Source organism: Streptomyces sp. NPDC012888, from assembly GCF_042900645.1.
Classification (GTDB): Bacteria; Actinomycetota; Actinomycetes; order Streptomycetales; family Streptomycetaceae; genus Streptomyces.
Window position 1 is genome coordinate 1 of record NZ_JBIBBM010000015.1, and the last position, 56027, is coordinate 56027.

Below are 56027 nucleotides of genomic sequence, written 5' to 3' on the forward strand. Positions count from 1 at the left end.
TGTCGTTTTTCCGGGGACGGCCGCCCTGTCAAGGGTGGCCGAAGGCCATCGCGAAGCGACGCGACGAAGGAGCGCCCTTGACAGGGCGGACGGCCACGGAAGGACGATGGGACGGACGGGCAACCACCCCGACGCACCCAACGCCACCGGTCCAGTGGGTCCGGCCGCCTCCACCCCCGCCCCGCATTCGCGCTCCGGTCCAGTGGGCCCACCCACCCCACCCCCACCCACGCCCCACGCCCCACCCCTATCGTGGCCCCCATGACCGCCACCACGTACCGCGCCTTCGCCGATGCACTTCGCAGCCAGCGGGTCTGGGACCGGGCGTTGCCCGGGTTCGATGTGAGTGCGGTGCCGGAGCAGCCGGTTGCGTTGTTCCACGAGTGGTTCGTGTCGGCCGTGGAGGCCGGGCAGGAGGAGCCGCACACGATGACGTTGGCCACCGTGGACGCGGAGGGGCTGCCCGACGTGAGGACGTTGATGCTGCACGACGCCGACGACAACGGGTGGCACTTCGCTTCGCACGTGACGAGTGCCAAGGGACGGCAGCTGGCCGCCCGGCCCGGGGCGGCGCTGCACTTCTACTGGCCCGCCGTCGCCCGTCAGATCCGGGTCCGCGGGCGCGTCAGCGCCGGCGGACCGGGGGCCATCCGCTCCCGCGGCGCGCTCGCCGCCGCGCTCACCGGGCGGCAGAGCGAGGTGCTGGACAGCGTGGAGACGCTGGTCCGGGCGTCGGAGACGGCGTGGGAGCGGGCCGGGGCCGAGCCGGACGCCGTCGCCCCGACCTGGACGGCGTACGTGCTGGACCCGGAGGAGGTCGAGTTCTTCCAGGGCGACGCCATGCGGCGGCACGTCCGGCTGCGCTACCGGCGCGCCGCCTCCGGCGGCTGGACCCGCGAGCTGCTCTGGCCCTGAATCCGCGGCTCAGGCGGCCCGGGGCCGGAACACCGGCACGGACAGTCCGCCGGTCTCCGGCCGGAAGGCGACGGTGAGCGGCATCCCGATGCGCAGGTCGGCCTCGGCGCAGTCGATGACCTCCGTCATCATCCGCGGCCCCTCGGCGAGGTCGACCACGGCGGCCACGTACGGTACGCGCCCGCCGAAGGGGGGCAGGTCGTTGCGGTGGACGACGGACCAGGTGTAGAGGGTGGCCGGGCCTTCGGCCTCCTGCCAGCGGACGGTGTCGCCGTCGGCCCAGCAGTACGGGCAGAACTCGCGCGGGTAGTGGTGGGTGCGGTCGCAGGCGGCGCAGTGGCGCAGCAGCAGCCGGCCCTCGGCGGCGGCGTCCCAGTAGGGCCGGGTGAACTCGTCCACGTCGGGGAGGTCGAAGCGCGGGCCGCCGCCGGGCTGGGGTGCGGGGGTCACAGGAACAGTCCGATCGCCGCGTCGAGGGACCAGGTCTGCCAGCTCATGGCGAGGAGGGCGACGAGCGAGATGAGCGCCATCATCGCGTTCTGCCCCTGCTCGGCCCAGTCGTGGATCATCAGCACCAGGTACAGGAGGTTGAGTACGAGCCCGCCGGCCAGGGCGATCGGGGTGAGGAAGCCGAGGACCAGCCCGAGCCCGAGGGCGAGCTCGGCGTAGACGACGACGTACGCCATCAGCCTCGGGCGGGGCTCGACGACCTTCGCGAAGCCGGTCTTCACGAACGGCCACCGGTGCTTGCCGGCGACGTCGGCGGCCCAGGCTATGCCGGTGCCGCGTTCGAACCAGCCCTTCTTGTCCTTGTGCCGCCAGCTCTCCAGCCACCACAGGCCGAGGCCTATGCGGAGTACGGCCAGCCATTCCGCGCCGGTGAGCCAGATGGCCTGTGTCTGCACGCGGGCCCCTCCCTCCCTCTCGATCTGACGGTACGTCAGTTCAGCGGATCCGGAGCCGCAGCGCAAGGGCCCGCACGCACCGGCCACGAACCACCCCCACGCCTCCCCCACACCACCCCCACGCCTCCCTCACCCCCTCCCGCACCTCCCCACTCACCCCTCCCGCGCGCCGTCGTGACCGATCCGCAACCGATTCCCCGCTTGACCGAGACCCATCAACGCTGCGTGGCGATACGCTCACACTTCATGCCCGCAGTCCCGCCCCCCGCGCCCGACATGACCACCCAGCCCCGCCCCGTGTACGTGATCGGCGGCGGCCCCGGCGGTCTCGCGGCGGCCGCCGCGCTGCGTGCGCGCGGGGTCCGCGCGGTCGTCGTCGAGAAGTCGGACGAGGTGGGGGCCTCCTGGCGACGCCACTACGACCGCCTCCGGCTGCACACCACCCGCCGCCTCTCCGGGCTGCCCGGCCTGCCCGTCCCGCGCCGGTTCGGCCGCTGGGTCGCCCGCGCCGACGTGGTGCGCTACCTGGAGGCGTACGCCGAGCACCACCAGCTGGAGCTGGTCACCGGCGTCGAGGTGACCCGGATCGAGCGCGCCGCCGACGGTGCCGGCTGGACGCTGCACGCGACCGGCGGCCGTGAGCTGGCCGCCTCCGCCGTCGTGGTGGCCACCGGCTTCAACCACACCCCGTCGGTGCCCGACTGGCCGGGCCGGGACACGTACACCGGCGAGCTGCTGCACGCCTCCGAGTACCGGAACCCGTCCCCCTACGCCGACCGCGACGTCCTCGTCGTGGGCGCGGGGAACACCGGCGCGGAGATCGCCGCGGACCTGGCGGGGGACGGCGGACCCGGCCGCAGGCGGGCGCGCCGGCTGCGCCGCCCGAAGGTCGCCGGGGCCCGGGCCGGGGCCGCGGGCGGGCGGCCCGAGGTGCGGGCCCGGCGGGTGCGGCTGTCGGTGCGCACCGCCCCGCACATCGTGCGCCGGTCCACGGCCGGCTGGCCGGCGCAGCGCTCCGGGATCCTGGTGCGCCGGCTGCCGGTGCGGCTGGTCGACCGGATCAGCGCCCTCCAGGCCCGGGTGGCGATGCCCGACCTGTCGGCGTACGGGCTGCCCCGCCCCGAGACCGGCCTGTACACCCGGGTGAAGCAGGGCGCGATCCCCGTGCAGGACGTCGGCCTGGTGGCGGCGGTGCGCGCCGGGCGGGTGGAGCCGGTGGCGGCCGTGGCGGCCTTCGACGGCGACGAGGTGGTGCTGGCGGACGGTTCGCGGATCACCCCGGAGGTGGTGATCGCCGCCACCGGCTACCGGCGGGCCCTGGAGGGGCTGGTCGGGCACCTCGGCGTACTGGACGCGCGGGGGCGGCCGGTCGCGCACGGTCCGCGGTGCGCGCAGGGTGCGCCGGGGCTCTACTTCACCGGGTTCACCAACCCCATCAGCGGCATGTTCCGCGAGATGGCCATCGACGCCGAACGCATAGCGAAGGCGCTGGAGCGTGACCCGGCGCGGCGCGAGGCGCGGCGTGCGGCCCGGCGCGCCGCCCGGCGCGCGAAGCGCCATCCGGCCCGCCCGGTGACGCCCCGCTCCTGAGCCGCCCCCCGGCGGCGGTGACGCCCGGTCCGTGACGGCCACGCAGGCCCGCCGCCCGAATCTTCTGCAGCCCTGTTCCTGACGGCCCGTCAGTTCAGTAACCTGATTACGCGTCAGTTTACTGAACAGTTCTGACTTTCGACCGTCGTTGTGTGTACGTCACCGAGCAGGAGCGGGCGGAACGATGCTTGGATCTACTCACGGCACCCTCACCACCGACTTCCGCGCACGCGTCGAGGCCTGCGGGGAGCAACCCCGGGCCGCCGTCCACTCCTCGGCGGTCGCACCGGCCACCGAGGAGGCGGGCGCGCTGGACGTCAGCGGACGGCCCCTGCACGCCGACGTGCCCGACCTGGACCGGTTCTTCCGGCCCGAGTCGGTGGCCGTCATCGGCGCCTCCGACGCCGACGGCAGACCCAACGCCGGCATCACCCGCCAGCTGATCGCCTGGGCGGAACGCGTCGGCGCCCGCGTCCACCCCGTCCACCCCACCCGCACCAGCGTCTTCGGCCTGCCCTGCCACGCCTCGGTGGCCGCGCTGCCCGAGCAGGTGGACCTCGCCGTACTGCTGGTCGCCGACCCGTTGCCGGTCATCGAGGAACTCGCCGAAGCCAAGGTCAGGTTCGCCGTGGCCTTCGCCTCCGGCTTCGCCGAGACCGGCGAGGAGGGCAAGGCCGCCCAGGCCCGGCTGGCCGCCGCCGTACGGCGCTCCGGACTGCGCCTCCTCGGCCCCAACACCAACCTCAACGCCTTCGAGGAGTTCCGCGAGGACCTCGACGGCCCGGCCATCGCCCTGATCACCCAGTCCGGGCACCAGGGCCGGCCCGTCTACACCCTCCAGGAACTCGGGATCCGGCTCTCGCACTGGGCGCCGACCGGCAACGAGGCCGACCTGGAGACCGCGGACTTCATCTCCTACTTCGCCGAACGGCCCGAGGTCGGTGCGATCGCCTGCTACGTCGAGGGGCTCAAGGACGGCCGGTCCTTCCTGCTGGCCGCCGACCGGGCCGCCCGCAACGGCGTCCCCGTCGTCGCCGTCAAGGTCGGCCGGACGGAGACGGGCGCCCGGATGGCCGCGTCGCACACCGGCAAGCTCACCGGCGCCGACACGGTCGTCGACGCCGCCATGCGCCAGTTCGGCGTCATCCGGGTCGACGGCCTGGACGAGCTCCAGGACACCGCCGCGCTGCTGGCCCGCGCCCGCAGGCCCCGCGCCGAGGGCGTGGTCGTGTACTCGATCTCGGGCGGCACCGGCGCGCACTTCTCCGACCTGGCGACGGAGGCGGGACTGCCGATGCCCGCCCTGTCCGCCGCCAAGCAGGCCGAGCTGCACCAGTGGATCCCGGAGTACCTGAACGTCGCCAACCCCGTGGACAACGGCGGCCACCCGGTCGGCGACTGGCGCGGCCGCAAGATCATCGACGCGATCCTCGCGGACCCGTCCGTCGGGGTGCTGATCTGCCCCATCACCGGGCCGTTCCCACCCATGAGCGACAAGCTCGCCCAGGACCTCGTGGACGCGGCCGAGGAGACGGACAAGCTCGTCTGCGTGGTCTGGGGCTCCCCCGTCGGCACCGAGGACGCCTACCGCACCACCCTGCTGGGCTCCTCCCGGGTCGCCACGTTCCGTACGTTCGGCAACTGCATCACCGCCGTACGCGCCTACCTCGACCACCACCGCTTCACCACCGGCTACCGCTCCCCCTTCGCGGACGCGCCCCGCACGCCCTCGCCCTCGTACCGCAAGGCGCAGGCCCTGATGCGGCCGGGACAGCAGCTCAGCGAGCACGCGGCGAAGCAGCTGCTGCGCGCCTACGGCATCCGCGTGCCGCGCGAGCAGCTCGTGACCAGCGCGGCCGCGGCGGTCCGGGCGGCCGGACTGGTGGGCTACCCGGTGGTGATGAAGGCGTCCGGGCCACAGCTCGCGCACAAGACGGAGCTGGGGCTGGTCAAGGTCGGGCTGACCTCGGCCAGCCAGATACGCGACGCGTACCGGGAGCTGACGGACATCGCCCGGTACGAGAACGTGCCGCTGGACGGGATCCTGGTCTGCCAGATGGTGGAGCGGGGCGTGGAGATGGTCGTCGGGGTCACCCAGGACGACCTCTTCGGCCCGACGGTCACGGTGGGGCTGGGCGGGGTCCTGGTCGAGGTACTGCGGGACGCGGCGGTCCGGGTGCCTCCGTTCGGCGAGGACCAGGCCCGGGCGATGCTCCGCGAGCTGCGCGGCCACGCCCTGCTGGAGGGGGTGCGCGGCGCGCCGCCGGCCGACGTGGACGCGCTGGTGGAGGTGGTGCTGCGGGTCCAGCGGATGGCGCTGGAACTGGGCGACGAGCTGTCCGAGCTGGACATCAATCCGCTGATGGTGCTGCCGCGGGGGCAGGGGGCGGTGGCGCTGGACGCCCTGGCCGTCTGCCGCTGACGGAGCGGGGCCGTACGCGTCGGAGCCGGGCCGTACGCGTCGGAGCCGGGCCGCACATCAAGCCCGAGCGGCGCTCGAGCGGGCCCCGGCGGAGCCACAGCCGTACGGCCGTACCGCGAAGGACCCACGAGCCACCCGCCCCCGGACACAGGAGCACGCCGCATGAGCGAGACCGACCCCACCGTCCTGCACCGCACCGAACACGGCGTCTCGTGGATCACGCTCAACCGCCCCGAAGCCATGAACGCCATCACCCCGGCACAGCGCGAGCGCGTCATCGCGCTGCTCGGCGAAGCGTCCGCCGACCCCGCCGTCCGGGCCGTGGTGGTCACCGCCACCGGCAAGGGGTTCTGCGCGGGCGCGGACCTGCGGGGCGGTGCCGCCGCCGGTGAGCGGGTCGCCGGTGACGTCGCCCGGATGATCCGGCTGGGCGCGCAGCGGCTCGTCACCGCCGTGCTGGACTGCGAGAAGCCGGTGCTCGCCGCCGTCAACGGCACCGCGGCCGGGCTCGGCGCCCACCTCGCCCTCGCCTGCGACCTGGTCGTGGCGGCCGAACCGGCGCGGTTCATCGAGGTGTTCGTACGCCGCGGCCTGGTGCCCGACGGGGCGGGCGCCTATCTGCTGCCCCGCCTGGTGGGCCCGCAGAAGGCCAAGGAGCTGATGTTCTTCGGCGACGCCCTGCCCGCCGCGGACGCCATGCGCCTGGGCCTGGTCAACGCGGTCGTCCCGGCCGGCGAGCTGGAGTCCACCGCGCGGGCCTGGGCGGAGCGCCTCGCCCAGGGCCCGACGCGGGCCATCGCCCTGACCAAGCAGCTGGTCAACGCCTCGCTGGACGGTGACCGCGCGGCCGCGCTGGCCGCCGAGGCCACCGCTCAGGAGATCAACATGACCACGGCCGACGCCAACGAGGGCGTGGCCGCGTTCGTGGAGCGGCGCGCGCCCAAGTACCGGGGCTGCTGAAACAGGCGGCGGGGCGGGGCCGGAGCCGGACGCGGGCCGGCCCTCAGCCCATCCGCGGGTCGGGGCGCAGTACGGCGAACACCGCGCCGGCCCGGTCGCCCAGCCACGCGATCCGGCCGACGTCGGGCACGTCCACGCCGGGCATCAGGACCGAACCGCCGGCCCCGGTGACGGCCGTCGTGACGGCGTCGACGTCCGCGACGGCGAAGTACGGCACCCAGCGGGTCTCGTCGCTGTCCTGGAGGGGGGCGACCCCGCCGAAGGAGCCGTCCTGCTGGTCGCCCTCGCCGACGCTGAGGACCTCGTACGTCATGCCGGGCGCGTCCATCGGCTGGGAGCGCCAGCCGAACAGGGTGCGGTAGAAGGCGATGGCGGCGGCGGTGTCGCCGGTGTGGAGTTCCGCCCAGCAGAGGGTGTTGGTCTCCGAGGCGACGTCGAGCCCCTTGGTCCGGCCGGGCTGCCAGACGGCGAACTCGGCGCCCTGCGGGTCGGTGAACTGGGCGAGCCAGCCCTCCCCCATGACGTCCATGGGTTCGGCGCGGACCTGTCCGCCGCCCTGGGCGACGGCCTTGGCGGTGGCCTGGATGTCCGGGGACTGGAAGTAGATCATCCAGGCGGACTCGGCTCCCTGGTCCATGAGCGGCCCGAGGGCGGCGACGGTCCTGCCCTCCCGCTTGAAGAACCCGTACCCCTCCGCTTCGGGGCCGGCCGAGACGAACTCCCAGCCGAAGACGGCGCGGTAGAACTCGGCGGCGGCGGTGTCGGGGCTGCCGAGGTCCAGCCAGTTGGGTGAGCCGGTGCGGAAGTCGGTGCCGAGCATGGTGTCCTCCGGGGTCCGTTGGGGTGACCCCGCCACGATGCCCATCCGGCGGTGACGGGGCCGCACGTCTGCCCCTGCCGGCGGCCGGATTCACCCGGTGGGACCACGCCGGACGTGCCGGTGCCCGGCTCCTGGGGGGGGGAGGAGCCGGGCACCGGGGTCTGGGGCGGGCCTCGGGGTCAGCCGTCGGGGTCAGCCCTTGGGGGAGATGAAGCCGAGGACCGGGCCGGCGCCGACCGGGCTGGAGGCGGTGTCCCAGCTGAACCAGCCGCTGCGCTGGACCCGGCGGCTCTCGTTGCCGCCGACCGTCTGGATCTGCTTGCCGTCGGCGGAGACGGCGACGACCAGGTTGACGTGCTGGACGCGCCCGTCCGCGGCACTGCCGTCGTAGTCGTAGACCACGGCGTCGCCGACCTTGGGGGCGGTGGTGTGCCAGGTGCCGTGGCGCTTGCCGTACTCGTAGAGGCTGACGGCGCGGGCGTCGAGCTCGCGGACGTAGTCCACGTCGTTGCCACCCCAGACGTACTTCACGAACTCGGCGCACCAGGCGCTCGGGTGGTCGAAGGTGGGGTAGTCGGAGAAGTTGTTGCCGACCTCGGCGGCGGCGTCGCGGGCGATGTCCTGGCCGAGGGTGTTGACCGTCTTGCAAGTGACGGTGGAGGGGGCCGCGGAGATCAGCTTCTGGGTCCAGCCGGAGACGTCGACCGGGTCGTCGTTGTGGTAGGTGATGTCGGCGCCGCTGCCGTCGGAGACGTTGGCGTCCTTGTACCAGTACAGGGCGTCGGTGGCGGCCATCTTGCCGTAGATGAACCCGCCGCCCGGGGAGACGAGGGCGTCGAAGCCGGACCAGCCGGAGGCCTTCAGCTCGTCGCCCTTCCACACACCGGAGATGATCTTGTAGGAGAGCAGGCGGCCGTCGGCGGTGCTGGCGATCAGGCGGTCCTTCCCGACCGCGGTGAGGGTCTTGAGGACGAAGCCCTTGCCGATCTCGTCGCGCTGGCCGATGTGCTGGGAGCCCTGCGGCTTGTCCTGGGACACCAGGTACTGGATGAGGGTGCCGTCGGCGGTGGTGCCGTAGAGGTGGCCGAACCCGTCGTAGGTGAGCTTGTCGTGGGTCCAGCCGCTGTCGGCGATCCGCTCCTTGCCGGCCAGGACCAGCGACTCGTTGTTGGTCTGGATGTCCACGCGCCACAGCTCGCCGGCGGTCGAGGTGACCAGCACCGTGTTGAAGTTCAGCGTCGCCATCGCCTTGGGCTCGAACCCGAGGTCCGCCCCGATCAGGGTCTTGATGCGGTTGCCGTTGAGCGGGTTGATGGCCGTGTAGGTCAGGCGGCCGTCCGGGAGAACACCGTAGACGGACGTCGTGCCGGAGCAGATCTGCGATTCGGCGGCGGTGGCCGTGGCGGTACCGGCGCTCACCAGGCCGAGGGAGAGCGCTCCGGCGGCGAGGGCGGTGGCGGCGGTGCGGAGGGTCTTGGACGAGGCGAAGGACGCGAACACGGGTGTTTCTCCTGTTTTCGGGCAGCCCTGGGTGCGACGGGGCGCGCGGAAGTCTGAGGGGGAGGGAGAGGTGAAGGCGGCGGGGGGCCGAGGGGCGGCCTAGTACCAGCCGGTGTCCTGGGAGTGCTTCCAGGCGCCGCACGGGCTGCCGTAGCGGCCGTCGATGTAGTTCAGGCCCCACTTGATCTGGGTCAGCGGGTTGGTGCGCCAGTCGTCCCCGTAGGCGGCCATCTTGGATCCGGGGTTGGCCTGCGGGATGCCGTACGCCTCGGAGGAGGGGTTGTCGGCGTCCCAGCGCCAGGTGCTCTCCCTGGTCCACAGGCTGTTCAGGCAGTTCCACTGCGCGTCGTTGGCCCAGCCTGAGTCGTACCTGTTCATCAGGTCGCGGGCGGCGGCCTTGACCTCGGTGACGTTCTCCCGGTCGACGGTGTCGACCGAGGTGGTGCACTTGAAGGTGTCGGGCTGGGCGGAGAGCAGCTTCTGGGTCCAGCCGTTCGCCGTGACGGGGTCGTTGGCGTGGTAGGTGATGTCGGCGCCGCTGCCGTCGGCGAGGTTGCCGTCCTTGTACCAGTACAGGCCGTCGGCGGCGGTCTTGCCGTAGTACAGGCCGCCGCCCGGGGAGACGAGGGAGTCGAAGCCGGCCCAGCCGGAGGCCTTGAGGTCGTCGCGGTGCCAGCTGCCGTCGGACCTGATCAGGTACGAGAACAGCTTTCCGTCGGCGGTGGTGGCGACGAGGCGGTCGTCGGCAGCCGCGGCGAGGGTCTTGAGGACGAAGCCCCTGCCGATCTCCTTGCGCTGGGCGATGTGCTGGGAGCCCTGCGGCTTGTCCTGGGAGACCAGGTACTGGAGGAGCGTGCCGTCGGCGGTGGTGCCGTAGAGGTGGCCGAACCCGTCGTAGGTCAGCTTGTCGTGGGTCCAGCCGCTGTCGGCGATCCGCTCCTTGCCGGCCAGGACCAGCGACTCGTTGTTGGTCTGGACGTCGACGCGCCACAGCTCGCCGGCGGTCGAGGTGACCAGCACCGTGTTGAAGTTCAGCGTCGCCATCGCCTTGGGCTCGAAGCCGAGGTCCGGGCCCACCCTCACCCGAAGCAGGTTGCCGGTGGAGGGCTGGATGGCGCTGAACGTCAGCCGTCCGTCGGGCAGGACGCCGTAGACCGACACCGTGCCGGAGCAGGTGGTGGCCGCGGCTGCGGGCGGGGCGCTCACGACGGTGGTCGCGGCGGTGGCGGTCAGCAGACCGGCGAGAGTGGCGGCGGAGAGCGTCACCCCCGTGGCGCGACGGACGTTGCGGCGGTCTGCGCGGGGCGAGGCTGGGCGCCGGATGGCGGTGGTCATGTCGATTCCCCCTGGAGCGCCACCGCTTGGTGCGGTGACGAATGGCGAGCGTGGTGCGGTGGTGCGAGTGGTGCGGTGGCGGTCCGGTCGCTCGCCCCGCGGTGGCTCGCTTCCTTCCGACAGCCCCTAGCCAACCGGCTCGGAGGGGGCGCGGGAAGGGCTTCCGGGCGGCCCGAAGCGGCCGTGGCCCCTTGTGTCCGGGGGCGCGTCGGCAGGGCGGGCAGGCCCCCGCGGCTTCCTTTCTGACGCACCGTCAGCTTAAATCGACGGTGTGATGGGACACGCAGGGATGGCGGCCACCGTCGTCCGATACCTCAGGTCAGTCGGCTCCGCGACCTCCGCGGAACCGGTACCCGTGGACGCGCACCCGCGGCCCCACCTCCGGGCGGTCGGCGCGGACGAACGCGCTCCGGTGGGACCGGCGGAGTTCCGGGCGGTGCTCGGCAACTTCGCGAGCGGGGTCACGGTCATCACCGCGCCCGGCGGCGACGGGGACGCGGGACCGGCCGGCTTCGCCTGCCAGTCCTTCGCCTCGCTCTCGCTGGAACCGCCGCTGGTGACCTTCATGGTCGCCCGTACGTCGACGACCTGGCCGCGGATCGCGCGGGCCGGGGTGTTCTGCGTGAACGTCCTGGGCGCGGACCAGGGGGAGCTGTGCCGCGCCTTCGCGGTCAGCGGGGCGGACAAGTTCGCGGGGGTCGACCACGCGCCGGCGCCGGTCACGGGGTCGCCGCGGCTGGCGGGGGTGCCGGCGTGGATCGACTGCCGGGTGCACGCGGTGCACACCGGGGGGGACCACCTGATCGTGGTGGGGCGGGTCGAGGCGCTGGGCGCGGAGGGTGAGGGCGACCCGCTCCTCTTCCACCGCGGCCGCTTCAGCCGCCTCGCACCGTAGCCGGCTCCGGCCCCGCGACCACGCCCGGCCGGGCACCCCAACCCCGAGCTGGGGGCACCTCCCAGCGGTAGCTGGGGGACGCTTGAGCGGGCCCAGCGGAGGCGCCGCCCGGCCACATGGGGCTCCGCCCCAGCACCCCGCGCCTCAAACGCCGGCGAGGCTGAAATAGCCCGCCAGCACCTACCCGCCGGACCCAAGGCCGCGCAGCGGCACTTCAAGTCCGAGCTGGGGGCACCTCCCAGCGGTAGCTGGGGGACGATTGAGCGGGCCCAGCCGGAGCCCCGGCAGGCGGGGCCCGCACGCCCGCCGAGGCGCACCCCGACCCGGGGCCGCGACGGGGCCGGGGCCGGGCGCGGCCAGGGGCGGGGACGGGCCCGGCCGGAACGGGACAGGGCCGGGGCCGGGGCCGGGCCAGGGTCAGGGGAAGGTGAGGACGCCGCGGGCCACGCGGCCGTGGTGCGCGTCGGCCGACGCCTTCGCGAAGTCCTCGACCGGGTAGACCGCCGTCACCAGCTCGTCCAGCAGCAGCCTCCCCTCCAGGTACAGCCGCGCGTACAGCGCGATGTCCCGCTGCGGACGCGAAGAGCCGTAGCGGCAGCCCAGGATGGACTTGTCCAGGTACATGGACGAGACCTGGAACGACGCCTCCTCCGCGAACCCGGGCACGCCCAGCAGCACCGCCTGCCCGCGCCGGTCGAGGAGGTCCACGGCCTGCCGGATCAGCTTCACGTGGCCCACGCACTCGAAGGCGTGGTCCGCCCCGGTCGGCAGCAGCTCCTTCACCGCGGCGACCGTGTCCTCCACCGCCGACGCGTCCACGAAGTGCGTCGCGCCGAACTGCCGCGCCACCCCCTCCTTCGCGGGGTTCGCGTCCACCGCCACGATCACCGAGGCCCCGGCGATCCGCGCACCCTGGAGCACGTTCAGGCCGATCCCGCCCGCGCCGATGACCACCACCGTCTCGCCCCGGTCCACCCCGGCCCGGTTGAGGACGGCACCCACCCCCGTCAGTACCCCGCAGCCGATCAGCGCCGCCGAGGTCATCGGCACCGCCTCCGGGATCTTCACGGCCTGGACCGCCTTGACGACGGTCCGCTCCGCGAACGCCGAGTTGGAGGCGAACTGGAACAGCGCCTGCCCGCCCCGCGAGAACGGCCGGCCCGGCATGCCGATCGCCTTCCGGCACATCGTCGGCCGGCCCCGGTCGCAGTCCGCGCAGGCCCCGCAGTTCGCCAGGGTGGAGAGGGCGACGTGGTCACCGGGCTCCACATGGGTCACGCCCGGTCCCACCGACTCCACCACCCCCGCCCCCTCGTGCCCCAGCACGACCGGCGCCGGGAACGGGATCGTCCCGTCGATCACCGACAGGTCGCTGTGGCACAGTCCGGCCGCCGCGATCGCGACCCGCACCTCCCCCGGCCCGGGGTCCCGCACCTCCAGGTCGTCGACCACCCGCGCCTGCTTGCCGTCGAACACGACGCCTCTCAACTGGACCTCCTGGGCTCCTTGGGGAGGCCGAGCACCCGCTCGGCGATGATGTTCCGCTGGATCTCGTCCGAACCGCCGTAGATCGTGTCGGCGCGTGTGAACAGGAACAGCCGCTGCGCCTCGTCCAGCCCGTCCTCGTACGCCCCGCCCGGCGCCCGGTCCGGTACGCCGGCGGAGGCCGCCGCGCCCCGGACCGCGACCGCGAGCTCGCCGAGCCGCCGGTGCCAGCCGCCCCACAGCAGCTTGGCGACGCTCGGCGCCCCGGGATCCCCCGGACCGCCGCCGAGCGTGCGCAGCGCGTTCCAGCGCATGGTGCGCAGCTCGGCCCACTGCCGGACCAACCGGTCGCGCAGCACCGGGTCGGCGGCCTGCGGGGAGTCCAGGAACGACCGGACCACCCGGTCGAGCTCGGCGGCGAAGCCGATCTGCTGGACCAGGGTGGACACGCCCCGTTCCAGCGCGAGCAGCCCCATGGCCACGGCCCAGCCGTTGCCCTCGCCCCCGACGAGCTCCTCGGCGACGGCGCCGTCGAAGAAGACCTCGTTGAACTCGGCGGTGCCGGAGAGCTGGCGGATCGGCCGGACCTCGACGCGGCCCGGCTGGTCCATCGGCACCAGCAGGAAGGACAGGCCGTGGTGCCGCCGGGAGCCGGGCTCGGTGCGGGCCAGGACGAAGCACCAGTCGGCCTCACGGGCCAGCGAGGTCCAGATCTTCTGCCCGGTGACCCGGTGGCGCGTGCCGTCGCGGACGGCGGCCGTGCGCACGCCGGCCAGGTCCGAGCCGGCGTCCGGTTCGCTGTACCCCTGGCACCACAGCTCCTCGCCGCGGGCGACCGCCGGCAGGAACCGCTCCCGCTGCTCCCGGGTCCCGTACGCGATCAGGGTGGGCGCGAGGAGGTTCTCGCCGATGTGGCCGACGCGGCCGGGGGCGCGCACCCGCGCGTACTCCTCCGCCCACACCACCTGCTGGACGAGCGTGCCGCGCCGCTGCCCGTACGCGCCCTCGGGGGCCTCCCAGCCGAGGCCGATCCAGCCGCCGCGGCCGAGCTCCCGTTCCCATTCCCGGCGGGCGGCCACGCCCTCGTGTTCGCTGCCCGGTCCGCCGAGGCCGGTGGCCCCGGCGAAGGGCCCCACCAGGTGCCCGTCCAGCCAGTCGCGCGCGGCGGCCCGGAACTCCTCGTCCGCCGCCGCGAAGCCGAAGTCCACGCGGATTCCCCCTACGCGTTGGGCCGGTCCTTGGCGGCCGCGGCCTTGGCCATGGCCTCCAGCTGGGCCAGCATCGGCATGGGGTCGGTCCCCACGGTCCCGGGCAGGAAGTCGGCGATCCGTTCGGGGGTCCAGGCCCCGTCGGCGTAACCGGCGCGGAGCTCCCGCGGCTGCGCCCACACCGCGATCTTCGGGCCGGCGATCGTGTAGACCTGCCCGGTGATGCCCTCCGCCCGGGCCCGGTCGGACAGCAGGTAGGTGACGAGCGCGGCGACGTCCTCGGGCTCGCCGATCTCCTTCAGCTCCATGGGCACGTTGGCGGACATGCGGGTCCGGGCCACGGGGGCGACCGCGTTGGCGGTCACCCCGTACTTGTGGAGGCCGAGTGCGGCGGAGCGGACCAGCGAGATGATCCCGCCCTTGGCGGCCGAGTAGTTGGCCTGGGCCACGCTGCCCTGGTGGTTGCCGCTGGTGAACCCGATCAGGGTGCCGGAGCCCTGCCTGCGCATGACGGCGGAGGCAGCCCGGAAGACGGTGAAGGTGCCCTTGAGGTGGGTGGCGACCACGGGGTCCCACTCCTCCTCGCCCATGTTGAACAGCATGCGTTCGCGCAGGATGCCGGCCACGCACACGACTCCGTCGATCCGCCCGTACTCGGCGAGGGCGGTGTCCACGATCCGCTGCCCGCCCGCCATGGTGGAGATGTCGTCGGCCACCGCTACGGCCTGCCCGCCGCCCGCGGTGATCTCCTTCACCACCGACTCGGCGACCTCACTGGTCGGTTCCCCGCCCTCGATGGACACCCCGTAGTCGTTGACGACGACCTTCGCGCCCTCGGCGGCGGCGGCGAGCGCGACGGCCCTTCCGATGCCCCGGCCGGCGCCGGTGACCGCGACGACCTTGCCTGCCAAGAAGTTCCCCACGTCCGGCCCCTTCCCGTTTTCTGACGGACCGTTAGATTCTATGGCCTGTCAGATGTGGGCGCACAAGACCTCAGGAGGCACCGTGTCCATGCCGGCCGAGTTCCACGACATCGCCAAGCGCGTGAACAACTGGGGCCGCTGGGGCGCCGAGGACGAGATCGGCACGCTGAACCTGATCACCCCGGACGTGGTGCGCGCGGCCGCCGCCGGGGTACGGACCGGGCGCCGCGTCCCGCTCGCCCTCCCGCTCAAGGAGGACGGCGTACAGGCGGGCCTGATCCCGGGGCGGATCAACCCGCTGCACACCATGGTCCAGATCAACCAGGAGCTCTTCGGCCCGGGCACGGTGGCCTGCAGCGACGACACCGTGACCATGGGCCTCCAGGCGGCCACCCACTGGGACGCCCTGACCCACGTCTCCCACTCGGGCCGGATCTACAACGGCCGGCCCGCCGACTCGATCACCGCGCACACCCGCGCCCGGTACAGCGGCATCGACAAGGCCACCCCGATCGTCTCGCGCGGCGTACTGCTCGACGTGGCCCGCGCCAAGGGGCTGGACCGGCTGCCCGGCGACCACGCCGTCACCCCCGCCGACCTGGCCGAGGCGGAGGAGTTCGGCCGGGTGAAGGTGCGGGCCGGCGACGTCGTACTGGTCCGCACCGGGCAGATCCAGAGCTACCTGGCGGGCGACCGGCACGGTTACGGCTTCCCCTCGCCCGGCCTCTCCCTGCACACCCCGGAGTGGTTCCACGCGCGCGACGTGGCCGCCGTCGCCAACGACACGCTCACCTTCGAGATCTTCCCGCCCGAGATCGAGAACCTGTGGCTGCCGGTGCACGCCCTGGACCTGGTCGAGATGGGCATGCACCAGGGCCAGAACTGGAACCTGGAGACGTTGTCCACAGCCTGTGCAGAAGAGGGCCGGCACAGCTTCCTCCTCTCCGCCATGCCCGAGCCCTTCGTCGGCGGCACCGGCACCCCCGTCGCACCGGTGGCGGTCCTCTGATCCGGGAACCCCGGACGTGATCCTCTAGCCTGGGCACGGGCCCGGGCCCCGGGCCCGGGCGAGAGGGGACGTGCGACCGATGTGGGTGGACATCTCGGCTGACGGCGTACCGGAGGCGGACCGGTTCGAGTGGTTCAACGCGGTGGTCGCCAGCGAACTGATGCCCACCGCCCTGAGCACCGACCGGACGGACACCTTCGACGCCCAGGTGTCCGCACTCGACCTGGGCGCGCTCCAGGTGTCGAAGTTCCTGTACTCCCCGCTGCGTTCGCGCCGCACACCGGCCCTGATCCGGCGCAGCGACCCGGAGCAGTACCAGCTCGCCCTGGTGACCTCGGGAAGCGAGTGGATCACCCAGCGGGACAACGGCACGGCGCTGTCCGCCGGAGACATGGTGTTCTGGAACAGCTCCTACCCCTGGGAGGCCGGGGTCCCGGACGCCGACGGCCACGTCGAGGCGGTCGTCCTGCAACTCCCGCGCTCCGCCCTGCCCTTCCGTCCCGAGCGGGTGGACCGCATCCTCGCCCGGCGCATCCCGGCCCGTACGGGGATGGCGGCGATCCTGGGCCGGTTCCTGACCTCCCTGCACGCCGAGGGCCCCGACTGCGCACCGCAGGACCTGGCCCGGCTGGCGGGCATCACCACCGACCTGGTCGCGGCCTGCCTGGCCGAACACCTCGACCTGCCCGCGGAGCTCCCGGCCGAGGCACACGGCCGGGCACTGCGCGCCCGCATCGACCGGTTCGTCGAACACAACCTCTGCGACCCGGAACTGACGCCGCGTGCGATCGCCGCCCAGCACGCCATCTCGCTGCGCACCCTCTACAGCCTGTACGAGGACGAGGACGGGTACGGGTACGGGCAGGCGGGCCGCGGCGGCATCGCCACGGTCATCCGCCGGCTCCGCCTCGCCCGCGCCCACGAGGACCTGGCGGACCCGGAGCTGAGCCGGCACACCATCCAGTCCATCGCCGCGCGCCGGGGCTTCACCAGCGCCACGGCGTTCTCCCGCGCCTTCCGGGAGGAGTACGGCGTCACCCCGACCCAGCACCGCGGCGAGTCCCTGGCCGACCCGGCTGCACGGAATGTCGCACCGTCGCGCACGCCTCGCACACCACACCCGCCCGCACCTGCATAGGCTCCCCGCTGGGCGAGGGCAAGAGCGGGCCCGACCGCCCCGGGGACGCGCGTCCCCGCACGCCCGCGGCCCGGGAGGAACTGGGGACCTCCCGGCCCGCGGCCCGCAACCCGCTCCAGCCGACGTTGGTTTCGGCGGAGGCGGAGCCGGTGTAGCGGGGTGGCACGTTCGGGAACCGTGAGGTGTTCATGACGCGTCCCCATTCGCGCGTCACCCCCCGCACACCTCACCCCCAGAGGAGAAGCGCATGGCCAACCCGTACCAGGTCACGCCGCCCCCGCCGCCGCGGCGGTCCGGCGGGAAGCTCGCCGGGCTGCTGGTGCTCGCCCTGGTCGCCGGTGGCGTCTACGGGGCGTCCCAGCTGCTGGGCGAGGGCGAGGGCGAGCCGTCGGCTTCCGCGTCCGTCGCCGCCCGGCCGTCCGCCAAGACCCCGGAGCCGGGTGATCCCGAGTCCTCCTCCGACACCTCCAGCTCCTGGAAGGTGGGCGACTGCGGCGGCCCCGACCCGAAGCGGCAGCCGGACGGGTACCGGCCGCTGAAGTGCTCCGACTCCGGCGCCACGTTCAAGGCGATCGACATCAAGGACGCGAGCATCCTGCCCGGTTCGATCCAGTGCCCGGCCGGCACCGACCTGATGATCCAGGTGAGCATCTCCTACGGCTCGAGCGGCAAGGGCAGCGGGATCCCCACGAACACCGTCTGCGGGCGGAACCTCTCGGGTGACCACCCGGGCGACGCAGGCGCCGGCGGCGGACAGCTGGTCAAGGGCGACTGCATCGACTCGCAGGCCCAGGAGGTCGCCTGCGCTTCCGGCGGCTCGGGCACGTACAAGGTGCTCGGCCTGGTCAAGGACAAGGGCGAATGCCCGGCGGGCACGACCGAGCCGATGCAGCTGACCATCGCGGTCGGCCGCCCGTACGACGTGATCTGCGCGAAGGGCTGACGGGACCGGGTGCTGCGGGTGGCGGCGTACGGTCGTGCACGCCCCGAGCGCGGCACGGCAGCCGCCACCCCACGACCCGCACTCGCCAAGGAGAACCCTTGCGGAACCTTGACGTCCCCTCGCGACGAATCGCTCACTCCAGGGTGATCAACGTGTGACGAACCGTCAACACCTCGTTAGAGGTACACGCGCGGTTCCCGGGAGTGCGCAAAATCTTCACCAGGTCCTGCGGAGGCCCTGCCGTCCGGTTTCGCGGCCCGGTCCACCTCGCACCAGACGCGCTTGCCGGCGCCCTCCCGCTGCCATCCCCAGCGGTCCGCCAGCCCCACCACCAGCTCCAGGCCCCGGCCCCCGGTGTCCTCGCCGTCCGCGTGGCGCGGGGACGGCGGGCGGTCGCTGCTGTCGGCGACCTCCACCCGCACGCCGGGGCCGCCGAGCAGCATCCGCAGGACCGCGGGACAGCCGGTGTGCACGACGGCGTTGGTGACCAGCTCGGAGATCAGCAGGATGAGCGTCTCCGCCAGCGGTTCGTCGTCCCCTATGCCGGAACCGGCCAGCCGGGAACGCGCCCATCTGCGCGCCCGGCCGACCTCCGCGGGATCCGGGCCGACTTCCAGCTGAACCTGAAGCACCTGCACCGCTCACACCATCCGAACCGGCGGACACTTCGCCTCGCGAAAGGACGACGGGATCACCGACCGTGACCCCCTTGCGGAGCAGCATGGTTGACGTACAGTCACCACAACAAGCGCTTCGGTCATATTCCAGCGCGAAGGAGTAGGCGTAGTGCATACTGCGCGGCGCTCACGCCGCTCAACCGCTCGCATTGACGGGAGCGTACCGGAGCCGACCCCCGACTCCGGCGCGTAACGAGACGGACGAAGGACACGAACCGATATCAACTCTGTGTAATCGGACATGCGTCCTTCGGTGTCGGGCCCGTTACCCCGCTCCCCCCTCCGGTTCCGCCGCCAGTTCCGCCGCCAGGGCCTCCTCCGCCTCCGCCGCCGTCAGCCACTGCTCCGCCCGCAGCCACGCCCGTTTCAGGTACAGGTGGACGTCCGCCTCCCAGGTGAACCCCATGCCGCCGTGCACCTGCAGGCAGTCCCGGGCTCCCCGCACCGCCGCGTCGTCCGCCAGCAGCTTGGCGCCCCGGATCTCGCCGGGGTCCCCGGTGACCGCCGCCGCGTAGACCGCGGCACGGGCCAGCTCCGCCCGCACCAGCATCCGCGCGCACAGGTGCTTGACCGCCTGGAACGCCCCGATCGGCTGCCCGAACTGCTCCCGGGTCCGGGCGTGCTCCACCGCCAGCTCCACCGTCCGCAGCGCCCCGCCCAGCTGGAGCGCCGCGGTCAGCAGAGCACCCTCCTCCCGGTACGCGCCGGACCCGCGGCCCCCGCCGGCACCGTCACCCCCGCCGGCACCGTCACCCCCGCCGGCCCCGGCCACGCGGTGCAGCGGGGTCAGCGGGTCCACCGAGGCCGTCGGTGTGCCGTCGACCGGGGCGCCGGCCCCGAGCACCGCGTCCGCCTCCGCCAGGTACGCCACGAGGCCGCCCGGCAGGTCGTACGCCGTGACCACCGCCCGCCCCTCGGCCGCGCCCGGCACCACCCCGGCGGCCAGATGGGTGGCCACCAGGGGCCCCGGCAGCAGCGCCCGGCCGGCCTCCTCGAAGACCAGCACCGCCTCCGGCATGCCCAGCCCGACCCCGCCCCGTTCCCCGGACAGCCGCAGCGAGAAGAACCCGGCGTCGCCGAGCTCCCGCCACAGCCGCCGGTCGACGGCCGCCGGCGCGTCCAGGGAGGCGCGCAGCGCCTCGCGCCCGTACCGGCCCGCGAGCAGTTCCCGTACGCCGTTGCGCAGGGCCTGCTGGTCCTCGGTCAGACGGAACTCCACCGTGCCCTCACCGGCCCTTCGGAAGGCCGAGGATCCGCTCGGCGACGATGTCGTGCTGGATCTGCGAGGTGCCGGCGGCGATGGTGTAGGAGAGGGAGGACATCCGGTCCAGGACCCAGTCCCGGTCCGCCTCCAGCGACCCGCTCCCGAGCAGCTCGGCGGCCGTGTCGTACAGCTCCTGCCGGGCGTGCGAGTAGCGGAGCTTGAAGACCGAGCCGCCCGCTCCGGGCACCCCGCCGGTCCTCTCGGCCTCGCTGACGTTCCACTGGGTGAGCCGCCACAGCGCGCCGAACTCCGCGTGGAGCCGGCCCAGCCTGCGCCGCAGCACGGCGTCGTCCCAGCGGCCGGTGCGGCGGGCCTCGCGGGCCAGCTCGCCCAGGGTGCGCCGGCAGGCGACGACCTCGCCGACGAAGGCGGTGCCGCGTTCGAAGGAGAGGGTCACCATGGTGACCCGCCAGCCGTCGTTCTCCTCCCCGACCCGGTTGGCGACCGGCACCCGCACCTCGTCGAGGAAGACCTCCGCGAACTCGGTGGAGCCGGCCAGGGTGCGCAGCGGCCGTACGGTGACGCCCGGCGCGTCCATCGGCATGGCCAGCCAGCTGATCCCGCGGTGCTTGGGGGCGTCGGGGTCGGTGCGGACCAGGAGTTCGCACCAGTCGGCCACCTCGGCGTGCGAGGTCCAGATCTTGGAGCCGCTGACGACGTAGTGGTCCCCGTCGCGGACGGCCCGGGTGCGCAGCGCGGCCAGGTCGGACCCGGCGCCGGGTTCGGAGAAGCCCTGGCACCAGATCTCGTCGCCGCGCAGGATGGGCGGGAGCCAGCGTTCGCGCTGGGCCGGGGTGCCCTCCGCGGCGACGGTCGGCCCGGCGTGCAGCAGGCCGACGAAGTTGGCGCCGACATAGGGGGCTCCGGCGCGTTCCGTCTCCTCCAGGAAGATCAGCCTCTGGGTCGGGGAGGCGTCCCAGTGCACGTCGGCGTAGCCGGCGTCGTGGAGCATGCGCTGCCAGCCGGCGTCGTAGGCGCGGCGGCCCGGCCAGTCGGCGGGCGAGGGCTTGTCCGGCAGCTGGGGGAGCACCTCGGCCAGCCACTTGCGCAGCCGGTCCCGGAACCCCTCCTCCTCGGGGGTGCAGGTCAGGTCCATGTCCGCGGCCCCGTCAGACCAGGTCCAGGCCCAGCATGCGGATGGCGTTGCCGCGCATCAGCTTGTGGACGGTCTCCTGGTCGAGGTCCTTGACGTGGTCGAGGGCGACCTCCTTGGTGTGCGGGAAGGTCGAGTCGACGTGCGGGTAGTCGGTCTCGAAGGTGGCGTTGTCGCGGCCGACGATGTCGATGGCCTCGATGCCGTGCTTGTCGCGGAAGAAGCAGCAGAAGATCTGCCGGTAGTAGTAGGTGGACGGGGGCTCGGGGATCAGGTCGCGGACCCCGCCCCAGGCGCGGTGCTCCTGCCACACGTCGTCGGCCCGCTCCAGGGCGTACGGGATCCAGCCCATCTGGCCCTCGCTGTAGGCGAGCTTCAGCCGGGGGAACTTCACCAGCACGCCGCTGAAGAGGAAGTCCATCATCGAGGCCATGGCGTTGTTGAAGCTGAGGGAGGCCTGGACGGCGGGCGGGGCGTCGGGGGAGGCGGCGGGCATCTGGGAGGAGGAGCCGATGTGCATGTTCACGACCGTGCCGGTCTCCTGGCAGACGGCGAAGAAGGGGTCCCAGTAGCCGGAGTGGATGGACGGCAGGCCCAGGTGGGTGGGGATCTCGGAGAAGGTGACGGCCCTGACGCCGCGGGCGGCGTTGCGGCGGACCTCGGCGACGGCGAGGTCGATGTCCCAGAGCGGGATGATGCACAGGGGGATCAGCCGGCCGCCGCTGTCGCCGCACCACTCCTCGACCATCCAGTCGTTGTACGCGCGCACGCAGGCCAGTGCGACCTCCTTGTCGTGGGCCTCCGCGAAGGTCTGGCCGCAGAAGCGGGGGAAGGTCGGGAAGCAGAGCGAGGCCTCGACGTGGTTGAGGTCCATGTCGGCCAGCCGGGCCTTGGGGTCCCAGCAGCCGCGCCGCATCTCCTCGCGGGTGATGCCTTCCAGGGTCATGTCGTCGCGGTCGAAGCCGACGGCGGCGATGTTGCGCTTGTACGGGAACTTGAGGTCCTCGTAGATCCACCAGTCGGTGGGCGGGCCGTCGGGGTCCATGGAGATGACGTACTTCCCGCCGGTGTAGACGAGCTCGCCGATGCCCGCGGTGACCGCCTGGGGTCCGCGGTCGCGGTACTTGGCGGGGAGCCACCGGTCGAACAGGTGGGCGGGCTCGATCACGTGGTCGTCGACGCTGATGATCCGAGGCAGTTCCATGGAGTCCCCTCACCGTTTCTGATGACCCGTCAGAAAGAAGCTAGCCCCGGGGACCCTGGACCGTAAAGCGGTGTCGTCCTACTCTCTCCGTCTGATCTGACACAACGTCAGGTCCTTGCCGGCAGCAACCGCACGAAAGGCCCGGGCATGACGGACACCGCAACGGAACTGGACCGGTCCGCCACCTTGTGGGAACTCGTCGCCCGCCGCGCCGCGCTCACCCCGGACACCCCGGCCCTGATCCAGGCGGAGAGCGGCCGCACCCTCACCTTCGGCGCGCTGCGCGACCGCGCCGAACGCGTGGCCGCCGGCCTGCACGCCATGGGCGTCCGACCCGGCACGGTGGTCGCCTGGCAGCTGCCCACCCGCATCGAGACGGTCCTGCTGTCCGTCGCCCTGGCCCGGACCGGAGCCGTCCAGTCCCCGGTCATCCCCTTCTACCGGGACCGCGAGGTCGGCTTCGCCCTCGACGCCGCCCAGGCCGACTTCTTCGCCGTACCGGGCGCCTGGCGCGGCTTCGACCACACCGCGATGGCCGCCCGCCTCGGCGCCCGCGGTGTCTTCGAGGCCTACGAGGAGCTGCCCGACGGCGACCCGGCCGCCCTGCCCGCACCCCCGGCCTCCGGCAGGGACGTCCGGTGGATCTACTGGACCTCCGGCACCACCTCCGAACCCAAGGGAGTGCTGCACACCGACCGCTCCCTCATCGCCGGCGGCTCCTGCCTGGCGCACGCGCTCCGGCTGACCTCCGCGGACGTCGGCTCGATCGCCTTCCCGTACGCTCACATAGGCGGCCCCGACTACCTGGTGATGCTGCTGCTCTACGGCTTCCCCGCCGTCCTGTTCGAGAAGTTCGCGATGCCCGACGCCCTGGAGGGCTACCGGCGGCACGGAGTCACCGTCGCGGGCGGCTCCACCGCCTTCTACTCCATGTTCCTGGCCGAACAGCGCAGGCTGCCGCCCGGCGAGAAGCTCGTCCCCACCCTGCGGCTGCTGGCCGGCGGCGGGGCGCCCAAGCCGCCCGAGCTCTACCACGCGGTGGTCCGCGAGCTCGGCTGCCGGCTCACCCACGGCTACGGCATGACCGAGGTACCCATGATCACCATGGGTTCGCCGGACGACACCCCGGAGAACCTGGCCACGACCGAGGGGCGGCCCCCGGCCGGCATGTCGGTCCGGATCACCGACCCCGACGGCAAACCCCTGCCCGCCGGCACCGAGGGCGAGGTCCGGCTGCGCGGCGAGGCCGTCTGCCGCGGCTACCTCGACCCGCTCCAGTCGGCCGAGGCCTTCGACGCCGACGGCTACCTGGTCACCGGCGACCTCGGCCGGCTGACCGCGGACGGCCACCTGGTCCTCACCGGCCGCACCAAGGACGTGATCATCCGCAAGGGCGAGAACGTCTCCGCCAAGGAGATCGAGGACCTCCTGCACACCCTGCCCGGCGTCGGCGACGTCGCCGTGATCGGCCTGCCCGACCCCGAACGCGGGGAACGCGTCTGCGCGGTGGTCGAGCAGCCGGCGGACGCCGAGCCGCTGACCCTGGCCGCCGTCACCGCCCACCTGCGCGCCGAGGGCCTCGCCACCCACAAGCTGCCGGAGCAGCTGGAGCTGGTCGAGGCCCTCCCCCGCAACGACACCCTGCGCAAGGTCCTGAAGTACAAGCTCAGGGAGCGCTACGCCTGACCCGCCGGCAGCCGGTCCACGTCCCGCATGAAGTCCAGCATCCGGCGGTTGACCTCGTCGGCGTGGTCGAACTGCGGGCCGTGCCCGGTCGCGTCGACGATCTCGGCCCGGGCGCCGGGAACCAGCCGCGGCACCCGCTCCAGCTGCCGCTTCGGGTCCAGCAGCAGGCTGCGCCTGCCCAGCACCACGTACAGCGGGGTCCGGACGGAGGCCAGCTCCTGCTCGGTCAGCGGCAGCGGCGCGGGGCGGCGGATCCGGTACGCCCGCACCCCGGCCAGCACCATCGCGCGCAGCTCGGGCACGACCAGCACCGGCTGCTGGAGCCACTCGGCGAGCCGCCGGCGCAGCGGCCGGGGCGCGAAGGTGGCGAACAGGCTGACGAACACCCAGGCGAAGAAGCGCAGGCCCACCTTCTCCAGCCCGCCGGGGTCGAGCGCGGTGACCGACGCGAGCCGTCCGGGCCGGCGGTGCGCCGCGTTCAGCACCAGCCAGCCGCCGTAGGACGCGCCGACGAGGTGGACCCGGTCCAGGCCGAGGCCGTCGAGCGCCTCGTCGAGCCACTGGGCGGCGCGCTCCGGCTGCCACATCGGTTCGCGGTGCACGCTGCGGTTGGCGTCGCCGGGCGTGTCCAGGGCGTACACGGGACGGTCGGCGGCGAGGGCCGGCGTGTTGGGGTACCAGGTGGCGGCGCAGGAGCCCGCGCCGTGGATCAGGACCACCGGGGTCCGGTCCCCGCCGGGGGAGCCGTCGGTGCCGTCACGGCCCTCGGGGCCGTACCGGTAGACGTGGGTGGTGCCGAAGGAGGTCTCCACGTCGGTCTCGGAGCGGATGGGGGCCCCCATGGCGTAGACGGCGTCGCACGCGGCGAAGTAGCGGTCGCGCAGGGTGTCGTTGACGTACCGGCCGACGTCCTTGCGGGCGCGTGGGGTGTTCTCGGGCACGGCGGGGCCACCTCCTGGGGTCCGTTTTTCGTGATACGACCGTACCATGATGTTGGTACGGCTGTACCATCAAGGTCGGCCGAGCAGGACGGAGAGGCGGACGGTGCCCAAGCGCGTGGACCACGAAAAACGGCGCAGCCAGATCGCCGAGGCCCTGATCCGGGTGGCCGCCGCGCGCGGCCTGCACGCGGTCGGCATGCGCGACGTCGCCGCGGAGGCCGGCGTCTCCCTCCGGCTGGTGCAGTACTACTTCGAGACCAAGGAGAAACTGCTGCTCCACGGCCTCCAGCACCTGGTCGACGGTTTCACCGCGCGGGTCACCGCCCGGATCGCCACCGCCGGCGCCGACCCCGGCCCGCGCACCGTCATCGAGGCCCTGCTGCTGGCCGCGCTGCCCGTGGACGAGGAGAGCCGCGCCTTCCACCTCCTCCACACCTCGTACACCCTCCTCGCGGTCACCGACCCGGCGCTCGCCGCACAACCGCCCTTCGGCAACGCACGGGCCGCCGAGGACGCCGTCACCGCGCTGCTCCGGAAGGCCGTCGAGACGGGACGGGCGGCCCCCGGAACCGACCCCGGCGCCGAGGCCGCCGCCCTGCTGGCCATGTCCGCCGGCCTCGGCACCAGCGTGCTCACCGGCTACCGCACCGCCCAGTCCGCGACCGCCGTACTGCGCCACCAGCTCGACCGCATCCTCCCGCCCGCCCCGTAGGCGGCCGTCCCCCGGCCCGGTCGCCGACCCCGGACGCCCTTCGTACGCTGGGAGGTCCGAGGTGATGCGCCATGCCAGGACTCCGCAGCCGTACCGCCCGTGCCGCCGCCGCCCTGCTGATCGCCCTGATCGGCACCGCCCAGGCACCCGCCACCGCGGCACCCCCACGAACCGGCCTCGACCCCGCCACCGTCGAACGCCTCGACCGGGCCGTCGAGGCGGCGATCGAGCGGACCGGGATCCCCGGCGCCAACGTCGGGCTGTGGATCGACGGCCGCGGATCGTACGTGCGCTCCTTCGGCAAGGCCGACACGGCCACCGGCACACCCATGAAGACCGACCTGTTCAGCCGGGTCGGCAGCGTCACCAAGACCTTCACCGTCACCGCGGTGCTCCGCCTCGTCGACGACGGGAAGGTACGGCTGGACGACCCCGTCGGGCGCTACCTGGACGGCGTCCCGGGGGGCGACCGGATCACCGTCCGCCAGCTCGCCGCCATGCGCAGCGGCCTCTACGACTACACCGAGGACAACGGCTTCCTGACCGCCATGCGGGACGACCCCGACCGGCCCTGGACCCCTCGCCAACTGCTCGACGTCGCCTTCAAGCACCCCGCGAACTTCGCCCCCGGCGCCAGGTGGCAGTACAGCAACACAAACACCGTGCTGCTCGGGCTACTCGTCGAGAAGGTCTCCGGACAGCCGCTCGGCGACTACCTGGAGGAGAACGTCTTCCGCCGGGTCGGCCTGGACGACACCTCGTTCCCGTCCGACGGCACGATCCCCACGCCCTACGCGCACGGGTACACGGACTTCACCCCCGACGGGAAGACCACGGACGCCTCGCGGTGGAACCCGTCCTGGGCCTGGGCCGCCGGCGCGGTCATCTCCGACCTGGAGGACCTGCACGCCTGGGTCCCCGTCCTCGTCTCCGGAGCCGAACCGGACGGCACCCGGCTGCTCGACCCCGCCACCCAGGCGCAACGGCTGAAGACCGAGAACGTCGGCTACCCGGGCATCGGTTACGGCCTGGGCATCGCGAACATCAACGGCTGGCTGGGCCACAACGGAGAACTGCCCGGCTACGAGACGGTGGCCGCGCGGCTCCCGTCGGCCGGCGCCACCCTGGTGATCCAGGTGAACTCCGACCAGGACGGCCCCGAAGGCAACTCCAGCACCGTCCTGGGACGGGCCGTCACCGAGATCGTGACCCCCGCCCACGTGTGGACCCTGCCGGCCCCCGCCCACCCGCCGCAGCCCAACCAGAGCCCGGCGGGGAAGCGCTAGCCTCCCCGCGGGCCCACGCTCCGGGCGTGACGCGTCACGCGTCCGGCGGCTCCACGCCGCAGTAGCCGGCGAAGGCCGCCAGGATCTGCTCCTCCGAGATCCGGCCGTCCTCGTCGGCGTCCAGGTACGCGGCGACCTTCCCGGCCACTTCCGCGTCCGAGCCCAGGACGCGCAGCACCCGCACGGCAGCCCCGGGCGTCACGCCGGCCCCGTCCTCGTCGGCGACCGCGATCACCGCGTGCAGGAACTGCCGGGCGATCTCCGCGAACCGCTGCGGGTTGTCGTGGAGGCGCTTGGCCGCGCCGGTCACGAACTCCTCACGGGTGACCCGCTGGTCGCCGTCGACGTCGGCGATACCGGCCATGCCCTGCCAGAAGGCCTCGGCCCCGATGAAGAGCGCCTGCCCCTTGTCGGAGCGTGCGGTGACACCGAATTCGGCCAGTACCGCCTTGGCGGCGGCACTGAAGTCCTCCCGGTCGATATAGCCGTTGCCGTCCTGGTCGAACGTGGCGAATCGGGCGGCGATCTTGCGCTCGTACTCTGCGCTGTCCATCAAGAAGATCCGCCTTCACATGTGCGGTGGGGTGCAGTTCAAGACAAGGCAGGAGCGTACGGCCTCCATGGCCTGCGCGTTAAGTCAAGCGGGCAACCAGGTGGCCGCATCGAACCCGCGCACGGGGAGCGCGACGGGGCGCGTCGCCGCGGACCACGCGTGTACCCCTAGCACGGAGCCCCCACTTCCAGGGGCGGCTTCCCGTAAAACGGGCACGGACCGGCCCGCGGACATTACATTCGGGAGGGTCGACAAGGGCTGAGAGGCTGACGAGGGCTGAAGCTGGGGGCTCCATGCCGAAGGAAACGCCACCGCGTTGGGACCGCAGGATGCAGCAACGACTCGCCCGCGGCGAGGCCGCCGCGCTCGGAGAGCTGTACGACCGCTTCGCCTCGCTCGTGCACGGCCTCGCCCACCGGGTGCTCGGCGACGAACAGGCCGCGGACCGGGTCACCCGCGAGGTGTTCGGCTACATCTGGGAGAACCCGGACGCGTACGACCCCAAACAGGGGTCCATGCGCTCCTGGGTGGCCCGGATCACCCAGGGCCAGGCGGTGGCGCGGCTGCGGCAGGCCGAGGGCGGCCGCGGCTCCCGCGAGGAGCTGGAGCAGAAGGTGCGCACCGCCAACGCCGCCGCCCGCGCCGACTACATCGTCACCTCGATGCCCGCACCGCTGCGCGCCGCACTGGAACTCGCGTACTTCAAGCGCCGCGACTACCGGCAGGCCGCGGCCGACCTCCAGATCAGCGAGGACGAGGCCCGGCGCCGGCTGCGGCTCGGCCTCCAGCTGCTGTCGACGGCCAACCTCCTCCCCCGGGAGGGCTCCGGCCGCCCCGGGTACGGACCGCCCGGATACGGAACCTCACGATGAACGGCCACGACGGGTTCGACGACGGACACCAGCTGCCCGGGCAGAACCGCATACCGGGTCCGCGCGGGGCCTGCGACGACCTCCCTCCGGAGGCCGCTCCCCGACCGGGCACGGCCGGCCCCGCCGTCACCGATCCCGTCGTGCCGTCACCGGGCGACACCACCCGGCCGTCCGGCGGCCCGCCCTCCCACGAGGTGCTGAAGTCCCTCCTGGGCGCGTGGGCGTTGGCGGCCTGCTCGGCCGCCGAGACCCAGGCGGTCGAGGAGCACCTCACCGAGTGCGCGCCGTGCGCCGAGGAGGCACTGCGGCTGCGGGACGCGGTGGGTCTGCTGCACCCGGACGAGAGCCTGGACCTCAACCCGCTGCTGCGTTCGCGGGTCCTGGAGGGCTGTCTCGGCAAGCGTCCGGCCCGGATCCCGGTGCCGGGCTGGGCCGGCCCGTACGACACGGAAGCCGCCCGGCTGGACGCGCTGCTGCGGGACTTCGGGGACTCGGAGTGGCACACCCCGGTACGGCTGAAGTGGTTCGAGGAGGAGCGGCCGCAGTCCCGGAAGACCACGGTGGCCGGGGTGATCGGACACCTGATGTCGGTGGACGGGCTGGTGGCGACGGCACTGGGCCTGGACGACCCACTGGGCCCCGACGCGGGCACCGACCCCTCGCGGCGCACCGAGCGGTTCTGGAACTCCACTCCCTACCCGACGACCCGGCAGGTCCGCGGACCGTGGCGGCAGCAGGGCCACACCCTGGTGCGCACGGTGTCCTTCGCGGGGCGGGGCGTCGCCGATCTCTCGGTGCCGTACGGGGAGACGGTGCTGCCGCTGTCGGACGCCTTCCTGGAGCGGGCGTTCGAGTGCTGGGTGCACGCCTGGGACATCGCCGACGCGGTGGACTACCCGTACGAGCCGCCGTCCGGCCCGCACCTGAACCGGATGATCGACCTTGCGGCCCGGCTGCTGCCGGGCGCGCTGGCCGAGCGGCGCCGGTCGGGTCTGGCGGCGCCACCGCGCAGCCTGGTTGCGGCGGGGTCACCGGGCCGGACCCTGCACCTGGAGATCGAGGGCGTGGGCGGCGGGTCCTGGGACATCGCGCTGGACTCGCCGGCCGCGGCGACCTCGGCCGACCACACGGTGGCCGAGATCGCCCTCGACGGGGTCGAGTTCTGCCAGCTCACCGCCGGGCGGGTGACTCCGGACGAGGCGGCGGCGGGACAGCACGGCGACCGCGAGGCGATCCGCGACGTGCTCTTCGCCGCCGCCAGCCTCAGCCGGCTCTAGGACGCGCCGGTGGCGCTACCGGCAGACCAGGGTGGGTCGTCTGGAGCCGAGTTCGGCGTTCCTGGCCATGTCGCGGAATTCGGCACCGGGTTCCGCGCCGAGCTCTTTGCGCAGGGTGTGCTGGTAGGCGCGGAAGACCTCCAGGGCCCGTCCGGGGGCGCCGTCCATGAGGAGGGCGCGGAAGAGGAGTTGCCGGGCGTTCTCGTTCAACGGCTGCCATTCGCTGAGGAATGCGGCGTGCAGGAGGGCCGGAGCCGCCTGATTGCGCCGCAGTAACATTTCGGTGGCCTTTTCCAGGGCCCGGGTCCGGCGGCGGTCGTAGTAGGAACGGTGTTCCTCGGTCCATTCCGCCGTCACGTCCGTCAGCAGCCTCCGGTGCAGAATTCGGATGTCGAACTCCCCCGGTGTCTCCCCGGCCAGGATCCGGTCGATCGCGGCCTGCGCACCCTGGTGGTCGCTGTCCAGCGTCCGGTCCAGGGCGATGGATTCGCCGTCCACGGTGAGCAGTCCGGGCGGCAGGACGTGCCCGCAGCGCCAGAGCAGCCGGCTGAGCCGGCGGCGCGCGGTCCGCGGTTCCTCCTCTGGCCACAGCGCCCGCAACACCGCCGGTCTGCGCACTTCCTGCCGGTGACTGAGGTGGACGAAGGCCAGGAGCTCGGCCGCCCGGGGCGCCATCCGCTCGCTCTGCCTGCCCGCGAAGTGAATGCCGTCCTCGCCGAGGATGTTGAGGCGGGGCCGGCCGGCCCCGACGGCTCCGGGCCGCGCTCCCCAATCCCCCGCGGGGCGTTCGGATTCACGTCTGATATCGGCCGCCCATCGGGCATCGGCCATCTGGCACCCCCGTGCTGAATAAACGGCCCGCGACGGAACGCGGACCATCACTCGATACCCGGAACGGCCGGTTGCGCGGTCTCGGCGTGGTCGGCGCCGAACCGCGTTCGCCGGCCGTTCACGGCATGAGTGTGTGCGTGAATACGTCTTCGTGGGCCCCTGCCGCTCGTCCGGTGTCACCGCGCGGAGAGTAGGGCACTCCTCATCCTAGACATGATCGAGAAAGTGACGCCAGGCCATCTCATATGCTGGGGAAGGTGAACAATTGACAAATTCCGTTCCAGCGGCCCGCGTTCAGAACATCAGTCGTATCCAGTTCCCCAGGCCGATCAGGAGCAACAGCACCACCCCGGTCGCGGAACCCCTCACCGTCCTGTCCCGGCGGGCCGCCCGCACCGATTCGGCGATGCCGTACAGCGCCGCGAGGCCGCCCAGCCCGCCGAGCACGGCCGCGGTGGCGTAGGCCCAGGTCGCGTCGGGCACCAGGTTCAGCAGCAGGACGGCGATCCCCAGGGGGACGATCGGCCAGGAGTTTCCGCTCACCGACTCCTTCCGGTCGCGGTCCCCCTCGCGCGCCCCGTCCTGGTCGCCTGCCGCCGTGCCGTGCCGGGTGCTGTTCATGTCCGCCTCGCTCTCGTCGTACTCGGATACGGTCCGCACGTCACACGTCCCGTCTGACCACGGCCCGCCCGGCCACCACCGACAGCGCACCGGTCCAGGCCGCGAACGCGGCCGTGCCGCCCAGCCTGGTCAGGGCGCCGGGGTCGGAGGACGCGACGGCCTTCTGCGCGGCCCGGAACGGCATCCAGTTCGCGGCCCCCCGGACGGCCTCAAGGGCGTCGACGGCGTGCAGGGCGACGTAGACCGCCGTCTCTCCGACGAACGGGACCACCAGCCACAGCGACAGGGCGATCCCCGTCGACCGGGTCAGCGAGCCCAGCGCCATGCCGGCCACCGTGCACAGTACGACGACGAGCACGTAGCACAGGAGCGCGAGCGCCGGGCCGCCCAGCGGGGGCAGCGCCGTGAACAGCCCGCCCAGGCTGACCGCGGCCGCGGTGAAGGCGGTCAGGACGAGGCCGAGGCCCGCGACGGCGGCCGCGGCGGCGCCCATCACCAGCGTCTTGCCGAGCAGCACGTCGCTCCGGCGGGGAACGGCCACGAAGGCGGGGCGGATGGTGCCGTAGCGGTGTTCGTGGGTGACGCTGACGATGCCGAGGATGCCCATGACCAGGCCGATGAGCGGCATGCCGGTCAGCTCGGCGGCCACGGTGAGGTTCTGCAGGGCCACCTCGGTTCCCACGGACGCGCCGTCGGGCAGGCTCCGCACGTCCATGCCGAGGGAGACGCCGAACAGGACGGCGAGCGCGGCGGTCCAGCCCACCGCCCACTTCGTGGAGCGCAGCGAGCGCAGCCGGATCCACTCGTACGCGGCGGCCCGGCGGACGTTGCCGCCGGGCGGCCGCCGCAGGGGTGCCCCCGTCGCCGGCACCGTGCCCGTGGTCGCGGTCGTGGTCGTGCTCGTGCTCGTGCTCGTGGTCATCGTGTGGCCCCCGTCGTCGCTGCGGTTGCCGCCGCGGCGCGGGGCCCGAACTCCACTGCCGCGCCGGTCAGCGAGAGGTACGCGTCTTCCAGCGAGCCGTGCCGGGTGGTCAGTTCCAGCACCATGGCCCCTTGTCTCCAGGCGGTCTCCGCGACGGCCTCCCGGCTGACGCCGGTGACCGTGAGGGCCTCGCCGTCCGCCTCGACCCGGGCGCCCGCCGCGCGGAGCGGCTCCAGCACCCGGTCCACGTGCGGGGTGCGCAGCAGGACCTGCCCGGCCGTGTGCCGGCGTACGAACTCCTCGACGCTGCCCTCGGCCATCAGCCGGCCCCGGCCGATGACCACCAGGTGGTCGGCGAGCAGCGCCATCTCGGTCAGCAGGTGGCTGGAGAGGAAGATGGTGCGGCCCTCCGCGGCCAGTGTCCGCAGGAAGGTGCGCAGCCAGGTGACGGTCTGCGGGTCGAGGCCGTTGGCGGGTTCGTCGAGGATGAGGACCCGGGGGTCGCCGATGAGCGCGCCGGCCAGGCCCAGCCGCTGGGCCATGCCCAGGGAGAACCCGCCGGGCTGCTTGCCGGCCACCGCTTCGAGGCCCACGGCCCTCAGGCACTCGTCGGCCCTGGCCGCCGGGACGCCCGCCAGCGCGGCCAGGGACGACAGGTGGTCGCGGGCGGTCCGCCTGGGGTGGAATCCGCGGCTGTCGAGGAGGGCGCCGACGACCCGGCTCGGGTCGGGGTGGGCGGACAGCGGGCGACCGTCGAAGTACGTCTCGCCCTCGCCGGAGGCCAGTTGCAGCATCAGCCGCATGGCCGTCGACTTACCGGCCCCGTTGGGGCCGACGAAACCGGTGACCGCACCGGACGGGGCGGTGAACGTCAGGTCCTCGACCGCCAGCTTGTCGCGGAATCTCTTGGTCAGGCCGCGTGCTTGGATCACGTACGGTCACTACCCATCACTTCGTCGGAATGCCCGGGTGCGGAACGCCCGGGGGCGGCAGCCGACCGGCCGGCGGGGCTGGGGAGCCCCCGTCGGCCGGTCTTCGCACCGGTGTCGCGGGACCGGATCAGAAGATGAAGTCCCGGACGATCGAGTAGACCTCGTAGACCGTGGCGGCCACGGAGATCGCCTTGCGGACGATCCACGGCACGACCCGCTCGTAGGTCTGCTTGAACTTGGTCCATCCGGCACGGGCCGCGTCGGTGATCTTCTTCCAGGCGGCGCCGCCGAGGCTGCGCAGCTTGCCGATGATCCAGGAGGCCTTGCCGAACTGCGCCTGCTCCGGGCTGACCGCGCCGGCACCGGCCGAGGCCGCGCCGGTGGCCGCGCCCGTGGCCGGGGCGGAGGCCGGGGAGAGGTCGACGCCGGCGGCGGAGGTGACCGCACGGTGCGAGTCGACGACCTGCACCTTGGCCGGGGCGGTGGCCGGGCCCGCCGCGCTGGCCATGGGCGCTCCGGCGCCGACGAGGGCACCGGCGAGTACGACGCTCGCGATGATCCGCTGGTTCTTCTTCACAGGAGGCTCCACAGGTCGTGAGTCCAGCCGCCCGGGCCGGTCGGCCGGCGGCGGGCACAGACTTGGGGACCCCCGTCCCCGACCCGTTCTCGAAGCGTCGTCGGTCGGTCTTCCGCATGTTCCGATCGTCGCGCCCCGCTGTCTCCTGCCTGTCTCCGGCGGGAACGCGAGAAGCCCCCGGCCGGGGCCGGGGGCTTCTCCGCCGCGTGCGCGCGGGGCGTACGCCGGGTGTTCGCGGGCGTCAGGCGAAGACGACCGTGCGGGAGCCGTTCAGCAGCACCCGGTGCTCGCTGTGCCACTTCACCGCCCGGGCCAGGGCCTGGCACTCGACGTCCCGGCCGATGGCGACCAGCTGGTCGGGGGTGACCTCGTGGCCGACCCGCTCCACCTCCTGCTCGATGATCGGGCCCTCGTCGAGGTCGGCCGTCACGTAGTGGGCGGTGGCACCGATCAGCTTCACACCGCGGGCGTGCGCCTGGTGGTAGGGCTTGGCGCCCTTGAAGCTCGGCAGGAAGGAGTGGTGGATGTTGATGATCCGGCCGCTCAGCTCCTTGCACAGGTTGTCCGACAGCACCTGCATGTAGCGGGCGAGGACGACCAGCTCCACGTTCTCGGCCTTCACCAGCTCCAGCAGGCGCGCCTCCGCCTCGAGCTTGGTGTCCCTCGTCACCGGGATGTGGTGGAAGGGGATGTCGTACGAGCCGACCAGCTCGGCGAAGTCGGTGTGGTTGGACACCACGGCCGCGATCTCGACCGGCAGCGCCCCGATCCGCGCGCGGAACAGCAGGTCGTTCAGGCAGTGGCCGAACTTCGACACCATGAGCACGATCCGCATCCGCTCGTCCGAGCGGTGGATCTGCCAGTCCATCCGGAAGGTGTCGCCGATCGCGGCGAAGCTGGCGCGCAGCTTCTCCACGGTGACCGGTTCCTCGGCCGAGAAGTGGACCCGCATGAAGAAGAGGCCGGTGTCGTGGTCGCCGAACTGCCGGCTGTCCTCGATGTTGCAGCCGGTCATGAACAGGTAGCTGGACACGGCGTGCACGATGCCCTGCTTGTCGGGGCACGACAGGGTCAGTACGTACTGCTGGGGCTGGGGCTTGGCCTCGGAGGCGGTGTGCGGGTCGCTCATGGCACCACAGCCTTTCACACCGCGCGGGTGAGGATCCTCAGCACTTCGAGGGAGCTGGGACGGGCGTCCGGATCGTCCCCGTCGGCGGTGGCCAGCCGTACGTGCGCCTCGCGGGCGGCGCGTACGGCCTCGGGCCAGGCGTGGTGGTCGAGGTAGGCGGAGACGGGGGCGTCGGGGCCGACCTGGTGCAGGATGCGCAGCACCCGCAGCACGGCCACGTCGACGAGGGCGGCCTCCTGGGAGTCGCGGAAGATCGTGCCGACGTACTTCTCGGCGGACCAGTTGTCGAGCCAGGTGTCCTCGACCAGCCGGTACACCGCGTCGGTCACGTCCCCGTAGCCCTCGGCGCCGGCCAGCCAGGTGTTCTCCTGGAACGCCGGATCGGAAAGCATGTGCAGCGCCGAGCGCACGTTGCTGCGCCAGCGCCACCAGGGCATGTCATTGAGCGGCATGCCGCCCATGGTGGAGGAGCGGCGGCCTCGACGGGAAGAGTTCTTCGGACCTTCGACGAATGTCACGCTTTCGATCGTACGTTCCCTTCCGTGGCGATCTTCACGGCCCCGTTCCGTCGCCGCCCCGGCCGTTCACCTCCACGACACCGAATGTTGTGTACACCTCACACTGCCGGTTTCCCGGCGCCCGGCATCGTGCAGGGACATGACCCGTTCGCGCCGCACCCCGACCAGCCGTGCCCTCCTCTCCGCGGCGGCAGCAGCCTCGCTCCTCGCGGGGTGTGGGGTACTCCCCGGTGACACAGGGGGCTCCGGGGAGACCCTCACCGTCATGACCTGGGCACCCGAGGACACCAAAGCCACCAACATGCCCGGAATGCCGGCCATGGCCCGGGCCTACGAGCGGTGGGCCAACAGCCGCGGCGGCATCAACGGCCGCAAGCTGCGCGTGCTCACCTGCAACGAGCACAACACCGCCGGTGGCGCCGCGGACTGCGCCCGCCGGGCCGTCGCCGAGAAGGCCGTCGCGGTCGTCGGCTCCTACAGCCAGCACGGACACGCCTTCATGGCCCCGCTGGAGAGCGCCCACATCCCCTACATAGGCGGCTACGGCATCGCCCAGGAGGAGTTCCAGAGCGTCCTGTCCTACCCGGTCAACGGCGGCCAGCCCGCCCTGCTCGCCGGCGCCGGGCACCAGCTCGCCCGCGCCTGCCGCCAGGTCACCCTGGTCCGCCCCGACACGCTGGTCGGCGACGCCATGCCGGTCCTGCTGAACGCCGGCCTGAAGGCGGGCCGGCACGGCGAGGCCGCGGACATCCGGGCCGACGAGAACACCACCGACTACACGTCCCCCGCCCGCGACGCCCTCGCCCACACCGAACAGGGCAAGGCGGGCAAGGGCGACGACAAGGACGACCGGAGCGCCAGCTGCGTGACGGCCGCCCTGGGCGGCGAGCGCACCGAGACCTTCTTCGACTCCTTCCGCCGCGCCGTCGAGACGCAGAAGAAGAAGCCCCCGCAGATCTCCTCCGTCCAGGGCAGCGTCAGCCAGGCCCTGATCGACCGCACCGGCGGCGCGGAAAGCCCCTTCGAGGGCGCCTACGTCACGGGCTGGTACCCGGTGTCCACCGACCCGCTGTGGCAGCCCATGCGCAAGGTCGTCGCCGAACACGCCTTCGGCGAGGACGCCCTCGACCCGGCGGACGTCGGCGCCCAGACCACCTGGATCGCGTACACCGTCTTCACCGAGGTCGTGAAGCGCCTCGGCGACGAACGGATCACCGGCTCCAGGCTGGCCCGCGCCCTGGACTCCTCCGACGGCGTGGCCACCGCCGGACTCACCCCCGAGCTGCGCTGGCGCTACGAGGACATGCGGGCGGTACGCGGCTACCCGCGGCTGGTGAACGGGCGGGTCACCTTCCAGGTGGTGACGGCGGGCCGGCTCGTGGCCCAGCCCGGCGAAGCCCCGATGGACATGACCCAGACCATGGAACAGGCCGCGGTGGCCGGCTGACCCGTCGCCACCGGGCCGGCACGGGCCGGCACGGGCCGGCACGCCCGCAGGGCGCGGGCCGACACGGAGCGGGCCGGCGCGGGCCGGGTCAGAGCTGGGACTTGTCCCGCTTGGTCAGCTGGTAGGTGCCGGCGATCCGGTTCCACAGCACGGCGGCCGTCTCCTTCGCCCGGGTGGCCTCACCGCTGGCGCGGTTGCCGGCCACCGCGTTGGCGGTGCCGCGCGCCCTGCCGTCCTTGCAGCCCTTCTTCCTGTCGTCGTCCTTGTCCTCGCCCTTGCCCCCGACGTCCTCCGCCCACGCCGCGTACGACCGGTCGGCGGCCGCCGAGGACTGCCAGGCCTTGGTCAGCGACGCGGAGAGCCGCGCGTTGTCCGGCAGCTTGTCGATCCGGGTGTCCCGGAGCCGGGTGACCATCTCGTCCCGCTGCCGGGCCGCGTCCCGAAGGTCCTCGGCTGCCTGGTCCAGGTTCTTGCAGACCCTGATGTCCTCCACCGCCCGGATGACGGTGGCCCGGCTGTCCTTGCTGTCCGCCAGCAACTTGTCCAGCTGGACGGCCTGGGCGCGCGCCGGGTCCACCGGAGCCTCGGCCGCCACCGCGGCGGAGCCGGTGGGCGAGGGCACCGACGACACCGCGGCCGGGTCGTTGTTCTGCGCCTTGCCCGGCTCGCTGAGCAGCGCGCCGACCCCGAGCCCGGCCACGGCGAGCCCGATCACGCAGGCCGCGATGATCCCGGCGGACACCCGGCGCGGCGGCTCGGGCTCCTCGTACGGCGGCGGGTGCGGCGCGTACTGCCCCGGCGGCGGGGGCGGTCGGTGGCCGCGCGGCCCCGGCGGCGGCTGCCGCAGCACCGGCTCCTGGACCACCGGAAGCTCCTGGGTGTGCCCGCGCTCGTCCCCCGGCGCGGCGGGGACCGGCGGGATGTACTGCGTGGCCGCCTCGTGCGGAGCCGCGGGGACCGGCGGGATGTACTGCGTCGCCGCCTCGTGCGGAGCCGCGGGGACCGGCGGGATGTACTGCGTCGCCGCCTCGTGCGGAGCCGCGGGAACGGGCAGGATGTACTGCGTCGCCGCCTCATGCGGAGCCGCGGGAACGGGCGGGATGTACTGCGTCGCCGCCTCGTGCGGAGCCGCGGGAACGGGCGGGATGTACTGCGTCGCCGCCTCGTGCGGAGCCGCGGGGACCGGCGGGATGTACTGCGTCGCCGCCTCATGCGGAGCGGGGTACGCCGGCGGTGCCGCCGGGGGCTGTTGGCCCCAGGCCGGCTGCGCGCCCGCGTCCTCGTAGCCGGGCGCCACGACGTGCGGGGGCTGCGGTACGGCGCCGGGCGGCGGACCCCACGGACCGCCCTCGTGCGGGTAGCCGTAGCCGCCCTGTCCGCTCTGCGCCACCGGGATCCTCCTCCGACCGTTCGAACCTGCGAACCGTCGGGTCACGCTACCCGGTCGGCCCCGCGGGCGGACCCCGCGGGGCCGGGCCGTCCCCTGCGGGAACGGCCCGCCGCCCTACGCCGCCTGGAGCTCCAGCCGCGCCGTGAACTCCCGCACCGCGGCCTCGTCCCGGTACGGGTCCAGACGGGCCCGGAAGTCCTCCAGGTACTCGGCGCCCCGGTTCGAACGGAGCGTGGCCAGCAGCTCCACCGCCCGGGCCGCGGTCTGGCAGGACTGCTCCACCTCGCGCCGCTCCACCTGCGAGGTGGCCAGCAGCAGCAGCCCGATCGCTCGTCTGCGGGCCTTCGTCCCGGGCAGCGCCCGCAACGCCTCCTCCGCCCGCCGCCCGGCGGCCTCCGCCTGCCCCAGGTCCCGGTGGCAGTGCGCCAACTCGTCGGCCAGGTAGGCCTCGTCGAAGTGGCGGATCCACACCGGGTCGTCGCCGGCCTCCGGCTCCGCCCGCTCCAGCGCGCTCACCGCCCGCGAGGCCAGCACCTGGGTGGCCCGCGCGTCACCCAGCAGGGCGTGCCCGCGGGCCTCCGCCGCGTAGAACATGGCCTCCGCCCGCGGGGTGACCTGCCCCCGGGCTCCCTCCTGTGCGGCCCGCGCGAGCTGTGCGATCTCCCGCGGGTTGCCCAGCTCCGCCGCCAGGTGGCTCATCGACGCGGCCAGCACGTAACCGCCGTACGCCCGGTCGCCGGCGGCCTGGGCCAGCCGCAGCGCCTGGATGTAGTAGCGCTGGGCCAGGCCCGGCTGCCCGGTGTCCACCGCCATGTAGCCGGCCAGCTCCGTCAGCCGGGCCACCGCCGCGAACAGCGCCCGGCCGACCGGCTCCCGGTACGAGCCGCCGATCAGCCCCGACACCACGCTGTTGAGGTAGTGCACGACCACCGGCCGGACGTGACCGCTGCCGAAGCGGTGGTCGAGGTCGACCAGCGCGTCGGTGGTGGCCCGCACCGCCTCCACGTCCGACATCCCGACCCGCGAACCGCCCGTACGCGCCACCGCCACGTCCGCGCCCGTGATCAGCCAGTCGCGGCTGGGCTCGACCAGCGCCGAGGCGGCGACCGTCGAACCGGACAGGAAGTCGCGGCGGCCCACGTCGCTGCGCCACAGCTCGCAGACCTGCTCGATGGCCCCGACCACCGTCGGGGAGAACTGCAGACCCACCCCCGAGGCGAGGTTCTTGCCGTTGGCCATGCCGATCTCGTCGATGGTCACGGTCCGGCCGAGTTTGCGCCCCAGAGCCTCGGCGATGATGCCCGGCGCCCTGCCCCGCGGCTGCTGGCCGCGCAGCCAGCGTGCCACGGACGTCTTGTCGTAGCGGAGGTCGAGGCCGTGTTCCGCACCGCACATGTTGACGCGCCGGGCGAGCCCGGCGTTCGAGCACCCGGCTTCCTGGATGAGCGCCTGCAACCGTTCGTTCGGCTGACGGGCGACGAGAGGCCTGGCTGCCATGAAAACCCCCTGTGGCCGCGGGTGATCGTTCGATTGATCACTTCCCGGCGGATCTGCGGAGAATCCCGCGGAAACCCCCGCTCTGCGGTATGTCGCTACCCAGCACCGGCTTCCCGGCCTCCCGCGCGCCCCCGGCCGTGCATCGATGCGCCCCGCATGCAGGATCGATGCTCCGCCGCCCGGCCGGTTTAGGCCCGTAACTCCAGGTGACGGCGGCAGTTGTGCTGGGCGTGGAAGAGACCATGGGAGTCACGGAGAACGACACCGCAGCCATCCCCAAGCAGCGAGGCGAGCAGCTGCTGGACCATGCCGTGCGGTACGCGGAAGAGCGGCACTGGGACGTGTTCCCCGGCACCTGGCTGGAACCGGGCGACGGCAGGGAGCTGTGCTCCTGCGGCGCCGAGGACTGCGTGGTCCCGGGCGCGCACCCGGCCGTGAAGGACTGGGCGGCCCAGGCCACCGGAAGCGCGGTGCACGCGCGGCGGGTGTGGACGAAGCAGCCGAAGGCCTCCATCCTGCTGCCGACCGGCCGCACCTTCGACGCCATCGACGTACCGGAGTCCGCGGGCTGCCTGGCCCTGGCCCGGCTGGAGCGGATGAAGATCACCATGGGGCCGGTGACGGTGACCCCGCACCGCCGGATGCTGTTCTTCGTCCTGCCCGGAGCCGTGACCAAGGTCCCCGACCTGGTCCGCAAGATGGGCTGGTCACCGACCTCCGTGGACCTGGTCGCCCGCGGCGAGGGCGACTACGTGGCGGCCCCGCCCACCCGGTACGGCGGCCGGGGAGCGGTGCAGTGGGCGCGACGGCCCACCCCCGCCAACCGGTGGCTGCCCGACATCGAGGAACTGATCAGCCCGCTGGCGTACGCGTGCGGCCGCGAGGCGTCCGCGTCCCGGGCCCGCCGCAACGCCTGACCGCACTCCGCGCCCCCGCCCAACACCCGTGCCACCTCATGACATACGTCATGGGATGGCCGGATTCCGCGCCCGTATGGTGAGACGAGACCAACGGGGAGCACAGGGAAGGCGGGTACGGCAGATGCCTGACCGGTCGAACGCGCAGTTCGGGACGAGCGGAGCGGGGGCGGACGGACCCGCCCCCGCCGTCCGGATCACCGGCCTGTGGAAGCGGTTCGGTGACCAGATCGCGGTGTCGGGCATCGACCTGGAGCTGCCGGCGGGCCGGTTCATCGGCCTCGTCGGCCCCAACGGGGCGGGCAAGACGACCACCTTGTCGATGGTGACCGGGCTGCTGCGCCCGGACCAGGGACGGGTCGAGGTCGCCGGACACGACGTCTGGGAGGACCCGGCACAGGTCAAGGCCCGGATCGGCGTGCTGCCGGAGGGGCTGCGGCTGTTCGAGCGGCTCTCCGGGCGTGAACTCCTCGGCTACATGGGCCGGTTGCGGGGGCTGCCGGGCGCGGAGGCGGACAAGCGCGCCACCCAGCTGCTCGACGTGCTCGACCTCGCCGGTTCCCAGCACAAGCTGGTCGTCGACTACTCCACGGGCATGCGCAAGAAGATCGGCCTGGCGGCCGCGCTGCTCCACAACCCCGAAGTGCTTTTCCTGGACGAGCCGTTCGAGGGCGTGGACCCGGTCTCGGCGCAGACCATCCGCCGGGTGCTGGAACGTTACACCGCCTCGGGCGCCACGGTGGTGTTTTCCTCGCACGTCATGGAGCTGGTCGAGTCGCTCTGCGACTGGGTGGCGGTCATGGCGTCCGGCCGGATCCGCGCCGCCGGCCCGCTGGCCGACGTACGGGGCGACGCGCCCACGCTCCAGGCGGCGTTCCTGGAACTGGTCGGCGCGCAGGGCCTGAACGCCGGCGACTCCCTGGACTGGCTCGGCGGCGGGGCGGCGACCCGGTGAACGGCACCGTCGCACTCACCCCGGTCTTCGTCCGGCTCAAGCTGACCCTGATCCGCAACGGGCTGAAGGGCTCCACCAAGCGCAAGGCCGCGTTCGTCAGCTCGCTGACGAGCGTCCTGCTGGCCGCCGCGCTGACCGTGCTGCTGCTGGCCCTGCTGCGCGGCAGCGTGCACGCCGGCACGGTCACCGTCCTGCTCACGGGCATACTCGCGCTCGGCTGGGCCGTGATGCCGCTGATGTTCGCCGCCGGTGACGAGACCCTGGACCCGACCCGGCTGGTGATGCTGCCGCTGCGGCCCCGGCCGCTGGTGCGGGCGCTGCTGGCGACCTCCCTGATCGGCATAGGCCCGCTGTTCACCGTGTGCGTGGCGGTGGGCTCGGTGGTCGCGGTGGCCCGCGGCGCCGCCGGGTTCGCGGCCGGCGTGGTGGCGGTGCCGCTGGTCCTGCTGGGCTGCGTGGCGCTGGCCCGCGCCGTGGTCACCGCGAACGTCGGGCTGCTGAGCAGCCGCCGGGGCCGGGACCTGGCCGTACTCAGCGGGCTCCTGATCGCGGTCGGCGCCCAGTTCGTCAGCTTCGCCGCGCAGCGGCTGACCGAGCCCGGCGGGCTCGGCGCCCTGGAGCCGGCCGCGGCGGTGGTGCGCTGGCTGCCGCCGGCCACCGCGATCGGCATGGTCGACTCGGCCGGCCAGGGCGCGTACGGCCGCGCCGCCGCCCAGCTGGCCGTCACCGTGGCGGCGGTCCTGGGGCTGCTCCACCTCTGGGAGCGCAGCCTGACCCGGCTGATGGTCTCCCCGGACGGCTCCACCGTGGCCGCCGCGGCGCCCCGTTCCGGCGACCGTGCCGCCGACCGGCCGGCCGACGGCGGCCCGTGGGCCCTGCTGCCGGGTGGACGTCCCGGCGCGGTCATGCAGCGGACCCTCCGCTACGCCGTCCGCGACCCCAAGACCAAGTCGGGCTGGATCAGCGGCCTGGCGGTCGGCGCGATCGTGCCCGTCTTCAACGGCCTCCAGGGCACCGGCTCGATCTACTTCGCCTGCTTCGGCGTGGGCATGCTCGGCACCCTCATGTACAACCAGTTCGGCCAGGACACCTCGGCGTTCTGGATGGTCGCCCAGACCCTGTCCACCACCCGCGAGGCCTACGCCGAACTCCGCGCCCGCATGGCCGCGCTGCTGCTGGTGGCCCTGCCCTACACGGTGCTGGTCACCGCGGTCACCGCATGGGTGATCGGCGACTGGGAGTCCCTGCCGGACGCCCTCGGCCTCGGCCTCGGCCTGCTCGGCGCGATGCTCGGCACGGGCGCGCTGGCCTCGGCGTACTTCCCGTACTCGATCCCGCAGGAGGGCGCGTTCAAGAGCGTGGTCCCGGGGCAGGCGGGGCTGGCCGTGTCCAGCATCTTCGGCGGCATGTTCGCGTCGGCCCTGCTGTGCGCACCGCTGATCGCCCTGCTCGTCACCCTCCGCGTCACCGACCACCACGCCCTGCTCTGGCTGCTCCTCCCGGCCGGCACCGTCTGGGGCGCCTTTCTGGCCTGGGCCGGCCTCCGCCTGGCCGCCCCGAAGGTCGCCCGCAGCCTCCCGGAAATCCTCACGGCGGTCAGCAAGGGCTGACCCCGCGTCCCGCACGGTCTCCGGGGCCCGGGGGCCGGAGCTGACGGTGGCAGCCGACGCCGGTTCGGGGCTGCACCGGACGGCCGCGCCCGCGACAGGCGCCCGGGCAGAACCGGCCCTGCGGGACCGGGGCCGGGCGCGGCCGACCCAGCCCCGCGGGCGATCGAGGCGCCGGGGGCAGCGCCCCGCGAGGTCGGCCAGCGCCCCCGGCGGACCCGCTCAAACGCCGCTCGGGCTTGAGGGGCCGGGCGGAGGTGGCCCTGCCCTGCGGGATGGCGCCCCGGCGCGGGGGGCGCGGCCGGGTCAGGAGGGGGTGAGGATGGCGTCCAGGAAGGGTTCCAGCGCGGCGCGCCACGCGGTGGGGTGGTCGTAGTGGAGGTAGTGGCCCGCGTCCGGGACCTCCGCGTAGCGGCCGGCCGGGAGGACCCGGACCATCTCCTGGGCCTCCGCGCGGCCGAGCTCCCCGTCCAGGCCGCGGACGACCAGCGCGGGGCAGCGGACCTGGGCCAGCTCCTCCCAGTGCGCGTCGTGCACCCAGGTCTCGCGGGCGGTGAGCATCTGGCGGCGGGAGAACTGCGGGCGCCAGCCGTCGGGGGTCTGCCGCATCACCTCGGCGAAGAACGCGCCCCGGCCGGGGTCGGGCCGCTCGACCCGCGGGTCCTCCTCGCCGAACCAGCGGCGGGCGGCGTCCTGGCTGGGGAAGGGCAGCGGCCAGCAGCGGAACCAGTCCTCCCACTCGCGCTGGGAGGCCGCGCCGAGCGCGGAGGCGCGCATGTCGCAGATGACCAGGGCGGCGACGAGGTCGGGACGGCGCGCGGCGAGCTGCCAGGCGGTGAGGGCGCCCATGGAGTGGCCCACGAGGGTCACCGGGGCCAGGCCGAGCTGCTCGACGGCGGCCTCGGCGTCGGCCACGAACGCCTCCCGGGTGTACGGGCCTTCACCGGGGGCCTCGCTGTCCCCGTGCCCGCGCTGGTCGAGGGCGACCACGCGGCGGCGCCGGGCCAGCCAGCGGGCGGTGCCGGCCCAGTGGGAGGCGCGTCCCATCAGGCCGTGGAGTAACAGGGCGCCGGGGAGCTCCCGGCCCCCGGAGGCGGGCCCGGAGGCGGCCTCGCTCCCGGCTTCGGTGAAATCCCAGGCGGCCAGGCGCACGCCGCCGGTTCCCGTCACATCGATGCGCTGTACCACCGCAGATGCACCCCCTTCACTCCCGGCCAGACTATCGAACCCGTATTCGAAAATGGCCGTCCTGCCGGCAACACCGCTCTTTCGAGTGACCTTGCTCAAGGATTGGCCGCCGCTGCCGAGGGGAGATCTCCTTCGGGAGGACGGGCCGCTCGGGGAAGACGGTCCGAGGGGATGACCCTGAGAGCTCGGGGCTCCGGGTCAGCAAAGGGGAGGACCGGTCCCGGCGTCGCAAGACGCCGGGACCATCCCTACCCGCTCAACGCGCGGATCAGCGCTTGGCAACGAAAACGTGCGAGGCGATCTCCGCCTCCAGCTCGGCGGCCTCGCCGCCGCTGCCGACCAGCACCCCGCCCGGGGACTCGGTCACGCTCACCACCGAACCGGGCTGCACGCCCGCCCGCCGCAGCGTGTACATCAGCTGCGCGTCCGTCTGGATCGGCTCGCCGATCCGGCGCACGACCACCGTCTTGCCCTCGGTGCCAGGGTCCAGCTCCGACAGGCTCACCATGCCCTCGTCCAGGAAGGGGTCCGCCTCGGCCTTCTCGCCGAGCTCCTCCAGGCCGGGGATCGGGTTCCCGTACGGCGACTCGGTCGGGTGGCGCAGCAGCTCCAGCACGCGCCGCTCCACCGCCTCGCTCATCACGTGCTCCCAGCGGCAGGCCTCCGCGTGGACCTGCTCCCACTCCAGGCCGATCACGTCGACGAGCAGGCACTCCGCCAGCCGGTGCTTGCGCATCACCCGGGTCGCCAGCCGGCGGCCCTCCTCGGTCAGCTCCAGGTGCCGGTCGGTCGCGACGGCCACCAGGCCGTCCCGCTCCATCCGCGCCACCGTCTGGCTCACCGTCGGGCCGCTCTGGTCGAGCCGCTCGGCGATACGGGCGCGCATCGGGACGACACCTTCCTCTTCCAGCTCGAGGATGGTGCGGAGATACATCTCCGTGGTATCGATCAGTCCGGACATTCGTGCCCCTCGGATATGTTGCGCTGGCCCTGACCCCAATTCTGCCGCAGAGCGCGGACAACCGTCCCGAGCCGCCGAAGGGCAAGACGGCGGGTTCGCGCCGCCCGCCCGGCCCCGCACTCCCTCCACCCCCTCGGCCCCCTCGGTCCCCTCCGGCCCCGCGGTCGGAGTGACGGCCGTATTGACACGCCCTTGGTCCAGACCGCACGGTGAGCGGCGGACACGGACGCACCCCATCCACGGAAGGGCCCACGGCGCATGAGCGAGAGCAAGCTGGCCGGTCAGTTCCTCGACGCCGCCATCGGGCTGCTGCAGCGCGTCCGCGACGAGGAAGCCACGGCCATCGCCCGGGCCGGCACGGCCATCGCCGAAGCCGTCGCCTCCGGCAACCGCCTCTTCGCCTTCGGCGCCGGCCACTCCTCGCTGCCCGCCCAGGACGTCGTCTACCGGGCCGGCGGACTCGCCCTCATGAACTTCCTCGCCGTCCCCGGCACCGCCGGCGTCGACGTCATGCCGGCCACCCTGGGCAGCGCCCTGGAACGCGTCGACGGGCTCGCCGGAGCCGTCCTCGACTCCAGCCCCGCCGCCGCCGGCGACGTCCTGGTGATCATCTCGCTCTCCGGCAGGAACGCCCTGCCCGTGGAGATGGCCATGAACGCCCGCGCCCTCGGGCTCGAGGTCATCGGGGTCACCTCGGTGGCCTACGCCACCGGAACCAAGTCCCGGCACGCCTCCGGCACCTTCCTGAAGGACCACTGCGACATCGTCCTGGACAGCAAGATCGCCGTCGGGGACGCCGAACTCACCCTCGACGGCATCGACGCGCCCTTCGCCCCGGCCTCCACGGTGGTCACCAGCGCGATCATGCAGTCGGTGATGGCGGCCGCCGCGGGCGAGCTCGTCGCACGCGGCGTGGAACCGCCGATGCTGCGCTCCGGCAACGTGGACGGCGGCCACGAGTGGAACGGCCGCGTCATGGCCGAGTACCGCGACCGCATCTTCTTCCGCCACTAGGCCCCCCGGTACGCGCACAGGTCCAGGTCCGCGGCCACGCGGGCGGCGACCTCCTCCGCGTACGCCGCGTCCGCCCGGTCGAACGCCGGCCGTGACGGCCCCCGCAGGAACGTCAGCACGCCCAGGCTCCGGCCCCGGCTGCGCAGCACCGTGCACAGGCCGTGCGCCACGCCCTCCGGCCAGTACCGGGCCGCCGCCCAGCCGCCGGCCGGGTCCGCCGCGCCCCGCGGCGCGCTGACCCGCACCGGGCCCGCCCGGTCCAGCGCCTGGAGCGCCGGGTGCCCCTGCCCGTACCGCACCGGGATCGCTCCCGGCGCCGGCGGCAGCGGGGCCGGCGCCGCCGAGCCCGGGGGCGCCACGGCCGACCGTACGAGCCGGTCGCCCACTGCCACGTCCACCAGCGCGTGGTCCGCGAAGCCGGCCAGCGCGAACTCCAGCCGGACCGCCACGGCCTCCGCCGGGTCCTCACAATCGGCCGCGGCCCGGCCGGCACGGTGCAGCTGGTTGGACCGGAACCTCAGCTGCGCGGCGTCCTGCTCCACCTGCCGGGCCTCGGTGATGTCCTGGAACAGCCACCCCACCCCCAGCGGCACCGGCTCCGCCGCCAGCGGCGAGGCCAGCCGGAGGAACCCGCACCGCCAGCACCGCCGCCGCACCCCCTCCGGAGTACGCACCGACACCCACAGCTCCACCGGCCCCGGCGGCGGCCCCTCCGCCAGCACGTGCCGCATGGCCGCCTCCAGCTCCTCCACGCCCTGCACCAGCAGCTCCCCCAGCGGCCGCCCCAGCAGCGCGGTCCGCCCGGCCGCGAAGGCCCGGGCGGCGTGCGCGTTGACCACGGCGGGCCGCAGGTCCACGTCGACCAGCACCACGCCCCACGAGGCGTCGTCCATCAGCGCCTCGCTGAGCGCGATCGAACGTTCCAGGTCGACCTGGGCGTGCACCTCGCTGAAGGCGCAGTACACCCCGGCGGGCTTGCCGTCGGCGCCCGGCACCCCGGCCGACTGGGTCCGCACCAGGACCCGTCCGCCGTCCTTGGTCAACAGGGCGAACTCGTGCACCTGCCGCCCCGGGGTCTCCTGCGCGGACATCAGCCGGCGCTCCACGTCCGCCGCGTCGGCGGCCCGCGCCGCCCACCCGGCGAACCCCCGCCGCCCGACCGCCTCCGCGGCCGACCAGCCGAGGATCCGCTCGGCCTCCCGGTTCCAGTGCGTGACCACGCCGTCGGCGTCGAACGCGCACAACGCCGCGTCCATGCCGTCCAGCAAGGCGGCCAGCAGATCGTCGGTGGTCCCACCACGTCCGGAAGCACTCACCGGGCACCCCCCGCAGGTGTTCGCGTGTGCGGCACGTCAGATCATTCAACTGGAACGTGACGCAGCCCACACCGGCATTGCCGTATTGCCCCGGAAAAAATCGGTTGATCCGGCGCGGGCGGCTTCCTAGGCTGGCAGCACACTGAAAGGAGGTGGTCCAGGAAATGTACGGAACCCGGACGCGTGAGGTGGCTGCGGGCTGAGGCCCGTCGTCGCGACGCACCCAGTGCGGTGCCGGTGGGATCGCCGGCCCAATCCACAGCAGTCACCCGACCCGCGGGCTCGCCGGCACGTCCGGCCGGCTCCTCTGCTGCAGCAGAGGACCGAGCCCGCGGGTCGTCTGCGTTCCCGGCCAGGGTCAGGGTCAGGGGCAGAGGCGGTCCAGGCGCCAGCCGGAGCCCTCGCGGGTGTAGCGGAGGCGGTCGTGCAGGCGGTTCTCGTGGCCCTGCCAGAACTCCACCTCCTCGGGCACCACCCGGTAGCCGCCCCACTCCGGCGGTACCGGCACCTGCTCGCCCTCGGGATAGCGCCCGGCGAGGTCCGCGTAACGGCGGTCCAGTTCGGCGCGGGAGGCGATGACCTGGGACTGGTCGCTGGCCCAGGCACCCAGCTGGGAGCCGTGCGGGCGGGACCGGAAGTAGGCGGCGGTCTCGTCCCGGCCGGTGCGGGAGACCGCACCCGTGACGATCACCTGGCGGGCGATGGGGTGCCAGGGGAAGAGCAGCGCGGCCTGCGGGTTGGCGGCGATCTCGCGGCCCTTGCGGGAGCCGTAGTTGGTGTAGAAGACGAAACCCCGCTCGTCGAACTGCTTGAGCAGGACGGTCCGCGAGCTGGGCCGGCCGTCGGGGGTCGCGGTCGAGACGATCATGGCGTTCGGCTCGAAGATGTGGGACAGGGAGGCCTGCTGGAACCACACGGCGAACTGCGCCATGGGATCCGCGGCGAGGCTGTCCTCGGTCACGATCTCCGAACGGTACTGCTTGCGCATGATGGCGGGATCAAGGTCGTGGGTGGTCACCCGGCCATCCTGCCGCAGGGCCGCCCGGCGGGGTGTGCCGTATGTCACGCTTCCGCAGGCCATCGCCAGCCGCCAAAATCTTGAGGCCGGTCCGCTGGTATCCGTGCGGGTGACCACCGGCCGTGCCGGGCATCAACGGTGATGACCGCGACGGACCGCGAATCACGCCGGGAACCGCGCGTGTTCGCACTAGCTGAGGAGCCGCCTGATGTCCGACTTCGTACCCGGACTCGAAGGGGTCGTCGCGTTCGAGACGGCGATCGCCGAACCCGACAAGGAAGGCGGATCGCTCCGCTACCGGGGCGTCGACATCGAAGACCTGGTGGGCCACGTGTCCTTCGGGAACGTCTGGGGCCTGCTCGTCGACGGTGCCTTCAACCCCGGTCTGCCGGCCGCCGAACCGTTCCCGATCCCGGTGCACTCCGGTGACATCCGGGTCGACGTGCAGTCCGCGCTGGCGATGCTGGCGCCGGTGTGGGGCCTGAAACCGCTGCTGGACATCGACGAGCGGACGGCGCGGGACGACCTGGCGCGGGCCGCGGTCATGGCGCTGTCGTACGTCGCGCAGTCCGCCCGCGGGCAGGGCCTGCCGATGGTGCCGCAGCGGGAGATCGACAAGGCCGAGTCCGTGGTCGAGCGGTTCATGATCCGCTGGCGGGGCGAGCCCGACCCGCGGCACGTGAAGGCCGTCGACGCGTACTGGACCTCCGCCGCCGAGCACGGCATGAACGCCTCCACCTTCACGGCGCGCGTGATCGCCTCCACCGGTGCCGACGTCGCGGCGGCGCTGTCGGGCGCGGTGGGCGCCATGTCGGGGCCGCTGCACGGCGGGGCGCCGTCCCGCGTCCTCGGCATGATCGAGGAGATCGAGCGCACCGGCGACGCCGTGGCGTACGTGAAGAAGGCCCTGGACAAGGGCGAGCGGCTGATGGGCTTCGGGCACCGGGTGTACCGGGCCGAGGACCCGCGGGCCCGGGTGCTGCGGCGCACCGCCAAGGAGCTGGACGCGCCCCGCTACGAGGTGGCCGCGGCGCTGGAGAAGGCCGCACTGGAGGAGCTGCACGCCCGCCGTCCCGACCGGGTGCTGGCCACCAACGTGGAGTTCTGGGCGGCGATCATGCTGGACTTCGCCGAGGTCCCTGCGCACATGTTCACGTCGATGTTCACCTGCGCGCGTACGGCGGGCTGGTCGGCGCACATCCTGGAGCAGAAGCGCACGGGCCGGCTGGTCCGGCCGTCGGCCCGCTACATCGGGCCGGGTGCGCGCGACCCGCGCGACATCGAGGGCTACGCGGACATCGTGTCCGGCGCGCAGGCCTGACCGGGTCCCCCCGGCGGGGGTGAGCCACCGGGGCCGTGTTCCACGAGGTGGAGCCCGGCCCCGGCCGCGTTTTACGGGGGTCAGGCGGTCGCCGGGGGGAGGGCGGTGTCGATGACGGCGGCCCACTGGGCGACCACGCGGTCCCGGCGGGCCGAGTCGTCGGTCAGCAGGTTGGCGAGGCCGAGGCCGCGGGCCATGTCGAGGAGACCCTGGACGGTTTCCCGGACGCCGGGGGCGGACTCGTCGGCACCGAGGAGCTCCACGGCGATGCGGTGGGTCTCCCGGCCGACGCGGGCTTCGAGTTCGGTGACCCGGGGCCTGAGCTGCTCCTCGTTGCAGGCGGCCACCCAGAGCTGGAGGGCCGCCCGGAACAGGGATCCGGTGTAGAGGTCGACGAGGGCCCCGACGACGGCGGCGCGGGGGGCCGGGCCGGCGTGGAACAGGTCGCGCAGGGCGGCCGAGCGTTCCTCGGCGACGAACTCGACGGCCGCGGTGAACAGGTCCTCGCGGGTGGGGAAGTGGTACTGGGCGGCGCCGCGGGAGACTCCGGCGCGTTCGGCGACCACGGAGACGGTGGAGCCGGCCCAGCCCTGTTCGGCGAGGCAGGAGACGGCGGCTTCCAGCAGGTGGCGGCGGGTGACGCGGCTGCGGGCCTGCTTGGGGGCGGCGGTGCGGCCGGTCACAGCACCCATGACGGGCTCCGGCGGTCGAGGCGGGCGGTGATGCCCTCGTGGGCCTCGGCGGAGCCGAAGTGGCGGGCGGACAGGGCCGTCAGGGCTTCGCCGTCGCGGGTGAGGGCGGTGCGGACCGGCGCGGTGAGGAGTTCCTTGGTGGCGGCCAGGGCCCCGGGTCCGGCCTTGCGGAGGCCGTCGAGGACGGGCGCGAGAACCTCGTCGACGTCCGGTCCGTGGCTGGTCAGCAGTCCGATGCGGGTGGCCTCGGCGGCGTCGAACGCCTCCGCCGTCAGGAAGTAGCGGGCGGCCGCGCGCGGTTCGAGGCGGGGCAGCAGGGGCGCGGAGATGACGGCCGGGACGACCCCGAGGTGGGTCTCGGTGAAGGCGAACGTGGATTCCGGCCCGGCGGCGGCGATGTCACAGGCGCCGAGCAGGCCGAGGCCGCCGGCCCGGACGTGGCCGGTGACGCGGGCGACGACGGGCCGGGGCAGGGCGGTGATCTCGTGGAGCAGCGCGAGGAAGTCGGCCGGGTCGCAGGGGGACTTGAGGTCGGCACCGGCACAGAAGGTGCCGCCGGTGTGGGTGAGGAGGACGGCGCGGGCCTCGGGGTCGGTGGCGGTGGCGGTGGCGGCGAGGGCGGCGCGCAGTTCGCCGACGAGGGCCTCGGAGAGCGCGTTGCGGTTGGCCGGCGAGTCCAGCGTGAGGGTGGTGATTCCGCGCTCGTGCGCGGCCTGGACCAGGGGGGCCATGCAGCTCTCCTCGGAACGGGGTCGGTGGGTGGTCGCGGGGCCATTCTGGCGGGTGGGCGGCCCGGACCGCGGGGGCGGGTGTCCGGGCCCGGGTCTCCGGGGCCGGATCTCCGGGCCGCGGGCGCGGTCAGTAGGACTTGGGCAGGCCCAGGGTCTGGTGGGAGACGAAGTTGAGGATCATCTCCCGGCTGACGGGGGCGATCCGGGCCACCCGCGAGGCGGGGATCAGCGCGGCCAGTCCGTACTCGCGGGTGAGGCCGTTGCCGCCGAGGGTGTGCACGGCCTGGTCCACGGCCCGTACGCAGGCCTCCCCGGCGGCGTACTTGGCCATGTTGGCGGCCTCGCCGGCGGCCAGGTCGTCGCCCCGGTCGTACAGGTGGGCCGCCTTCTGCATCATCAGCCGGGCGAGCTCCAGCTCGATGTGCGCCTGGGCCAGGGGGTGCGCGATCGCCTGGTGGGCGCCGATGGTTTCCTTCCAGACCTGGCGGGTCTTGGCGTACTCGACGGCCTTGGCGAGGGCGTGGCGGCCCATGCCGATGGCGAAGGCGGCGGTCATGACGCGTTCGGGGTTGAGTCCGGCGAAGAGCTGGAGGAGTCCGGCGTCCTCTCCCCCTACGACCTCGTCGTGGGAGGCGCCCCCACCGACCAACGCGTCGGCGGGCAGCCGGACCTCGTCCAGGACCAGCTCGAACTGCTTCTCCGCCGCCTGGATCTCCATGTCGATCAAGGACCTGGTGAAGCCCGGTGCGTCACGCGGGACGATGAACAGGCAGGGCTTGAGCCGGCCTGTGCGGGCGTCCTCGGTGCGGCCGACGACGAGGGTGGCGTCGGCGGTGTCCACGCCCGAGACGAAGACCTTGCGGCCGGTGAGGATCCAGTCCGTGCCGTCCCGGCGGGCGGTGGTGGTGATGCGGTGGGAGTTGGAGCCGGCGTCGGGTTCGGTGATGCCGAAGGCCATCGTGCGGCTGCCGTCGGCCAGTCCCGGCAGCCAGGTCCGCTTCTGCTGCTCGGTGCCGAACCGGGTGATGACGGTGCCGCAGATGGCCGGCGAGACGACCATCATCAGGAGCGGGCAGCCGGCCGCGCCGAGTTCCTCCAGCACGATGGAGAGTTCGGTGATGCCGCCGCCTCCGCCGCCGTACTCCTCGGGGAGGTTGACGCCGAGGTAGCCGAGTTTGGCCGCGTCGGCCCAGAGCTCGTCGGGGTGGCCGCCCTCGCGGGCGATCCGGGCGAGGTAGTCGCGGCCGTAACGCCGTCCGAGGGCGGCGACGGCGGCGCGCAGGGCCTGGTGTTCTTCGTTTTCGAGGACGGGGGCGGGGGTGGGAGTGGGGCTCATGACTGCGGTTCCTCCTGGACGACGGCGAGCAGGGCGCCGAGCTCGACCTGACGGCCGGGGGCGGCGTGGAGCGCGGTGAGCGTGCCGGAGGCGGGGGCGAGGACGCGGTGCTCCATCTTCATGGCCTCCAGCCAGAGCAGGGGTTGTCCGGCGGTGACCGCGGCGCCGGGCGCGAGGCCTTCGGCCACGCGGACGACCGTGCCGGGCATGGGGGCGAGCAGGGAGCCGGGTTCGGTGCGGTCCCTCGGCTCCGTGAACCGGGGCAGGGCGGTGAGGGTGTGGCCGCCGAGCGCCGAGTCGACGTACGTCTCTGCTTCGGCACCCGGCTTGTTCGAATTGCGTTTCACGTGGAACACGCGCCGTACACCGTCGACTTCGAGGGTGACGGCGGTCGGTCCGGCGGCGAGGACGCGGACCGAGGGGTGGTCCACGGGCTCCGGGAGTCCGGCCCGGGTGTGCCGGTAGCGGATCTCGTGCACGGTGCCGTCCGGCCCGCGGTAGCGGCGCAACTGCGGCTGGGAGGGCACGTTGCGCCAGCCGCCGAGGCGTGCGGCGAGCGGGACTCCGGTACCCGAGGGGCCGGGGTGGGGGGCGGCCGCCTCGGCGAGTGCCGCGGCCAGGGCCGAGAGGCCGGCGTCCGGGGCGGCGGCGGTCAGTTCGGCGAGGTTGCGGTCGTAGAAGCCGGTGTCCGGCAGGCCGCCGGTGAACTCGGGGTGCCGGAGGCTGGCGACGAGCAGGTCGCGGTTGGTGGTGAGGCCGTGGACGCGGGCCCGGGTGAGGGCGTGGGTGAGGGCGCGCAGGGCCTCGTCCCGGGTGGGGGCGTGGGCGACGACCTTGGCCAGCATGGCGTCGTAGTGGACGCCGACGGTGTCGCCGCCGGCGAAGCCGGTGTCGACGCGGACTCCGCCCGGCACGCTGAAGGTGTGCAGGGTGCCGGTCTGCGGCCGCCAGTCCTGCGCCGGGTCCTCGGCGTACAGGCGGGCCTCGACGGCGTGTCCGGTGGGCCGGGGCGGTTCGGCGGGCAGTGCGTGGCCCTCGGCGATGCGCAGCTGGTGGGCGACGAGGTCGATGCCGAAGACCTCTTCGGTGACGGGGTGTTCGACCTGGAGGCGGGTGTTCATCTCCAGGAAGCAGGGGCGGCCGTCGGCGGTGACGAGGAACTCGACGGTGCCGGCCCCGCGGTAGGACACGGCGCGGGCGGCGGCCACGGCGGCCTCGTGGAGGGCGGTGCGCAGTTCCGCGGGCAGGCCGGGCGCCGGGGCCTCCTCGATCACCTTCTGGTGGCGGCGCTGGAGCGAGCAGTCGCGGGTGCCGAGGGCCCAGACGGTGCCGTGGGCGTCGGCGAGGACCTGCACCTCCACGTGGCGGCCGCGTTCCACGTAGGGCTCTGCGAACACCTCGCCGTCACCGAAGGCGGACCGGGCCTCGGCGGAGGCCTCGGCGAGTTCCTCGGGCAGCCGGTCGAGGTCGCGCACCAGGCGCATGCCGCGGCCCCCACCGCCGGCCGCCGCCTTGAGCAGCAGGGGGAGGTCGTCGGGGCCGGCCTTCTCGGGGTCGACGGGGTCCAGGAGGGGCACTCCGGCGGCCCGCATCAGCTCCTTGGCGCGGGTCTTGGAGGCCATGGCCTCGATCGCCTCGGGGGGCGGGCCGATCCAGAGCAGGCCGGCCGCGGTGACGGCGCGGGCGAAGCCGGCGTTCTCGGAGAGGAACCCGTAGCCGGGGTGCACGGCGTCCGCGCCGGCGGCGAGCGCCGCCGCGATGACCGCGTCGCCGCGGAGGTAGGTGTCGGCGGGGGCGGCGCCGGGCAGCCGTACGGCCGCGTCCGCCTCCCGTACGTGCAGGGCGGTGGCGTCCGGGTCGGAATGGACGGCGATGGTGTCGATGCCGAGGGCGCGGGCGGTGCGGAACACCCGGACGGCGATCTCGCCGCGGTTGGCCACGAGCAGGGAACGGATCATCTGGGGGCTCACATCCGGAAGACGCCGAAGCCGCCGCGGGCGCCCTCGACGGGGGCGTTGTGGACGGCCGACAGGCACAGGCCGAGGACGGTGCGGGTGTCGCGGGGGTCGATGACCCCGTCGTCGTACAGCCGTCCCGACAGGAACATGGGCAGGGATTCGGACTCGATCTGCGCCTCGACGAAGGCGCGCATCCCGGCGTCGCCCTCCTCGTCGTACGGCCGGCCCTTCGCGGCGGCGGACTGGCGGGCCACGATGGACAGCACCCCGGCGAGCTGCTGGGGGCCCATCACCGCGGACTTGGCGCTGGGCCAGGCGAACAGGAAGCGGGGGTCGTACGCGCGGCCGCACATGCCGTAGTGGCCGGCGCCGTAGCTGGCGCCGACGACGACGGACAGGTGCGGGACCCGCGAGTTGGAGACCGCGTTGATCATCATCGAGCCGTGTTTGATGATGCCGCCCTGCTCGTACTCCTTGCCCACCATGTAGCCGGTGGTGTTGTGGAGGAAGAGCAGGGGGATGTCCCGCTGGTTGGCGAGCTGGATGAACTGGGCGGCCTTCTGCGACTCGGCGCTGAAGAGGACGCCCTGGGCGTTGGCGAGGATGCCCAGGGGATAGCCGTGGAGAGTGGCCCAGCCGGTCACCAGGCTGGTGCCGTAGAGCGGTTTGAACTCGTCGAACTCGGAGGCGTCGACGATGCGGGCGATGACCTCGCGGGGGTCGAAGGGGGTCTTCAGGTCGGCGGGCACGATGCCGAGGAGTTCCTCGGGGTCGTGGACCGGCTCGGCGGCCGGGGGCGGTTCGGGGTGGGCCCGGCGGTGGTTGAGCCGGGCGACGATACGGCGGGCCTGCCGGATCGCGTCCCCCTCGTCGACGGCGTAGTGGTCGGCGAGGCCCGAGGTACGGGCGTGCATGTCGGCGCCGCCGAGGGACTCGTCGTCGCTCTCCTCGCCGGTGGCCATCCTGACCAGCGGCGGTCCGCCGAGGAACACCTTCGACCGGTCCTTGATCATGACCGTGTGGTCGGACATGCCGGGGATGTAGGCGCCGCCGGCGGTGGAGTTGCCGAAGACCACGGCGACGGTGGGGATGCCGGCGGCGGACAGCCGGGTGAGGTCGCGGAAGACCGCCCCGCCGGGGATGAAGATCTCCTTCTGGGAGGGCAGGTCGGCACCGCCGGACTCGACGAGGCTGATGCAGGGCAGCCGGTTCGCGAGGGCGATCTCGTTGGCCCGGAGGGCCTTGCGCAGGGTCCACGGGTTGGAGGCGCCGCCGCGGACGGTCGGGTCGTTGGCGGTGATCAGGCATTCGGTGCCTTCGACCGTGCCGATGCCGGTGACCATGGACGCGCCCACGGGGTAGTCGCTGCCCCAGGCCGCGAGCGGGGACAGCTCCAGGAAGGGGGTGTCCGGGTCGAGCAGCAGCTCGACCCGCTCCCGGGCGAGCAGCTTGCCGCGTGCGCGGTGCCGCTCGGTGTACTTCTCCCCACCGCCGGCCAGCGCCTTCGCGTGCTCCGCGGCGAGCGTGGCGAGACGT

At 73.4% G+C, this 56027-nt stretch carries 51 protein-coding genes (1 of these 51 running past the window's edge); 19 read left to right on the top strand and 32 right to left on the bottom strand.

The window, feature by feature from the left end; genetic code table 11:
* The first annotated feature begins 261 nt into the window (after window positions 1-261).
* Window positions 262-915 carry a pyridoxal 5'-phosphate synthase gene (locus tag ACFY61_RS24155; RefSeq protein ID WP_389474958.1) on the top strand — a complete coding sequence of 218 codons (654 nt, stop codon included), beginning with the start codon at window positions 262-264 and terminating at the stop codon, window positions 913-915.
* A gap of 9 nt (window positions 916-924) precedes the next feature.
* On the opposite strand, the gene ACFY61_RS24160 is transcribed toward ACFY61_RS24155, so the two are convergent.
* Complete coding sequence (locus tag ACFY61_RS24160) at window positions 925-1365, bottom strand: Zn-ribbon domain-containing OB-fold protein (RefSeq protein WP_389474960.1); 441 nt, start codon at window positions 1363-1365, stop codon at window positions 925-927.
* The gene (locus ACFY61_RS24165) at window positions 1362-1820 is read right to left on the bottom strand and encodes a DoxX family membrane protein (protein WP_389474962.1); all 459 of its coding nucleotides are present in this window, start codon (window positions 1818-1820) and stop codon (window positions 1362-1364) included. Before ACFY61_RS24165 ends, ACFY61_RS24160 begins: the two co-directional genes overlap by 4 nt.
* 246 nt (window positions 1821-2066) lie before the next feature.
* Here ACFY61_RS24165 and ACFY61_RS24170 point away from each other — a divergent pair, with 246 nt between their 5' ends.
* From ACFY61_RS24170 to ACFY61_RS24180, 3 genes are all read left to right on the top strand, one after another.
* On the top strand, window positions 2067-3410 hold the full coding sequence (locus ACFY61_RS24170) for a flavin-containing monooxygenase (protein WP_389474964.1): 1344 nt from the start codon (window positions 2067-2069) through the stop codon (window positions 3408-3410).
* A gap of 184 nt (window positions 3411-3594) precedes the next feature.
* Window positions 3595-5832, top strand: coding sequence for an acetate--CoA ligase family protein (locus ACFY61_RS24175; RefSeq protein WP_389474966.1), 2238 nt, complete (start codon window positions 3595-3597; stop codon window positions 5830-5832).
* A 162-nt stretch (window positions 5833-5994) separates the two neighbouring features.
* Complete coding sequence (locus ACFY61_RS24180) at window positions 5995-6792, top strand: enoyl-CoA hydratase/isomerase family protein (protein WP_389474968.1); 798 nt, start codon at window positions 5995-5997, stop codon at window positions 6790-6792.
* A 43-nt stretch (window positions 6793-6835) separates the two neighbouring features.
* Here ACFY61_RS24180 and ACFY61_RS24185 read toward each other — a convergent pair whose 3' ends face one another.
* The 3 genes from ACFY61_RS24185 to ACFY61_RS24195 all read right to left on the bottom strand — a co-directional run bounded on the left by ACFY61_RS24185 (window position 6836) and on the right by ACFY61_RS24195 (window position 10447).
* Window positions 6836-7612, bottom strand: coding sequence for a VOC family protein (locus ACFY61_RS24185; RefSeq protein ID WP_389475310.1), 777 nt, complete (start codon window positions 7610-7612; stop codon window positions 6836-6838).
* Between the two features lie 192 nt (window positions 7613-7804).
* Window positions 7805-9112, bottom strand: coding sequence for a CHAP domain-containing protein (locus tag ACFY61_RS24190; protein WP_389474970.1), 1308 nt, complete (start codon window positions 9110-9112; stop codon window positions 7805-7807).
* A 99-nt stretch (window positions 9113-9211) separates the two neighbouring features.
* Window positions 9212-10447 (bottom strand): tachylectin-related carbohydrate-binding protein, encoded by a 1236-nt coding sequence (locus ACFY61_RS24195; protein ID WP_389474972.1) that lies wholly within the window; start codon window positions 10445-10447, stop codon window positions 9212-9214.
* A gap of 289 nt (window positions 10448-10736) precedes the next feature.
* Between ACFY61_RS24195 and ACFY61_RS24200 the strand changes: the two genes are divergently transcribed.
* Window positions 10737-11342, top strand: a complete 606-nt coding sequence (locus ACFY61_RS24200) for a flavin reductase family protein (protein WP_389475312.1) — start codon at window positions 10737-10739, stop codon at window positions 11340-11342.
* A gap of 417 nt (window positions 11343-11759) precedes the next feature.
* Here the strand turns inward: ACFY61_RS24200 and ACFY61_RS24205 are convergent, their stop codons facing one another.
* The 3 genes from ACFY61_RS24205 to ACFY61_RS24215 are packed head-to-tail and all read right to left on the bottom strand — an operon-like array spanning window position 11760 to window position 14958.
* Window positions 11760-12830 (bottom strand): Zn-dependent alcohol dehydrogenase, encoded by a 1071-nt coding sequence (locus ACFY61_RS24205; RefSeq protein WP_389474974.1) that lies wholly within the window; start codon window positions 12828-12830, stop codon window positions 11760-11762.
* Window positions 12827-14035, bottom strand: a complete 1209-nt coding sequence (locus ACFY61_RS24210) for an acyl-CoA dehydrogenase family protein (RefSeq protein WP_389474976.1) — start codon at window positions 14033-14035, stop codon at window positions 12827-12829. The genes ACFY61_RS24205 and ACFY61_RS24210 overlap by 4 nt, the downstream gene beginning before the upstream one ends.
* A gap of 11 nt (window positions 14036-14046) precedes the next feature.
* On the bottom strand, window positions 14047-14958 hold the full coding sequence (locus tag ACFY61_RS24215; protein WP_389474977.1) for an SDR family oxidoreductase: 912 nt from the start codon (window positions 14956-14958) through the stop codon (window positions 14047-14049).
* Between the two features lie 82 nt (window positions 14959-15040).
* Here ACFY61_RS24215 and ACFY61_RS24220 point away from each other — a divergent pair, with 82 nt between their 5' ends.
* The 3 genes from ACFY61_RS24220 (at window position 15041) to ACFY61_RS24230 (ending at window position 18048) form a co-directional block, all read left to right on the top strand.
* Entirely contained in the window at window positions 15041-15967 is a 927-nt protein-coding gene (locus tag ACFY61_RS24220; RefSeq protein WP_389474979.1) for a cyclase family protein, read from the top strand.
* Between the two features lie 79 nt (window positions 15968-16046).
* Entirely contained in the window at window positions 16047-17105 is a 1059-nt protein-coding gene (locus ACFY61_RS24225) for a helix-turn-helix domain-containing protein (protein WP_389475314.1), read from the top strand.
* A gap of 247 nt (window positions 17106-17352) precedes the next feature.
* On the top strand, window positions 17353-18048 hold the full coding sequence (locus ACFY61_RS24230) for a hypothetical protein (RefSeq protein ID WP_389474981.1): 696 nt from the start codon (window positions 17353-17355) through the stop codon (window positions 18046-18048).
* Between the two features lie 176 nt (window positions 18049-18224).
* On the opposite strand, the gene ACFY61_RS24235 is transcribed toward ACFY61_RS24230, so the two are convergent.
* The 4 genes from ACFY61_RS24235 to ACFY61_RS24250 all read right to left on the bottom strand — a co-directional run bounded on the left by ACFY61_RS24235 (window position 18225) and on the right by ACFY61_RS24250 (window position 22286).
* Complete coding sequence (locus ACFY61_RS24235) at window positions 18225-18686, bottom strand: ATP-binding protein (protein ID WP_389474983.1); 462 nt, start codon at window positions 18684-18686, stop codon at window positions 18225-18227.
* A 304-nt stretch (window positions 18687-18990) separates the two neighbouring features.
* Window positions 18991-19944, bottom strand: coding sequence for an acyl-CoA dehydrogenase family protein (locus tag ACFY61_RS24240; RefSeq protein ID WP_389474985.1), 954 nt, complete (start codon window positions 19942-19944; stop codon window positions 18991-18993).
* Between the two features lie 7 nt (window positions 19945-19951).
* The gene (locus tag ACFY61_RS24245; RefSeq protein WP_389474987.1) at window positions 19952-21085 is read right to left on the bottom strand and encodes an acyl-CoA dehydrogenase; all 1134 of its coding nucleotides are present in this window, start codon (window positions 21083-21085) and stop codon (window positions 19952-19954) included.
* 13 nt (window positions 21086-21098) lie between these two features.
* On the bottom strand, window positions 21099-22286 hold the full coding sequence (locus ACFY61_RS24250; RefSeq protein WP_389474989.1) for an amidohydrolase family protein: 1188 nt from the start codon (window positions 22284-22286) through the stop codon (window positions 21099-21101).
* A gap of 147 nt (window positions 22287-22433) precedes the next feature.
* Between ACFY61_RS24250 and ACFY61_RS24255 the strand changes: the two genes are divergently transcribed.
* Complete coding sequence (locus ACFY61_RS24255) at window positions 22434-23972, top strand: class I adenylate-forming enzyme family protein (protein WP_389474991.1); 1539 nt, start codon at window positions 22434-22436, stop codon at window positions 23970-23972.
* On the opposite strand, the gene ACFY61_RS24260 is transcribed toward ACFY61_RS24255, so the two are convergent.
* Window positions 23963-24913: an alpha/beta fold hydrolase gene (locus tag ACFY61_RS24260; protein WP_389474993.1), complete on the bottom strand. Its 951-nt coding sequence runs from the start codon at window positions 24911-24913 to the stop codon at window positions 23963-23965. The genes ACFY61_RS24255 and ACFY61_RS24260 overlap by 10 nt on opposite strands.
* A gap of 103 nt (window positions 24914-25016) precedes the next feature.
* Between ACFY61_RS24260 and ACFY61_RS24265 the strand changes: the two genes are divergently transcribed.
* Window positions 25017-25625 carry a TetR/AcrR family transcriptional regulator gene (locus tag ACFY61_RS24265; RefSeq protein WP_389474994.1) on the top strand — a complete coding sequence of 203 codons (609 nt, stop codon included), beginning with the start codon at window positions 25017-25019 and terminating at the stop codon, window positions 25623-25625.
* A 71-nt stretch (window positions 25626-25696) separates the two neighbouring features.
* Entirely contained in the window at window positions 25697-26911 is a 1215-nt protein-coding gene (locus tag ACFY61_RS24270; RefSeq protein ID WP_389474996.1) for a serine hydrolase domain-containing protein, read from the top strand.
* A gap of 34 nt (window positions 26912-26945) precedes the next feature.
* On the opposite strand, the gene ACFY61_RS24275 is transcribed toward ACFY61_RS24270, so the two are convergent.
* Entirely contained in the window at window positions 26946-27464 is a 519-nt protein-coding gene (locus ACFY61_RS24275) for an EF-hand domain-containing protein (RefSeq protein ID WP_389474997.1), read from the bottom strand.
* Window positions 27465-27757: 293 nt separating this feature from the next.
* Between ACFY61_RS24275 and ACFY61_RS24280 the strand changes: the two genes are divergently transcribed.
* Window positions 27758-28336 (top strand): sigma-70 family RNA polymerase sigma factor, encoded by a 579-nt coding sequence (locus ACFY61_RS24280; protein WP_389474999.1) that lies wholly within the window; start codon window positions 27758-27760, stop codon window positions 28334-28336.
* Complete coding sequence (locus ACFY61_RS24285) at window positions 28333-29613, top strand: maleylpyruvate isomerase N-terminal domain-containing protein (protein WP_389475001.1); 1281 nt, start codon at window positions 28333-28335, stop codon at window positions 29611-29613. Before ACFY61_RS24280 ends, ACFY61_RS24285 begins: the two co-directional genes overlap by 4 nt.
* 15 nt (window positions 29614-29628) lie before the next feature.
* Here ACFY61_RS24285 and ACFY61_RS24290 read toward each other — a convergent pair whose 3' ends face one another.
* The 7 genes from ACFY61_RS24290 to ACFY61_RS24320 all read right to left on the bottom strand — a co-directional run bounded on the left by ACFY61_RS24290 (window position 29629) and on the right by ACFY61_RS24320 (window position 35086).
* Window positions 29629-30444, bottom strand: coding sequence for a BTAD domain-containing putative transcriptional regulator (locus ACFY61_RS24290; protein WP_389475003.1), 816 nt, complete (start codon window positions 30442-30444; stop codon window positions 29629-29631).
* Between the two features lie 294 nt (window positions 30445-30738).
* Complete coding sequence (locus ACFY61_RS24295; protein WP_389475005.1) at window positions 30739-31104, bottom strand: hypothetical protein; 366 nt, start codon at window positions 31102-31104, stop codon at window positions 30739-30741.
* A 1-nt stretch (window position 31105) separates the two neighbouring features.
* Entirely contained in the window at window positions 31106-31987 is an 882-nt protein-coding gene (locus ACFY61_RS24300; protein ID WP_389475006.1) for an ABC transporter permease subunit, read from the bottom strand.
* Entirely contained in the window at window positions 31984-32919 is a 936-nt protein-coding gene (locus tag ACFY61_RS24305) for an ABC transporter ATP-binding protein (protein ID WP_389475008.1), read from the bottom strand. Before ACFY61_RS24305 ends, ACFY61_RS24300 begins: the two co-directional genes overlap by 4 nt.
* Window positions 32920-33046: 127 nt before the next feature.
* Window positions 33047-33496 carry a hypothetical protein gene (locus tag ACFY61_RS24310; RefSeq protein WP_389475010.1) on the bottom strand — a complete coding sequence of 150 codons (450 nt, stop codon included), beginning with the start codon at window positions 33494-33496 and terminating at the stop codon, window positions 33047-33049.
* A gap of 241 nt (window positions 33497-33737) precedes the next feature.
* Window positions 33738-34625 (bottom strand): formyltetrahydrofolate deformylase, encoded by an 888-nt coding sequence (purU, locus tag ACFY61_RS24315; protein WP_389475012.1) that lies wholly within the window; start codon window positions 34623-34625, stop codon window positions 33738-33740.
* 14 nt (window positions 34626-34639) lie between these two features.
* A complete protein-coding gene (locus ACFY61_RS24320; RefSeq protein ID WP_389475316.1) occupies window positions 34640-35086 on the bottom strand; it encodes a hypothetical protein in 447 nt (148 codons plus the stop codon).
* A 196-nt stretch (window positions 35087-35282) separates the two neighbouring features.
* On the opposite strand from ACFY61_RS24320, the gene ACFY61_RS24325 reads away from it, so the two are divergent.
* Window positions 35283-36590 carry an ABC transporter substrate-binding protein gene (locus ACFY61_RS24325; RefSeq protein WP_389475014.1) on the top strand — a complete coding sequence of 436 codons (1308 nt, stop codon included), beginning with the start codon at window positions 35283-35285 and terminating at the stop codon, window positions 36588-36590.
* Window positions 36591-36678: 88 nt separating this feature from the next.
* On the opposite strand, the gene ACFY61_RS24330 is transcribed toward ACFY61_RS24325, so the two are convergent.
* On the bottom strand, window positions 36679-37980 hold the full coding sequence (locus ACFY61_RS24330; protein WP_389475016.1) for a hypothetical protein: 1302 nt from the start codon (window positions 37978-37980) through the stop codon (window positions 36679-36681).
* A 114-nt stretch (window positions 37981-38094) separates the two neighbouring features.
* Window positions 38095-39477, bottom strand: coding sequence for a transcriptional regulator (locus tag ACFY61_RS24335; RefSeq protein ID WP_389475018.1), 1383 nt, complete (start codon window positions 39475-39477; stop codon window positions 38095-38097).
* Between the two features lie 242 nt (window positions 39478-39719).
* Here ACFY61_RS24335 and ACFY61_RS24340 point away from each other — a divergent pair, with 242 nt between their 5' ends.
* From ACFY61_RS24340 to ACFY61_RS24350, 3 genes are all read left to right on the top strand, one after another.
* Complete coding sequence (locus ACFY61_RS24340) at window positions 39720-40394, top strand: bifunctional DNA primase/polymerase (protein WP_389475019.1); 675 nt, start codon at window positions 39720-39722, stop codon at window positions 40392-40394.
* A gap of 124 nt (window positions 40395-40518) precedes the next feature.
* On the top strand, window positions 40519-41349 hold the full coding sequence (locus tag ACFY61_RS24345) for an ABC transporter ATP-binding protein (RefSeq protein WP_389475021.1): 831 nt from the start codon (window positions 40519-40521) through the stop codon (window positions 41347-41349).
* The gene (locus ACFY61_RS24350) at window positions 41346-42959 is read left to right on the top strand and encodes a transporter (protein WP_389475023.1); all 1614 of its coding nucleotides are present in this window, start codon (window positions 41346-41348) and stop codon (window positions 42957-42959) included. Before ACFY61_RS24345 ends, ACFY61_RS24350 begins: the two co-directional genes overlap by 4 nt.
* A gap of 303 nt (window positions 42960-43262) precedes the next feature.
* On the opposite strand, the gene ACFY61_RS24355 is transcribed toward ACFY61_RS24350, so the two are convergent.
* Together ACFY61_RS24355 and ACFY61_RS24360 are read right to left on the bottom strand one after the other, a co-directional pair.
* Window positions 43263-44144 carry an alpha/beta fold hydrolase gene (locus ACFY61_RS24355; RefSeq protein ID WP_389475025.1) on the bottom strand — a complete coding sequence of 294 codons (882 nt, stop codon included), beginning with the start codon at window positions 44142-44144 and terminating at the stop codon, window positions 43263-43265.
* A 268-nt stretch (window positions 44145-44412) separates the two neighbouring features.
* Window positions 44413-45105 (bottom strand): metal-dependent transcriptional regulator, encoded by a 693-nt coding sequence (locus ACFY61_RS24360; protein ID WP_389475027.1) that lies wholly within the window; start codon window positions 45103-45105, stop codon window positions 44413-44415.
* A 258-nt stretch (window positions 45106-45363) separates the two neighbouring features.
* Here ACFY61_RS24360 and ACFY61_RS24365 point away from each other — a divergent pair, with 258 nt between their 5' ends.
* Window positions 45364-46119, top strand: a complete 756-nt coding sequence (locus tag ACFY61_RS24365; RefSeq protein ID WP_389475029.1) for an SIS domain-containing protein — start codon at window positions 45364-45366, stop codon at window positions 46117-46119.
* On the opposite strand, the gene ACFY61_RS24370 is transcribed toward ACFY61_RS24365, so the two are convergent.
* A complete protein-coding gene (locus ACFY61_RS24370; protein ID WP_389475031.1) occupies window positions 46116-47435 on the bottom strand; it encodes a PAS domain-containing protein in 1320 nt (439 codons plus the stop codon). The two genes, ACFY61_RS24365 and ACFY61_RS24370, sit on opposite strands and share 4 nt — an antisense overlap.
* Window positions 47436-47799: 364 nt before the next feature.
* Complete coding sequence (pdxH, locus tag ACFY61_RS24375; protein WP_389475318.1) at window positions 47800-48423, bottom strand: pyridoxamine 5'-phosphate oxidase; 624 nt, start codon at window positions 48421-48423, stop codon at window positions 47800-47802.
* Between the two features lie 238 nt (window positions 48424-48661).
* Between pdxH and ACFY61_RS24380 the strand changes: the two genes are divergently transcribed.
* Complete coding sequence (locus ACFY61_RS24380) at window positions 48662-49774, top strand: citrate synthase 2 (RefSeq protein WP_389475033.1); 1113 nt, start codon at window positions 48662-48664, stop codon at window positions 49772-49774.
* 80 nt (window positions 49775-49854) lie between these two features.
* On the opposite strand, the gene ACFY61_RS24385 is transcribed toward ACFY61_RS24380, so the two are convergent.
* From ACFY61_RS24385 to ACFY61_RS24405, 5 genes are all read right to left on the bottom strand, one after another.
* On the bottom strand, window positions 49855-50466 hold the full coding sequence (locus tag ACFY61_RS24385; protein WP_389475035.1) for a TetR/AcrR family transcriptional regulator: 612 nt from the start codon (window positions 50464-50466) through the stop codon (window positions 49855-49857).
* Window positions 50454-51197, bottom strand: coding sequence for an enoyl-CoA hydratase family protein (locus tag ACFY61_RS24390; protein WP_389475037.1), 744 nt, complete (start codon window positions 51195-51197; stop codon window positions 50454-50456). The genes ACFY61_RS24385 and ACFY61_RS24390 overlap by 13 nt, the downstream gene beginning before the upstream one ends.
* Window positions 51198-51324: 127 nt before the next feature.
* A complete protein-coding gene (locus ACFY61_RS24395; RefSeq protein ID WP_389475039.1) occupies window positions 51325-52533 on the bottom strand; it encodes an acyl-CoA dehydrogenase family protein in 1209 nt (402 codons plus the stop codon).
* Window positions 52530-54491: a biotin carboxylase N-terminal domain-containing protein gene (locus tag ACFY61_RS24400; protein WP_389475041.1), complete on the bottom strand. Its 1962-nt coding sequence runs from the start codon at window positions 54489-54491 to the stop codon at window positions 52530-52532. Before ACFY61_RS24400 ends, ACFY61_RS24395 begins: the two co-directional genes overlap by 4 nt.
* 8 nt (window positions 54492-54499) lie before the next feature.
* On the bottom strand, window positions 54500-56027 hold the 3' portion of the coding sequence (locus tag ACFY61_RS24405; RefSeq protein ID WP_389475043.1) for an acyl-CoA carboxylase subunit beta. It continues 71 nt past the right edge of the window; 1528 of the gene's 1599 nt are visible here — the last part of the coding sequence; its start codon lies off the right edge, out of view — the gene reads right to left on this strand; its stop codon occupies window positions 54500-54502.

Excerpts from the sequence above, each read along its gene's own strand:
- ACFY61_RS24340 (WP_389475019.1), top strand. The coding sequence starts at position 39,720 with ATGGGAGTCACGGAGAACGACACCGCAGCCATCCCCAAGCAGCGAGGC.
- ACFY61_RS24285 (WP_389475001.1), top strand. The coding sequence starts at position 28,333 with ATGAACGGCCACGACGGGTTCGACGACGGACACCAGCTGCCCGGGCAG.
- ACFY61_RS24385 (WP_389475035.1), bottom strand. The coding sequence starts at position 50,466 with ATGGGTGCTGTGACCGGCCGCACCGCCGCCCCCAAGCAGGCCCGCAGC.
- ACFY61_RS24275 (WP_389474997.1), bottom strand. The coding sequence starts at position 27,464 with ATGGACAGCGCAGAGTACGAGCGCAAGATCGCCGCCCGATTCGCCACG.
- purU (WP_389475012.1), bottom strand. The coding sequence starts at position 34,625 with ATGAGCGACCCGCACACCGCCTCCGAGGCCAAGCCCCAGCCCCAGCAG.
- ACFY61_RS24270 (WP_389474996.1), top strand. The coding sequence starts at position 25,697 with ATGCCAGGACTCCGCAGCCGTACCGCCCGTGCCGCCGCCGCCCTGCTG.
- ACFY61_RS24230 (WP_389474981.1), top strand. The coding sequence starts at position 17,353 with ATGGCCAACCCGTACCAGGTCACGCCGCCCCCGCCGCCGCGGCGGTCC.
- pdxH (WP_389475318.1), bottom strand. The coding sequence starts at position 48,423 with ATGCGCAAGCAGTACCGTTCGGAGATCGTGACCGAGGACAGCCTCGCC.
- ACFY61_RS24195 (WP_389474972.1), bottom strand. The coding sequence starts at position 10,447 with ATGACCACCGCCATCCGGCGCCCAGCCTCGCCCCGCGCAGACCGCCGC.
- ACFY61_RS24300 (WP_389475006.1), bottom strand. The coding sequence starts at position 31,987 with ATGACCACGAGCACGAGCACGAGCACGACCACGACCGCGACCACGGGC.
- ACFY61_RS24200 (WP_389475312.1), top strand. The coding sequence starts at position 10,737 with ATGGCGGCCACCGTCGTCCGATACCTCAGGTCAGTCGGCTCCGCGACC.
- ACFY61_RS24175 (WP_389474966.1), top strand. The coding sequence starts at position 3,595 with ATGCTTGGATCTACTCACGGCACCCTCACCACCGACTTCCGCGCACGC.
- ACFY61_RS24380 (WP_389475033.1), top strand. The coding sequence starts at position 48,662 with ATGTCCGACTTCGTACCCGGACTCGAAGGGGTCGTCGCGTTCGAGACG.
- ACFY61_RS24365 (WP_389475029.1), top strand. The coding sequence starts at position 45,364 with ATGAGCGAGAGCAAGCTGGCCGGTCAGTTCCTCGACGCCGCCATCGGG.
- ACFY61_RS24250 (WP_389474989.1), bottom strand. The coding sequence starts at position 22,286 with ATGGAACTGCCTCGGATCATCAGCGTCGACGACCACGTGATCGAGCCC.
- ACFY61_RS24155 (WP_389474958.1), top strand. The coding sequence starts at position 262 with ATGACCGCCACCACGTACCGCGCCTTCGCCGATGCACTTCGCAGCCAG.
- ACFY61_RS24335 (WP_389475018.1), bottom strand. The coding sequence starts at position 39,477 with ATGGCAGCCAGGCCTCTCGTCGCCCGTCAGCCGAACGAACGGTTGCAG.
- ACFY61_RS24290 (WP_389475003.1), bottom strand. The coding sequence starts at position 30,444 with ATGGCCGATGCCCGATGGGCGGCCGATATCAGACGTGAATCCGAACGC.
- ACFY61_RS24400 (WP_389475041.1), bottom strand. The coding sequence starts at position 54,491 with ATGATCCGTTCCCTGCTCGTGGCCAACCGCGGCGAGATCGCCGTCCGG.
- ACFY61_RS24225 (WP_389475314.1), top strand. The coding sequence starts at position 16,047 with ATGTGGGTGGACATCTCGGCTGACGGCGTACCGGAGGCGGACCGGTTC.
- ACFY61_RS24255 (WP_389474991.1), top strand. The coding sequence starts at position 22,434 with ATGACGGACACCGCAACGGAACTGGACCGGTCCGCCACCTTGTGGGAA.
- ACFY61_RS24325 (WP_389475014.1), top strand. The coding sequence starts at position 35,283 with ATGACCCGTTCGCGCCGCACCCCGACCAGCCGTGCCCTCCTCTCCGCG.
- ACFY61_RS24390 (WP_389475037.1), bottom strand. The coding sequence starts at position 51,197 with ATGGCCCCCCTGGTCCAGGCCGCGCACGAGCGCGGAATCACCACCCTC.
- ACFY61_RS24170 (WP_389474964.1), top strand. The coding sequence starts at position 2,067 with ATGCCCGCAGTCCCGCCCCCCGCGCCCGACATGACCACCCAGCCCCGC.
- ACFY61_RS24185 (WP_389475310.1), bottom strand. The coding sequence starts at position 7,612 with ATGCTCGGCACCGACTTCCGCACCGGCTCACCCAACTGGCTGGACCTC.
- ACFY61_RS24180 (WP_389474968.1), top strand. The coding sequence starts at position 5,995 with ATGAGCGAGACCGACCCCACCGTCCTGCACCGCACCGAACACGGCGTC.
- ACFY61_RS24280 (WP_389474999.1), top strand. The coding sequence starts at position 27,758 with ATGCCGAAGGAAACGCCACCGCGTTGGGACCGCAGGATGCAGCAACGA.
- ACFY61_RS24395 (WP_389475039.1), bottom strand. The coding sequence starts at position 52,533 with ATGAGCCCCACTCCCACCCCCGCCCCCGTCCTCGAAAACGAAGAACAC.
- ACFY61_RS24360 (WP_389475027.1), bottom strand. The coding sequence starts at position 45,105 with ATGTCCGGACTGATCGATACCACGGAGATGTATCTCCGCACCATCCTC.
- ACFY61_RS24345 (WP_389475021.1), top strand. The coding sequence starts at position 40,519 with ATGCCTGACCGGTCGAACGCGCAGTTCGGGACGAGCGGAGCGGGGGCG.
- ACFY61_RS24320 (WP_389475316.1), bottom strand. The coding sequence starts at position 35,086 with ATGGGCGGCATGCCGCTCAATGACATGCCCTGGTGGCGCTGGCGCAGC.
- ACFY61_RS24245 (WP_389474987.1), bottom strand. The coding sequence starts at position 21,085 with ATGGACCTGACCTGCACCCCCGAGGAGGAGGGGTTCCGGGACCGGCTG.